Genomic DNA, 56,912 nt, shown 5'->3' on the forward strand with positions numbered 1-56,912 from the left:
CTCAAGACCCTGCGCGGGCTACCCCGCACGAATTTGTCTGTGCGCAGTGGCAAAACAACCCCGCTATCTTTATCCGTGACCCGACCCACCTCACGCTGGGACTATACATCTAGATCGTCTGGTTCTGAAACGAGACACACTTTGGTTATGATACAGGTGAAATTTATAATAATAACGAGTATATTTATTACTGTAATCGTTGCGCCGAATTTGTTCATGATGATATTCAATGCATGAAAGTTAGATCATTGACAGAAAGCCAACTCAAAATCACCTCTAATTATTTTTATGGATAAACAGACAGTACAAGTCTTATATAAAAAGCCCTGACAACAGTGTTGTCAGGGCTTTTTATATAAGACTTGTACTACCTATTACATAGTACCAGCCCACCGGTTGTCGTGGACGACACCGCTAAAATCAATTTTATTAGCTGATACAGTCAACGTCATAGTTAAAGAGGTGTTGGTATCGACACCACGAGCGTCAAAATTCAGTACACAACCAACAAAATACGCTTCGTAGAAGCTTATCGTTCTCAAAGTGGAATCTTGGTCGTTGCGAAGGAAAGTAATCACACCATCACACCGTTTGAAAGGGTCGACTGATAATCTATCAGGAGTAGTGTCCTCTGTGCAGACAATGGTAAACTTGATAACACCACCCTGTACTTTGGATGATGGACGACCTTTGTCATCGACATTTTGGTCGATGCTGGAAGTACACGAAATTACTTCGAATTTGGGGCTGCCGTCAAATGTGACGTGCGCGGTATGTGCAGACATACTAAAAAAAGGTTAAGAGTGAAAAATGGTTGGAAAAATTACTGTGTTTTAGTTCTCAGTTAATGTAATGTGCCTACCTCGCTACTTCTCAACTACTGCTGCTTGTATTCAGCATTCCAGTCTCGGCCTGGGTTATCTGGGTCGTCTCCTTTGGTACCATCCAGTGAAACCAAAAAGGTCTTAGCAGGAAAGTAAGGCACCATATGAATGTCAAGCAGAATACGGTCCTTCTGGTTAGGGTCTCGCTCAAACTTCTTGAGCGTAAATTTTTCAATAAGTTTGCCTGGCCCTGCAATGCCATCAAGGAAGCGGACAATTTGACTCTGGATATCCATACGCATGTTATGGTCCCAGTTTTCAAATGCTCGGCGGTTTAGGAAGTCAATGAGTACCTTAGTTACGTAGTCAAACACGCGAACTACGGAATAAGTTTGCAAACCTATATTGTCGCCGTTGAATAAAGTTTTGGCCGAGAAAGCCATTACCCGGCCGTATTCATTCACCATAGGTACAAGACCTATTTTCTCCATATTAGAGATTTCGGTTTTGCGAAGTGGAAAACGAACACCGTCAACTTCATTCAAAGTGCCATGTTTGCGACCAGCTGTTACCTGAGAAGCCAGTGTGCTATAGATTCGGCCAGCTAAGGCTGAAGAGGGAGGAACGAATAGATCCTCTTCCTCGCCTACTTCTTCTATCTTTCCCCTGCCCACAAGCCAGTTGCAAGCCATAATTACATTGGACTTGTGAGCGTCAGCTCCCGTTAGGTTAGCCTCTGCAAACAATTCCACAACATCATCTGGAGTGTCGTAATGCTCAAAGTCGGTGACCATCATCACCTTGTTTTTATGAGCAATCTTGGCCCACTTGTCGATTACTTTGTTTGAACCCAGATATCCGGGTACAATGAGCAAAGAGTAGTTATCCCGTAAGTCAAGGCGGTCATAATTCTGCTCTAGCTCGTTTGAAACAGTATCGATAAAAGTTGTATTGTCCAAATCTTGTAGCTGATCTTTATCAGCATTAAGAATGGAAATATTCTTTACCTCATCCTGATCTGTATTGCGATAAAACAACGCAACGGAACGATACGACTGTTCAAGCTCATGCGTCGCATCAATAGCTTTCTTCAGATTTTCCGTGAGCTGTTGCTTAGCAGATTCTACTTGCTGTTCAACCTGCTCAACAGCATTCGACACGGAGTCAGCATTGCTGAGCATTTCATGCCACATAGCAAGGCGCTTTTTGAGCTGCTGACGATCTGCTTTTTTAGTGTCTTCAGTAAGAAAAATTTTCTTACGAGCCTTCTTTTCTGGATTTAGGTTTGATGCGCCGTCAATGGTAGTTTCCAGTAGATCAAAACCGCCAAATCTAATAAGAGCTTGTGCGTTTTGTTCTAGTGAAGGAGCTTTTTCCCGTTCTCGAGTGACAGCTGCTGCGGCAGCGTTTTGTTGTTCAGTAGCCATAGAGAAGCTCTCTAGTAATTTAGGTGAGAGTAGGAGAGGATTGAGTAATGAAAGATAAAGCTAACTATTCTAGTTCACTAATCATAGCCTGAATGGCAGCTAAAAAAGCAGCTTTTGCCTCAGGATTATCAAGTGCCGATTTCAAGACTTTATTAGACTTAAGTTGGCGCAAAAGTTTCTGTAGATCGTCGGTCTGGGTATTTATTTCCTGCAAGAAACGGCTCTGGTTAATGATACCCTTTTTACCAAAGTCCCCTAGGGATTGAAAATGCAATGCTTCAGGAACAACGCTACCATCCGCCTTCTCAAATTCCACTTCCACTTCTGGCTTGAAGTGAGCAAACACTGCCTCGGGAGTACGCAGCCCCTCTATTATTTGAGGGCGTAAAGGTGCATCGGAAGTAAGTTTCTGAATCAGCAGCGTCCGATTGAGAGGAATATCTGAAATGGCCTCTTGAGCATTATCAAGCTTGCGCTCTTGCCCGCCAACTCCGTAGTTGAACATGATATGAGAAATTAGGTAAGATTAAGGCCTTATCCAATAGACTTGCCGCCCTTTGGAGGGCCTTTCGAGTGCCAAGGTACAGGAAATTCCAAAACCAAAGTATTTTTTTTCAACATTATTTATTTATTAATGGTGGAGATTGGATACAATAAAAGGCAAGTGCTGGTAGTCAATGTATTACAATATAGGTGTCTGTGATATTACAAGACTCTATATCATTACAATAAGGCCTATGGTTTGGTGAAGCTAGTTTTAATGTAAGAAAATAAGTTTGTATACGGCGTTTACGCTATTTTGCCACAGTTCTTCAGCTTCTTTCATCCACTTCATTTGCTATATGGCTCACACCGACGAGTTAAAGCGTGTCTTACATATTGCGCAAGCAGTAGCCCATGAGTATAGGCACGAGTATTATGCACCACCGCATCTGTTTATTGCGCTATTACATAATGAGATTGGGCTAGCATCATGGTTGGCAGTGACTTTGGAAAAAGATATTCATTACCTGCGAGAGTGGGCCGAAGTTCGGTTGGAAAGCTTGCCTAAGGCTGCTCGACCACCAGAAATGCCCGCAGCTGACAAAGAAATAGCCCCCATTCTGGAGGTCGCTGACTTAGTAGCATTACAGCTCTCCAAAGACCGGACTGATCCTTTATGCGCATTGGCTGCCCTATTGCGACCAGGTCTGGCGTACACCGTGGAGCAGTTGAAGTCGTTGCCGCTCACGCAGCGTGAGGTGATGGAAGCCATTGAACCGGATGTAATGCAGCCTGTAGCGGTAGGGGCTGATGGTCAAGAATCGACGCCACTAACAGACCGGGCTTCCGGTGGCAAGGCTGGTGCTTTGGCTACGTATTGCGTGAACAAGACCGCTCAGGCCGAAGCGGGGAAACTGGATCCTATTGTGGGGCGTGACCGGGAAACGCGTCAGATGGCTGAAATCTTAGGTCGCCGGACTAAGCCCAATGTGCTGCTGGTGGGGGAGCCTGGGGTAGGTAAGTCAGCGTTGGTAGAAGGCTTTGCTCAGCAGATTGTGTTGAAAAAGGTGCCTGGCCATTTGCAACAGGTTGTTCTGTTCGAGCTGGATTTGGGTACTCTGGTAGCTGGTGCCTCTTATAAAGGAGAGGTAGAAGACCGTATTAAGAGTGTACTGAGTGAAATCAAACAGTACAACCGGGCTATCCTCTTTATCGATGAAATTCATGTGTTGCTAGACCCTAAAGGCTCGGCTGGAGCTGGTATCGCGCAATTACTGAAGCCGGAGCTGGCGCGCGGTGAAATCACGGTTATTGGAGCGACTACTAACGATGAATACCGCCAGTACATTGAAGCTGATGAAGCCTTTAACCGGCGCTTTGATGTGCTACGGGTAGAAGAACCGAGCGTGGTGGTAGCTGAGCGGATGGTGGATAGTGTGTTGCCTTACTATGCAGCTCATCATGGTTTGCAAGTAGGAGAGGGAACCGTCGGTGAAGCCGTACGCTTAGCCAAACGCTACATTAAGGACCGACAACTACCTGATTCTGCCATTGATTTGGTGGACCGTACAATGGCGGCCATTCGAATGCTGGACGAGCACGCTGAGGCAGAGTTGGTACAGTTGCAGCAGGATTTTGAAGCTATAGCAGCCCGTAAGTCGGAGTTGGTGGAGACCGATTATATGAAAGAGCTGCGTTGGTTCCTGTATCAGGTGCAGAATCAAGTGAGCCACTTGTGGTTGAATCAGCTCGACCAAGAGCAGCAGCCAGAGACACTAGAAACCTCAGAGCCGCTGGAAACTTACATTCGGGAACTGCTGGCCGCCGTTGTCAATCTTTCCGCTACGAAAAAGGAAAGCGTAGAGCGGTCCGATATTGCTGCTGTCGTATCGGGCAAAACGGGAATTCCGTTGGGTAAGCTGCAAAGCAACGAGCGGGATAAACTGCTCAATATGGACCAGACGCTACAGCAGCGAGTGGTGGGGCAAAATCATGCCGTGAAGGCGCTTTGCGAAGCTATTTTGGAGTCGCGCTCGGGGCTTACGAAAGCAGGGCAGCCTATTGGTTCCTTTTTCCTGCTTGGTCCTACGGGTACTGGCAAGACAGAGCTAGCGAAGGCGCTGGCTGATTTCTTGTTCAACGACGAGTCCTTTTTGATTCGTTTCGACATGTCGGAGTTCAAGGAGGAGCACTCTGCGGCACTGCTTTATGGCGCACCTCCCGGCTATGTAGGCTACGAAGAAGGAGGTATGCTGGTGAACAAGATTCGCGAGAAGCCTTATTCCGTGGTGCTCTTTGATGAAATCGAAAAAGCACACAGCTCAGTGTTCGATATCTTCCTGCAGATTCTCGATGAAGGCCGGTTACATGATCGACTGGGCCGCGAGGGTGACTTCTCGAATGCCGTTATTTTGTTCACGTCCAATATTGGCAGTGAGCAGATCATCCAGTCCTTCGGTGCCGGGCAAATACCGGCTACCAATATGCTGATGGAATCGATGAGCCGCCATTTCCGACCAGAGTTTTTGGCGCGCCTTACGGAGATAGTACCGTTTGCGCCTATTTCAGAGGAGAACGTGGTGCAGATATTCGATATCCACTTGCGGCCTTTGCAGGAGCAGTTGCGCCGGCAGGGTATTACCCTGGAGTTGTCGGACGCGGCTCGGACGCATCTGGCGCTTTCTGGCTTCACCCCACGCTACGGGGCTCGCCCCATCAAAGGGGTGATTCGACAGCAATTGCGGCGGCCCATTTCGCGAATGATAATTGCGGCCGAAGTAGGCAAAGGTTCGGTCATTTCGCTCGATAAGTCGTCAGAAGCCGAAGAGATAAGCTGGCAGGTGCAAGCAGCTGAAGAGCTTGTTGAGCAACCGGTTGAACAAGCTGTTGCGACCTCAGAAGCCGCTACGACAGCATAAATAAATTGATTGCTTCTTAGGTGGACTCAAGTATAGCTTTCTAATTCACGCTACTCCTGTTGGTATGACGTATATCCACGCTGAACTACACTTGGCTGGGCGCATCTATGTGCTAGCGGCATGCTCCTTTAGTTTCCGACAAAATATCGACCAGCGTGGGCGCCCGAATTCGAAAGTAGTGGGAGAACCGGTGCAGCTTCTACTTGATGGTCACGAGGGCTCGGAACTGACAGAGTGGGCTACGATGCCGGATGGTCTGCGCAGTGGTGAGATTATTTTCTTTCCCGCTGATGGTACACAGCCCAATCGCACGCTGAAATTCACAGATGCTCGTTGCGTACAACAGCACGTTTCTTTGGTCCCTGGGACCAACCAAGCGTCGTATCAGTGCCTATTGGTGATATCGGCGCAGCAACTGGAAATTGGCGGTCAGGTGCTGGAGCAGCGCTGGAACAAGCCTCCCGTAACCCGAACCAAAACCGGCGCCAAAAAACCAGCAGCCACCGCAACTCCAACGGCGGCTTTAGCTGCTACAAACAAAGTTGCGGAGCCATGTGCTTTGCTCCCATCCAAACAGGAGCGGTACACAGCACGCCGAAACTTGATGAAGGCTGCCGAAAATAAATTGGGAATGGTATCGCCTGATGTAGCCGGCGAGCCGGAAGCTACTGCTCAACAGGCTCTTACACGTTTAGAGCGCAACAACGTAGCCGTAGAGCGCGCTCGACTTAGCGGCCACGTCTACAACAGCGACAAAATTTCGCCTGTGCCCGAGCCGGAAGGTTGGCACATGCTGGATGCGGACGAACTAGCCCAAGTGGGTACCAGCCGTGAGATGCTCGCCGACCCGAAGACTGGGTTTAAAGCAGCCATCTACCAGTCCAGTTTCGAGGAGCCCCCGAAGTTAGTTCTGGCCTATGCGGGCACAGAAGATAAACCGGATATTTTGGCTGACTTACGGCAAGGCATAGGCTTGGAAGAAAAACAGTACAACCAAGCCATGAACCTGGCGAAAGCCGTGGTAGCAAAAGTTGGTAAAGACGAAGTGGAAACCACTGGACACTCACTCGGTGGTGGGTTGGCCTCCGCAGGCAGTGTCGTGACGGGCAGCAAAAGCTACTCGTTTAATGCGGCCGGACTGCACGTCAATACTATCAAGCGCGCACCATATAATCTTTCGCGGACGGCTATGGAAGAGGGGAGTGCCCTGATTCAGGCCTACCGTTCGACGTCGGACCCACTGAATAACGTTCAGAACGGCGTAAATTTTCCCGGAGGATTTGTACTGCCAAAGGCGCTAGGAGTTTCCCGACCGGTGACACCGGCCCCGCAGTGGCAGCATCAGTGGCGGGATCTGGCCGCCTGGAACCCCATCAAGCCCGTTATTGATATGGCATTGCATGGCCACGGCATCGCCCCTCAGATGGTCGACCACATTGAGCACGAGAAGGACCAGGACGTGGGTACGCTCACCAACTACCTTGGACGATGAAGCGGTTTTGTGTTGCCGCTAAACTGCTATGCGCCGCTGGTGCTTGGCTCTGGGCTCTTTTCTTGTTATTCGCTTTCACGCAATGCACCTCCATGGAATCTTCCGCTTCCAATCCCATCTACAAACACAAACCTGAAGAGTACTTCCCGGCCGGGCCAGCCTTGGAAATGGCGCAAGCTATTCGGCAAGATGACGCCGCCAAGATTGATGCTCTATTCAAGCAGTACTCAGAGTTAGACCCTAATCTAGTGGGTAAAAGTGGTGTCACATTTTTGTTTTGGGCCTATTCGCACCACCATGTGCGCAGCTTGCAGGCACTAGTACGCCACGGAGCTGATGTAAACCGACCATTGGTGCTGCCTAATAGCGAGGGAGGACAGGACACTACGCACCTTATCAATATTGCCGCTGAGGGACCAAAGGATGAATTGCTAGTAGCACTGCTCGACTTAGGAGCCGACCCAAACAGCCGGGATGAGCGGAAGATGCCTGCGTTGCACAATGCCTTGTACATCAATAATTACAAGCGCATGAAGATTCTGCTCGACCACGGTGCCGATATTAATATCACGGATAGCTCCGGTGCCACGGCGGCTGCCACGTTGGCTCGCCTCAACAATTTCGAGCAGGTGGCTTACCTGCTTGAGCGCGGCGCCGATTGGCACAAAACCGATGGAGAAGTAGCGCTGCACACCCAGGAAAATAGCATAGGTAATGCCGAAGCAACCCAATGGCAAATCAAGGTAAAGCGGCTGCTGATGGAGCGCGGCGCAAAGTTTCCGGTTCCATCGGCGGGAGCAGCACGCTATCGGGAAATTCGGGCGCGCTGGGAGCAGACGCCTGAAGGCAGCGCGTGGCGTCAAAAACTGGATGCCTTGGGAGCCCAACCCGACGTGGTGGGAAAACCTTGGGTGCAACAGGAAGACGCCGCGGTAGCTGAAATGAAAGCGTGGATGAAAACGCATGGTATTCCTACGCCGCCGCTATTACCACCCAAAACGGCTCAGAAGTAGAGGATAGGCCTCAAAACGATGGTGCGCCGCAGCCAGAAATTGTCTCTGGACTGCGGTGCACTATCGTTTTGAGCAATACTACTCCCACTATGAAGTATCCTTGCTTAGGACGTTGCCACTAATACCTCATAGGGTAGATTCATGGCCGATTGATGAGCTAGCAATGTTTGCAGCTCCTGCGCTGTGCGCTGCCATTCGGGAGCTGAAAGGCGACTGGTAGAGGCCGGCGTGAGTTGCACTCGAATGCAACGAACAAAGCCGGCGGTAGGAGTGGTGCCTTTACGGAAGCTTTTTTCAATGTGCACTTGGCTCAACTGGCTGCCGAGCTCAGCCCAGCACGTGGCGCGGATATCTTCTAGCGTTACGATACGGTTGCGGCTGAGCAGGTTTTTGCGCATCTCGTGCACCCGCTCCTCAGGACGAGGCCGCTCTCGGCCACCCGTAGTTGTCGTGATTAGCTGCACCGAGTCAAGATAGTGGCCGTCGTAGACTTGCAGGCGGCTACCAGTAGGGACTCGGTTGCCCGCTTCCCCGTCACTCGACCAATATTCCAGATACACACTATCATTTGCGTCGCGGGGGCGCAGCATCACATAGGGAGCTGGGTCGCTGGTAGCTTCCGTATCGGTTTGGTTGATGCGTTCCTCTAGGCGAGCCAGGTTCTGGTTTAGCTCGCGTAGCGTATTGGAAACGAAATCGGTACCAGTAGCAGTGAAGGCCCGGCTTTCGTCGCGTAGTAATTCCAGTAGCTCCAATAGCGCTTCTTTGCCGGAGCGAGCATCAAAACGCCCCGCCCCGTACCGTAGAGTATAGGTGTCGGTTTCTTGGTCCTGTAGCGTACTGAGCGTGGTCGAACGGAATATAACGTTGCGCAGGCTATACACCTCCCGAATAGCCAAAAACGCCTCCTCCGAATGAAGCGGAAAGATGTTGAGAGCCGGCTGCAAACGAAATATCTGCTTGTTAAGCCGGCGGTTGAGCACGGGAAAGCAGTTGAGGCCGCACGTAATGGTGTTCAGGGCTTCGGGAGGCAGGGCGTGAGAAAAGCGTATCTCCAGCCAAATCAGTGGCTGCGTAAATGTCTGCAACACTTCGGCCGAAAAGCGTTGAGCTAGCGCTGCCGGAAACGTTTCTCGCAGATAGAATTGCAAATCGGCAACGGCCGCCGGCTGGATGCGCACGAAGCCCGGCGCATAGATATTGCGTACGTGCTGCTCTACCCGGTTTAAGAAATCGTATTGCTGGTGTAGTAAGGGCGTTGCATCATTTTGCTCGGCGCTCAACCCTTGCACAACTGGTAAGATTCGGTCGCCGAGACGCCACGCATCACCAGGAAGGTAGGCAGAATAAGCTTCGCGCCGCGGCTCGTTTAGCCAATCGAAGTAAAGCGTCAGGTCAGACAACGAAACAATATCGGCACTCAATTCCAACCCTATCCAAAGACGACGGTGCTCCGTTGGTTCCGGGCGGCTAGCGGTGGCTACTGGCCGCTTTTGTCCAGCGGCTTCTACCCGCCAGATTTGGTCATCGGTGGCGAGGTAGCGTACAGCGCCATCAGCTAAGCGAGTAGGCTGAAGCGGCGAAAAAAAGATGGCCGGCCCAACCGTAGCTCGGCCCACTGCCGCCCGCTGAAAAGCAAACTGCGCGTCGGAGGGCAAGTGCATGATGGGCTCGCGAGGGTGCGCCTGGGCAATGGCGTGCGCGGGGCGAGGGGCATCTACTACGTCGGGGTTAAGTAGACCAGCCAAGCGTTCTACTAATCGGTACTGGGTGTTGTTGATTTCTTGACCGATCTTCTCCAACTCCACCGCGCAGGCTTCCAGCAGCAACTGCACCAAAGGGTCGAACCCCTCTATTTCCCCCTCGCCATAACCCCACATTTCGGCCGCTTTCTGCGTCAGGCGACTTTTGATAGCGGCTTTATTGAAATCGTCAGAAATCTGCATAGGTAGAGATAATCAAATGGGAAGAGCCTACTTACACCACCGATAAGGGCGCGATAAATAAGCTGGCCCGAAAAGCAAAGGGCTCGTTAGTGCGGTGCAAAATGCCACGCACAGTTACTTCCAGCCGCTTTCTAATGCGCTGGTTCACGCCTTTCATTTCGAAATCATCAACGTTGACCTGTACTTTCACTTGTTCTAAACGAGGCTCACGGACAATGATAGTCTGCTCCACGGACCTCTGAACATCGTCTTTCCAGCGCATGTTGGTCATGGCTTCGAAGTCCTGCTGCCACACTACGCAACCAAAATTGGGGTCGAAGCGCGACTCGCCAAAATGGGTGGTAAGCATCAGATACAGATGCTGAGCAATGGATTCCTGTGCTGAGCAACGAGGCAAATGTCGGCGCTCCAGGAGGTCTTCAAAGTTGAGCGGGAGGCGGTAATATTCGTGACTCATAGGTGCGTTCTAGGCGTAGCCAGCGCAGTGAAACACTGGCTACGTTAGTTACCATAGCCAAAGAGTCCCCGTCGGCGGCCAAGCTCTTTATCAATGATGTCAACCATCTTCTCGGCGCTAGACTTCATTTCTGGGGAACTAGGCTGTTGGATGATACCAATAAAGCCCTTGCGTGCTTGTTCCAGCATCTCTTTGCGCTGTGAACTGTTCATGCCAGTAGCACGCTGCCGCAAACAATCCGCATTAGCGAAAGCAACCTTATCCGTAAGCACGGCCACCTCCGTATTGCTGACATCAAGCAGACGCTTTAAGTCGTCGCTACTAGCATTGCTGCGAGGAGTACTATTGTTGCTACGACGCGGACCGCCGCCGCCACCCCCGCCGCCTCCAGAAGCCTGGCGATTGGAGTTAACAGCCTGTAGAATAGCGAGATTACTTTCAGCGCGGTCGAGTCTAGCTTGAATTTTCTCGCAGTCCGATACATCTACGCCTTTGTCCTTAAGTGCTTGACGCAGAAAATCAATGGTATTGCGGTTGCTGCGGAACAGCTCAAAGTCGTTGAGAATATTCTTCGCCACCATCTTGCTCATGCGAATCTGCATACGCGTAGTATCGGCCCGAATGGAGCTAAGCACGCTGGCTATGGAATTCACGTTGTCTTGATTTTTGGTGTTCAGGCGGCCGATAATCATGTAGTTGTTCTCGTCTCGCAAGAGTTGGTCCGTCTGATCGATGCGGCGGAGATGGCTCGTAAGCGTATCGAGGTACACTACCAGCCTTTTCTGCTCATTACGGGTGCGGTCCAGCTCGAGCTTTAGCTTTCTGTTTTCATCGGCTATAGTGTTATCTGAGAACAGATAATAAGAGGCCACCAAGGGTAATGCTAGCGCCAAAATGTAAAAGAGCGTGAATTTCCACAGGCGGGTGGTACGTTCAGCGTGATTAAGAGGCTTCATGCAAGTGGGAGAAATAACGAAGGAAGAGGCGGATTAGAAGGGGCTCCACCGTGTAACAGGCTTATCCTTTTCTGGCGCGGAGTCCGGTGCCACCGGGTTCTCGTTGATGAAGGTCTTCCAGCCTTCCTTATTCTTACCAATGTATTCGAGGTGCGTGAGCTGACGGAATATGTTGGCAATCAATTGCCACATGGCGTATTGTTGCTCCAGCAAGTCGTGCACCCGGTGATGGTCGTAACGAACCGAGATGGAACCGCTCAGCGCATTCAAGAGCGTGACGGGCAATGTCTCCGACCACTGCTCAAAGTACTTCAGAATTTCTTCGCGCTCGGCTTCAGTGAAGCAGTCAATGGTGGTCTTGACTTGCTTGGCCATGCGCAGGAGCGTATCGAGCAGCTGAATAGGGGGCTGCTCGGCGGCGCTTAGGTGCAAGGTGGTCAGGTGCTGAGACAGGGCGAAGACGGTGCGTTCAGCCAGCAGTTGTACTTGGTCACTCAAATAGCTCTTTCGGTCGATGCGCAGCTTCACCTTATGGATGATCTTGAAGGCATCCGTCTCAATTTCCTGCAGAATATGCTCTATCTGATGCAGCCACTTCAACAGAGCTGGGTGGCTGGAGAGGGCGGTGCTTGGCGGAATAAAGTTTGGTACCGTGCGCAGAGTGCCTTCGGTATAAACTAGTTCGCCCACTACTAAGTGAAACGAGCTTACGGTGGTGGTATTCACCTGCTGCGTAGGCACCACGCTTAGGTGGTACTGTGGCATGGTGTACGGGTGGCGCGGGGGTATCTCCTCGGGGGTCGGCTGGCCCATGGGCACCCGCACGTAGGGGTTCACCGTTACTACCACGCTGAAGCGTAGCTGCTCGGTGGGAGCAGGCAGGTTGAACTCCGTAAGAAGTTGGGCTAGGCTGGTGCGCAGAGTAAGTGGCTCGGTGCCGCCCGTTATTTCGATACGAGCCCCTCCTGCCGTAATAGCTCGGCAGTGCGTGAGGCGGGCTTGTACACCTTGCTGCGGATCGACGCTGAGTAATAGTTCGAACGAGGACACTCCGTTCGGGTCTGCGGGTAACAGGCCGTAACGATGCGCGCTCAGGCCGATGGCCGTAGCATCGCGCAGGTGTTCGGTAGTAAACTGTTCAAGCTCGGTGAAGTGCCGACGAGATATTTTCATACCGTCGACCCAGTTCACGGGGTAATGCTTGATTTCGGGTAGCATAATAAAGGAAAGGAGAAAGGAAAGAATATTTTGCCTTGCAAATTAGGCAAGCGCCACCAGATTACGGCCACAATGGTAGCCGCCAGCTTTCAGTACCTACTGAATCACGCGCCGGGACACGATAATGTCGCCTTGCTTAATGAAGTTATCGCGGAAGCTATAGTCGGGATCGATGTAGCGGCGGCGCTTCCACCAACGCTGTTTGGCGTAGAAAATCCACCCGTAAGGCCTGCCCTGGTCGTCTAGGTACTGGATGGCTTGGTCAGGCTTCATCACGTTGTAGTCGGTTAGGAAGATACGGAATAGGTCACCAAAATGCATCTCGTGAGGCGCTTTGGAGGAGAAGTCGTGGTAGAGCGACTCGCCGTGGCGGCGCGACATCCAGAAGTGGATTACCATGAAGTTGCTCAGATCGATGCGGGCCAGATCGGGGCCGGCGGCATTGGCTTGATAGTACCACAGCTTGTACTGCTCGCGCGGAACCTGCTTCCAAGCACGGTAGGCTTCGTTGAAGAAGTAGGGTATCACGGCTGGCAGCGTCGCCATAATGTAAGCAATGGGAGTGGTGCGGCCCTCCAACCGCGGCAGCCACAGCAGTAGCGCTATGCCGCCAGCCCCGGCCATCCAGCTCAAAACCGTCATTACGGTGCCATGAACCCAATCATCAGGATTGAACCACGGCAACCAGGTCTCTTGGGCATACAAGTGAAACCATCCTAAGAGCAGCGAAACAGCCTGCACTAGTATGAAGGTGGTCTTGTAGGGAAACGGGCTGTATACGGCACCGGCGCCTAGCAGCGCAAACAAGAGCATGCTGCAAAGCAGGTAAAGAAAAATACTAATGAACGTTGGGTTCCGCTGTAGACCGGAGCGGGCATTGGAGAATAAATTGCCTACGGCGCTACGCGCTTGTGCCTGCGGGTTGGGAGTCAGCATACAAAGACTAACTTTGATCGAGTAAGTAAAAGAAAAGCAAAGTTGGGATGGCAATCAGAGTCAGCTAGTACCTTCCTAGCTACTCCATATGATGTAGGGTTTGACGAGGTAAACCTACTCAGAACGCGCTGCTTTACCCAATTCTGGAGAATTGAGTTACTGGCGGGGACTTGTGAGTATCCGACATTCGAGTGTAAGTTGACAGAAAAAAGATAGTATGCCAAACCTAACTATAGATAGAGGCCTCACCGAATCAGCGCCACGTACACCTACTACGTCAGCGGCGGTACCCACGATAGAGGGCGTACAGGCCATGCTAGAGGAGCTACGGAAACAGCCTTTCGACCTGCGACTGGAGGTGGTGCTTGCCGATTTGATGGCGCAAGGCTATCAGTTCGATGACTTCATTGTTCGGCCCGTGAGTCTGTTTGCGCGCCGCTACCGCCGCGATATTGGTGCCGTGACGGAGGAGCAAGCCGAGCGGTGGAGGTCGCCTAAAACAGTGGTGGAGGTGCACCGGGAAGGACTCTACGATGCGTTGCCCCAGCAGCTTTTTCACCATCCCAACAACCCCGCGCCGCAAGATGGCGTGCGGGCCATGATCGAAGAAATTCAGGCCCAGCGCCGACGGGAGAAGGCTACGCGCCGCTTCTTTTTGCCCTTCGAGCAGGAGTTTTACCGGATGCGGGTGCTGCTGGAGCAGGAGGAACGCCGCTATATGGCCAACCTGTCGGCGCAGTGGTACAACGAGGTGATGACCCGCTTCTGGGAGCTGGACGGCCAATTGCCGCCTCGCCAGATAACTACTTTGCTTTATCTGCTGCCATTGGCCCACCAGATTGTAGGCGATATGGCGTATACGCAGCACTGTTTTGAGAGCATGCTGGAAGTACCCGTGCGGTTGCGTACCGTGGCGCCGCTCCAGTTCCCGGCCGAATCTGTTCAAGTCAGTGGAAGTGCGGCGGGCTTCGCGCTAGGCCAGGGCGAGCTAGGCCGTGACTTCGTGCTGACAGGGGCTTACTACGAAACGTTGCCCGCTCTCGAAATCAGTCTGGAGTCCTTGACTACGGCGGAGCTGGAAGTGTTTCTGGCTCCTACTACTTGGCAGGCGCGGGTGCTAGCGCTGCTGTGCCGGTATTTCATTGCTTTTGAAACCGATGTGGTGCTGCGCTACGAAATGGCGCCCGAGAGTCAGTCTTTCGTGTTGTCGGATGAGGGAGAAACCGCCGTGCTGGGCTATACTACGTCCGGGCTGTAAGCGAGTCCAAGGTACTAAACGCAGGCTCCGGTCGAGCACGCAGTAACACAGAACAGGCCGCTCACTGTACAGTGAGCGGCCTGTTCTGTGATAGGCAACGTTACGTAAGACGGCTCTTACTGATGCAGTTCGGCCAAGGCCGGATGCGTGTACATGCGCTTGATATAGGCGTTGAGGCGAGTGAGCATTTCATCATCTTGCTCGTGGAGCAGCTGCCGCCAGAGCGCCTGCACAAGCAGCGTGAGGTGGTAGGTAGCCAGGTCGGGCTGCGAGTAGCCTAGGTCAATAAACGCCTTATTGAGCAGGGAGTAAACGGGCAGCATGAACTTCTGGAAGTGCTTTTGCACCACTTCTTTGTCGAAAGCCTTGTCTTGCAGGGTCCAGAAAGCACGCTCTTCGCGCACTAGCTTGTAGGGCAGGTCAATGACTTTCTGCACCAGCGCAGAGGCATTGGCTTCCGTGAGCATGCCCCGGTTGGCTTCCACAATGCGTTTGTAGCCATCCTTTATAATAGCTTCAAAGAGCTTGTCTTTGCTTTGATAGTACTTGAAGATAAGAGGCTCCGAAACGCCGGCCTCTTTTGCAATAAGGGCCGTGGAGGTATGGTCATACCCTCGTTCCGCAAACAGGTGCAAGGCAGTCTGCTCAATTCGCTGGAAGCTTTTCATGGGTGCAGGAGAAGGAGATGAGCGGCGGCCGTAGGAGGGAAGTACCAGCAGGTGCACTGGGTAACAGCACGTTGGTGAGGCAGCCCTCACCTCAAAAATAGGAGGCTTGGCCCAATACCCGACATACTTACCACAACTATCAGTCGGAGACTATCTTTTTAAGCAGTGCCAGGGGAAAAGTAAACGACCAGCAAACCGGTACCATGAGCAAAACGACTCATCCCGCTCAGAGCCGTTTGGCAGACGGGTGTAAGCCACGCACGACGACAAGCAAGCAGAGGAGGACTTGGGCGCCTTTTGCTAAATGAATGAGTTGGCAAAGGGCTTCTACTAGCAGCTCAATAGACGGTTTTTATTCTATAGTAAGTCGCAAAAGTTGCTTTCTGGTAATGTTGGCAATATTACTATTCTGTTGCTTTAGTATCATCCGATGCACAAGACAAGGGAAAAAGAGGATGAAAAAATTGGCTTAACAATTTAGTAACATCTACTAGTGATACCCCGGCTCAGCTATCTATACGATAGATTTTACGCTATTCTTAGTAGCAAGAAGCCGCTGCCGCGAATTGGATTATAGGGGCAGCGCTATGCTGTCATAAAATCAAATGCCTTAAGTTGCGGCCTCACCAAACTCCCTTACGTGTTATGATGAAGCGCACTCCCTCCGCTGTCTTGTTCTCTTTGCTAGTTAGCTCCGGTGTCGTATTGGCACAAGGTACTCCAGCACAAGGCACCACCCCGGCTCCTGCTGCTGCACCAGCTGACACGGCTAAGACTGCTAAAGCAGATAAGAAAGCCGACAAAAAAGCCAAGAAAGAAAAGGTAAAGAAAGACGCCGCTGCACCTGCTACCAACTAAGCAAAGCAACGTCTGTAAAAAAGGGCTTCCACCACTGTGGAAGCCTTTTTTGTTTGGGGTTTTTTAGAAAATTGTCTAGTCAAAGGCTCTGCTATGATGCTTGAAAAAATTAGCGTTAGTGAGCGAAGTTGACTTCCCATACCTGCCGCGCCGCTAGGTGCTTAGTTCTCCAGCATCTCCAACTGCACCGGTAAGCCATCCTGCGGGTGCTGGATGGGGATTTGCATGAACTTGGCTTGGTAGCCGGCCGGTAGGCGCCAGCGGTAGCGTTGCAGCAGTTTATGCATCACCAGCTTCACCTGCATATCGGCAAAGGCGAAGCCCAGGCAATAGTGCTGCCCGGCCCCGAACGGCGCGTAGCCAAACGGACACTTGCGGTGCTCGTTGCGGCCGGCCGCGAACCGCAATGGGTCGAAACGCTCCGGCTCGGTCCAGTGGGCGGGGTTCTGGTGGTGATGATACAGCAGGACGCTGAGGTAGGTATTGGCTGGGATGTTGAAACCCTCATACGTCAGCTCTTGGGTGGTGCGGCGTGGCACCAGAATCAGGGGCGGGTGCAGGCGCAGAGTTTCTTCGAGCGCGTAGCCGAGCAGCTCCAATTGGGCCAGATGAGCTTGCGTAAGAGAGCCGTCCGATACCTGTTGGGCTTCGGTGCGGACTTGCTCTTGCCAGTCGGGGTGGGCGGCTAGTTCGTAGAGCAGGCTAGTGAGGGTACTGGCCGTGGTGTCGTGGGCCGCCATCAGGAAGAAGATCAGGTGGTCCACGATGTCGGCGTCGCTGAGGCGCTGGCCTTCGGCGTCTTCGGCCTGGCAGAGGTGGCTGAGCATGTCGTTGGCCGGGGCGCGGCGGCGCTGCCGGAGTGCCCGCCCGAAGTAGTCTTGCAGCAAGCGGCGGCCCTTCATGCCGCGGCGGTACTGGGTAAAAGGCAAGTTGAAGGGCACTGGAGTGGTAGCAGCGGCCACTAAGTCGGCCATGGCTTGGTTGAGGCGGGCTAAGTCCTGGGAGAAGTCGAGGTCGAAGAACACCTTGCCGGCTAGCTCTAGTGTCAATTGTTTCATGGCCGGAAACACCCGGAGTGTGGGTTGGCGGCCCCACTCGGCCAGCCGCCGTGCTATGATGGGCGCCATCACGTCGAGGTACTGGCGCATGGGTTCTTTCTTGAAGGCGGCCTGCAACATGCCCCGGTGCTGCTTGTGCTCCTCGCCATCGCGCAGCATAAGCCCGCCGTGAAACAGCTCCCCGATAGGAAACCGCCAGCCCTCCTGGCTCGAACAGTACCGGGCCTGCTCCACGAGCACGAACTTGTTGGCTTCGGGGCCGAGCAGATACACGATGGTGCGCCCAAAGAGCCGCACCTTGAACACGTTGCCGTGCTGGCGCTGCTTGGCGTTGAACAGCTCTACGGGCCGAGTCAGAAACCGAACGGTGTCGCCGAGTACGGGCAGGCCCAGCGAGCCGGGAATGTGACGAAGAGCAGAGGAAGCCATAAGTAGTAAGAAAGAAACAGTCTCAAAAATAGGGTCTAACGCGCCGCAAACAAGCTCCCCGAGGCCGGGTCCTAACAAATCCGTAACAAGCCCGGCGGCGCGTTCAGCAACTGCAACTGGTAATTCGCGTTATCTTGCCCGACCTCAACTAACCGCTACTCCTTATATGAGCGACGCCACCCTAGCTGCCCCCGACGCGGCCGCCTATCATATTCCGAAAGACGACAAGCGCATCACCCGCGGCTGGACTTTCTACGACTGGGCCAACTCGGTGTACCCGCTCGTCATCACGTCCAGCATCTTCCCCATCTATTGGGGCGCGATGGTGAAGCAAGTGACGCACACTGACAGCGGCAAAAGCCCCGTCGATTTCCTGGGCTTCCAGGTGCCGGGTTCTTCGCTGCTCACCTACGCCATTTCGGCGGCTTTCCTGCTCATTGCCCTCATCAGCCCCTTCCTTACCTCGCTGGCTGATTTCTCGGGCCGCAAGAAGCTGTTCATGCAGATCTTCTGCTACCTCGGCGCCGCCTCCTGCGCCGCGTTGTTCTTTTTCACCCCCGATACGCTCACGGCCAGTACGTTCGTGTTCATCTCGGCCACTATCGGCTTCTCGGGCTCCATCGTGTTCTATAATTCCTACCTGCCGCTCATCTCCTCGGAAGAGCAGTTCGACTCGCTCTCGGCGCGGGGCTTTTCGATGGGGTACATCGGCTCGGTGCTGCTGCTCGTAACGTGCCTGGGGTTGATTATGGGTCACGACTCCATTGGGCTGGAAGAAGGCTTTGCTACGCGGCTGGCCTTTCTGCTTACCGGCCTCTGGTGGGCTGGCTTCGCCCAGATTCCCTTCTTCATGCTGCCCGCCGACCCTGGCCGTCCCGCCGGTGCCGTGGCCGATTCGGGCTGGCTGCTCAATGGTTTCCGGGAGCTAGGCAAGGTCTGGGCGCAGCTAAAGCATCTGCCCAACCTGAAACGGTTCCTGCTGGCCTACTTCACCTATAACATGGGCGTGCAGACCGTGATGTACGTGGCCACCATCTTCGGCGACGAAGAGCTGAAGCTTGAAAGCTCGGCCCTCATTCTGACCATTCTGCTGCTGCAACTGGTAGGTATTCTGGGCGCGTATCTGTTTGCCAAGCTTTCGGAGCGCATCGGCAACACGCGCGCCCTGAGCTGGTCGGTGGTGATTTGGATGCTGATTTGCGTGGCCGGCTACTTCGTGCAGGCTGGCTGGAGCTTCTACGCCTTGGCCTCCGTCATCGGCCTCACGATGGGCGCCGTACAGAGCCTTTCGCGCAGCACCTACTCCAAAATCATCCCGGAAAACACACCCAACACGGCCGCCTTCTTTAGCTTCTTCGACGTGACCGAAAAGCTGAGCATTGTGATTGGTACCGCCGTATTCGGCATCATCGCGCAGATTACGGGCTCCATGCGCAACAGCATTCTCTCGCTCATCGTGTTCTTCGTGCTGGGCCTGATTTTCCTGTTCCGGCTGCGCGGCCGCAAGCTCCGCGACGAGCCGGCCGAAGAAAGTGCCATCCTGGCCCCGCCGCTGGCTACTCCCAACATCGGCATTCCCTCCACCAAGCGCTAAAAGCTGCTCCCGTCTGCCCGCTTTTTTGGCGGGCTGACGGGTCGCCGCCGGCTGACATCCGCGCCGCCTGTTTATCCCGCTGCTACTGTATCCGTGGGGAGAAGCTTCAAGTTGCCCCGTTTCTGCGGGTAGGCTTTAGTCCGCTTTCGGGTGGGTGCCAGCAACGTCAGCTAGCGGCGACCCGTCAGCCCGCCAAAAAAGCGGGCAGACGGGGGGCGGCACTTCCCCACTACGACACCCCAACCCACCCTTTTTCTCCATGCATACTTCCTCTCTCCAACAAAACATCCTTGCTGAGCTAGACCATGAGCTGGCTACTACCCGCAAGGTGCTGGAGCGCGTGCCCCAGGACAAGTTCGACTACACGCCGCATCCGAAGTCCATGCCGCTCATCAAGCTGGCCACGCACATCGTGAACTTGCTAGGCCTCAAGTCGATGATGGTGCGGGCCGATTACCGCGACTTCACGGACCCCAATGCTCCCAAGCCGCCGCCGACGCCCGCCACGCCCGCCGAGTTGCTCCAGCGCTTCGATTCCTACGCGGCCGATTTGCGCCAAGCGTTGAGCGAGTCCAACGACGAAACCCTAACCAACTCCTTCCAACTGCGCCGCGGCGAGCAGGTGCTCATGGACCGGCCGAAAGGAGCTGCCCTGCGCATCATGGGCCTCAACCACAGCATTCACCACCGCGGCCAACTCACCGTCTACCTCCGCCTCCTCGACATCCCCGTCCCCGGCATCTACGGCCCCAGCGCCGACGAGCAAGGGAGTTTTTGAGGTAATTAAAGATTGAGAATCAGGAATGAAAAGTTGAGAACGTGCCGGTCTGCCCGCTTTTTTCGGCGGGCTGAACGGTCGAAGGGCGCACCATCTGGGAATTCTGAATTGGAGTGAATGAGCAGATGGAACAACGTCAGCGGGCGACGACCGTTCAGCCCGCCGAAAAAAGCGGGCAGACCGGCACGAACAGCAAGGAACAGTTGCCGGGCTAGGCATCCATTCATTCGCTCATCCAATCATTTACTCATTCTCATTGCAGAAAACACTTTCTCGCCGGCAATCCAGGTGCTGAGGACCCGGGCGGCGCGGAGGGTTTCTTTGGGGGCTTCGAGTAAGTCGGTGTTCAGGACTACGAAGTCGGCGGCGAGACCGGACTTGATCTGGCCTTTTTTCTTGTCCTCGAAGGCGGCGTGGGCGGCCCAGGTGGTCATGCCGCGCAGGGCATCGGGGCGGCTGATGGCGTTTTCCATCTGAAAGCCGCCAGCGGGGTAGTTCTTGGCATCCTGGCGGGCTACGGCGGAGTGAAAGCCGAACAGCGGGTTGATGTCTTCCACCGGAAAGTCGGAGCCGAGGGCGAGTTGGCCGTACTGCTGCTGCAAGTCTTTGTAGATGTAGGCCATTTTGAGCCGTTCCGGGCCTAGCCGCTCGCCGGCCCAGTACATATCGGAGGTGGCGTGCGTGGGCTGCACCGAAGGCACGATGCTGTACTGCCCAAACTTCGCCACATCGGCCTTACTCACCACCTGCGCGTGTTCAATGCGCCAACGCCGGTCATTCTTGCCGCGCAGTACTTCCCCGTAGATATCGAGCAGCAGCCGGTTCGAGGAGTCGCCGATGGCGTGGGTATTCATCTGGAACTTACTAACCGCTAGCTCCCGCGCCAGCTTGCGCAAGTCCGCCACCGACGAGAGCAGGAAGCCGGTTTCCTTGGGCCGGTCGGTGTAGGGGTGAAGTAGGCAGGCCCCACGCGAACCCAACGCCCCATCGGCATACACTTTAAACGAGCACACGGTAAGTCGGTCCGTGAAGACGGGGCCTTTGCTGAAGTAGTACGCTTTGTTGGTGGGCGTAGGATTGAGCATAGCGTACAGCCGGAGCTTGAGCTTACCCTGCGTCTGAAGCGCAGCCATTCGGTCAATGTTAGCTTTGTCGAGGCCTGCGTCGGCGAGGCTGGTGAGGCCCACGGCTAAGCAGCGGCGTTGCGCGTCGAGCAGCGCCGTTTCGGCTTCGGCGGGCGTTGGTTCCGGTATTTTCGCCGCTACCAGGTCCATGGCGTTGTCTACCAGCAGCCCGGTAAGCCGGCCCGCTGCGTCTTTGGTAATCACGCCTCCGCTAATGGGCGTCCGTGGCGTGATGCCGGCCAGGTCCAGCGCCTTCTGGTTCACCAGCGCCGCGTGCCCGTCCACCCGAATCAAGAACACGGGCGTGTTCGGGAAAAGCGCGTCGAGAGTGTCTTTGGTAGGGAACTGCTTGGTGGGCCAGTCGTTTTGGTCCCAGCCCCGGCCCGTGAGCCAAGCGGCTTGCGGGTACTGTTGGCGCTGCTGTTGCAGGCGCCGCACTACATCGGCCCAGGACGTTGTGCCTACCAAATCGGCGTCGCGCAAGCCCAGGGCGTAGCGATAGAAGTGGCAGTGCGCATCGTAGAAGCCCGGGTAGATGAATTGGCCGCCCGCATCCACGGTCTGAGTAGGAGTATACTTCGCCCGAATATCAGCCGCCTTGCCTACGGCCAGGAACTTGCCATCTTTCACCACGAAGGCATCGGCCTTGCTGAAAGCCGAATCGACGGTGTAGATGGTGGCGTTGTACACCAGTAAATCGGCGGGTTGGCGGGAAGGACTTTGGCAGCTACCGAACAAGAAGGGTAGAAGCAGGGCGAGCAGGTGGAGGCGGAATAGAGTCATGGGGACGAAAGTACGCACCACGGTTTCGCCTTCCACGCCATTTTAACTGACCAAACCCACCGCAGCGCGGAAATCCGTTCCGCGACGAGCCGCAGGCGAGTTCCTACGCGGCCGGGCCGTAGCGCGAAGCTCCCGCTTCGCGCATCGTTGAACGATAATCGGTAGGGCGGCGCGGCTGTCAGCAACGATGCGCGAAGCCAGAGCTTCGCGCTACTATACCATCTGGCGCGGTACTAGCTATTCGCTTCGCTTGTGCGCGGAACAGATTGCCGCGCTACGAACAATCTAACTCGTTACGGACTCTTGCTGATGGCAGTGCTGTAGCCAGTCCAGCGCCGCAGCTTCTTCCGTGAAACGCTGCAGTTGGTAAGGCCGCTCGTCGAAGTAGGTGAGAGCAGGAATTTTGGTGTCGGCCAGCACGCCCGCTAAGTGGTGCGGCGACATCAGATAAGCCAGGTGCGTGGTGCGGCCGAGCCGGGGCTGTAGCTTCGGGAAGTATTCCTCTAGCATCCAGAATACATCCGATGAGTCGACGCTAGCTCGGCGGCGGATGTCAACCAGCCAGAAGCGGCAGCCGTGTTCGGTGGCCGCTTCGAGTAGTTTTTCGTAGCCTTGGTGCAGTTCAAAGGGCATCACACCACGCAGCCAACGGCCGAGGAGCACGGGTTGGTCGGGGCGGTAAGAGATGTCGAGGTAAGGAGTAGAAAATGAACTCATCCAAACAGCTTATCGGGTACGGAAAACAGTAGCCACAAAAACTCCCCAGCATCCGGGCGGGCACTGGGGAGTTTAGCGTACCGGATTCTAGCGCAAGCTACTCGTTGAGAGCGAGTTTTGCTACTAGCCGCAAGGTTAAGTTACTCGAAGCGCATGTGCTTCACCGACTCGCCGGAGTTCTTCAGTTCGAGCAGCGAATCAATCCCAATTTGCAGGTGCGTGGTTACGAAATCAGCCGTTACCTTTTTGTCGCTCTCCGACGTTTTCACGCCTTCCGGCGTCATGGGGTTGTCGCTCACGAGCAGCAGCGCGCCGTGCGGAATCTCATTCACGAAGCCTACCGTGAAAATGGTCGCCGTTTCCATATCCACGGCCATCGCCCGGATCTGGCGTAGGTATTCCTTGAAGTTTTCGTCGTGCTCCCACACGCGCCGGTTGGTGGTGTACACCGTGCCCGTCCAGTAGTCTTTCTCGTGCTTCTTGATCATCGACGACACGGCCCGCTGCAAACGGAAGGAGGGCAGGGCCGGAATCTCGGCCGGCAGGTAGTCGTCGGAAGTACCCTCGCCCCGAATGGCGGCGATGGGCAGGATCAGGTCGCCGAGCTTGGTTTTGTTTTTCAGGCCGCCGCACTTGCCTAAAAACAGCGCCGCCTTGGGCTGGATGGCCGACAGCAGGTCCATGACGGTAGCGGCCATCGGGGAGCCCATGCCGAAGTTGATGATGGTGATGCCGTTGGCCGTAGCCGTTTGCATGGGCTTGTCGAGGCCCCGCACTTCGGCGCCGAACTGCTCGGCAAACATGTGCACGTAGTTGATGAAGTTGGTAAGCAGAATGTACTGCCCAAACTCTTTCAGCGGCACGCCCGTGTAGCGCGGCAGCCAGTTTTCGACGATGTCAGCTTTGGTTTTCATGGGTAGGAAATTGTCGAATTGTTTAATGGCTGCATGGTTAAATGGTTGGTTTGAACAGCTCGCCAGAACGACCAGCCATTTAATTATGCAGCCATGTAGCCATTAAAAAAAACCGTCGGCCCCAGTTGAAAAGGGTTCGACGGTACGGAGTGAAAAGCGGGAGTACACTGCCCTGGCCGTACCTTTGGAGGTGATGCAAGCCTTGAACCTGCCGCCTTTCGGCCACAAACTTACGCAAAGCGGCGAAACTATATTCATCTGGGACATACTGCGGCGCAAGCCCGTAGTACTGACGCCCGAGGAGTGGGTGCGCCAACACGTGGTGCATTACCTCATCGACCACCGCGGTTACCCCAAAGGCCTGTTGAGCCTGGAGCGTGGTCACCACTACAACCAGCGCCAGAAGCGCACCGACCTCGTCGCCCTCGACGCCCAGGGCCAGCCACTGCTGCTGGTGGAGTGCAAACGGCCTACCGTACCCATCACCGCCGCCACTGCCCAGCAGGCCGCTACGTACAACCTAACAATAGGAGCGCCGCTGCTGCTACTCACTAATGGCCTCACGCATTTCTGCTGGCGCGTAAACCTAGCCGAGCGGACCAATGAGCGGCTGAGCGAGGTACCGATGTATGGGAGCCTGTAGAGTGGCCTCACCCTTTAGGCCTCCCTCGTGGGCCTCACCCCCTAGCCCCCTCTCCCATGGAGAGGGGGAACTAGCTCTAGTTTGTAAAACAGAAACTCAGCGGGCTATTGCCCGCTGAGTTTCTGTCTAGACTAAGATTTAGATAAAGCTAGAAGCTAGTTCCTCCTCTCTACGGGAGAGGGGGCTAGGGGGTGAGGTCCTTTGTAAAAGGAGTTATCGGCCAGACCATTGGTGAAGAACTGCACGCTGGCTTTTAGTTCGTTGCCGTATTGTTGGAGCTTTTGCGGGTCGGGGTTAGGGAGGGGCTCGGCGGGCATGTCGTGAGTGCGGTAGGGGTAGAGGCGGATTTGGTTGTCGGTGGTGAGCTCCGTGACGAAATCGGGGTGGACGAGCCAGTAGGAGCCGCCGCTCAAGAACAGCGCGCGGCCGGTGCTGGCCGTGTCGAAAGCGGAGTAGCCGAAGGGCAGCAACTGTTTGGGGGTGGCGCCAAAGCCTAGGTAATCCAGGACGGTAGCGGGTACGTCGGCTTGCTGGGTGATGCGGTGCACGTTGGCGGGCGGCAACTGGCGGCCGGGGTGGAACAGCAGCAGCGGCGTTTTGTAGGAGCCTAGCGTGTTTTGGTAGTCGGGACGTAGGGTTTGGGAGGTATGGTCGGCAAGCAGGATGAACAGCGTATTCTTGTACCAAGGTTGCTGGGCGGCGGTGCGGAAAAACTGGCGCAGAGCATAGTCCGTGTAACCGATGGAGGCGTGGATGGGCAAGTCGCCGGGTGCGAAACGACCTTGGTACTGCGGCGGTACCGGGAACGGCTCGTGTGAGGTGAGGGTGAAGACCGTCGAGAAAAACGGCTGCGGTTGCTGCGTCAGCTGCTTGGCGAAGTACTGCAAGTAGGGCTCATCGAAAATGCCCCAGTGCCCATCGAAATCTAGGCTGCCGCTGCCGCCGGGGTACTGGCTCAGCCCAAAATACTGCTGAATGCCCACCATGCCGGCAAACGTATTGAAACCCATCGTACCGTTCTGCGCCCCATGAAATACCGACGTGCGGTAGCCGTGGCGCCCCAGGATTTCACTCAGGCCGTGCAGCTCGTTGGTTTGGAAGTTGGAGGTGATGAAAGAGCTTTCCATTAGCGCCGGCAAGCCTGCCAACACCGCCGGCAGTGCCTCAATAGAGCGACGCCCATTGGCATAATGCTCCCGAAAAAACAGCCCCTGAGTGGCTAAAGAGTCGAAAAACGGCGTGTAGCCTTTGCCGCCATTTTCAATGCCGTTGTACTCTGAAGCAAAGCTTTCCACCAGCAGTATCACCACATTATCGGGGCGGGGCGGGGTAGGATCTGGCGGAGGATAGCGCGCCGCCAGTGCTGGCCAAAGCGCGGCTTCGGACGGAAAGTAATTACGACGGTCGGCGGGTTGATAGCCCAGGCTTTTCAGAAAGGTGAACGTGCTGTTGAGGGCCACGTGCCCAAGTATTGGGGGCGTCTGGACGAAGGCCGCGCCAGTACGCAAAGGCTTCAACTGAAACCCGCCCCGAATACCCAATACCGTAAGGCCCGCCACCAGCACCAACTCAGTTCCAAATACCACCCAACGCCGACGCGCTGGCACCTGCTGTACCGCTGCCACGTTTTTCGGTGGCATAGGGTAGAAGTACCAAGTCAGGGCAAAGAGCAGCAGGAAAGGTGGCAGCAGAAACCAGTAGTGCCATGCCAACTGCCCGGCCTGCCGCTCAATGTCGCCGGTGATGGTGAACAGCTCGTCGGAAGTCCTCCGCCCGATAAACTTGAAATACTGCGTGTCGATGATGTTGAGCGCGTAGCCCGTAGCGTTGAGCGTGAGGTATACGCCCCGCACCAGCCCCTGCCAGCGTCGACCATAACGTGGCACCAACGACAGCAGCAAGAAAGGAATGTTGAGCAGCAGCAGCCCCGCCACATCGAACCGGAAGCCGTGCCAGAAGGCTAGCAGCACCTGACCAGTAGATGCTTCTTGAAACACGGCTTGATTGGCCCAGTAAAAGCCCAGGCGCAGCAACACGTACACCCCGAGCAGCAAGGCAAACCGGCGCAGCAAAAGCTGCAAAGCAAGAGAAGGTATTGTGGGCAAGCGAGAACGTTATTCGGTGGTGAAGCGGATGCTTTGCCCGTCGGGCAGGTCCTTGATTTGACGGTAAAAATCAGCTAGCCACGCCAGGCGCTCCGCCGCGCCAATGGCCTTCAGACTAGGAGCTGGGCTCTTGTCGGCAGTTACGCAGAACGGTGGGTACACGCTCAGCAACTCTCCCGGCCGCAGCACACCGCCCAGCTGCTGAAAATTGCGCAGCGGCTCCATGTCCAGCGCATCCACCGGAAATTTCTCGGCTCCAAACAAGAAGTGCTTGAAATCCACTTCCAAATCAGCCAACTCGCCAGTTTCGGTATCGAGCCAGAATACGGCGTCGCCGCGCAGCAGGAATTGGTTGCCCACGCAGTCCTGCCCAAATGGAATGTCTGTTTCGAGCACCTCATCATACGTGCGCCAGAATGCGCCTTCGCCCTGCCAGGCGGCAGCCAAAGAATGCCAGCTTGGCTCGTTCACGCAGCCCCGCAGGTGCAGCCCACCAAAGTAAGCCACTACGCCATTTTGCTCACGCAGGAAAGCCTGCAAATAGGAGGGAAGGCGCGCGAAGCTCACAAGGTCCGTTAGCTCGCCGCCGGTATAGATAATGCCTTTCACTGGGGTTGATTAAAAATTGAGAATTAAAAATTACTGGATGGTTGAGCAGGATGTTTGATCGGACGGAACAAGAGACGTTGAGGTTGCTCTGCGTGCGCTAGTACTTGGCACGGGTCAGCCCTTTGGCGGTCCGCAAACGGCAGCAACGATACGCGAAGCGGGAGCTTCGCGCTACAGTCCTCAACGAAAATCAAAAATTGAGCGTCCTAGCAAGCCTTAAGCCGCCAGAACGCTCAATTCTTACTTTTTACTTCTCAGTTCTTAATTGACTCCCACGCTTTCCAGCACGTTTTGTACGTCTACCAGCGGCAGGTTCCAGGCGTCGGCCACGCCTTTGTACACCACTTCGCCATTCACCACGTTCAGGCCGAGGCGCAGGGCTTCGTCGCGGCGGCAGGCTTCCTGCCAGCCAAAGTTGGCCAACTTCACGGCGTAGGGCAGCGTGGCGTTGGTCAGGGCCAGGGTGGAAGTGTAGGGCACGGCACCGGGCATGTTGGCTACGCAGTAGTGCACGATGTCGTCGATGATGAAGGTCGGGTTTTCGTGGGTGGTGGGCTTGCAGGTTTCGATGCAGCCGCCTTGGTCCACGGCCACGTCCACGAGCACGGTGCCGGGGCGCATGGTCTTGAGCATCTCGCGGGTGATGAGGTGCGGCGCTTTAGCACCCGGAATCAAGACGGCGCCCACTACAAGGTCGGCGGTTTTGATGGCTTCGCGGATGTTATACTCGTTGGAATACTGCGTTACTACGTTCTTGGGCATGAAGTCGTCCAGCTCGCGCAAACGGTTCAAGCTGATATCCATGATGGTCACTTGCGCGCCCAGGCCGGCGGCAATTTTAGCGGCCTGCGTACCCACGATACCACCACCGAGCACCAACACGTGCGCGGGCTTCACGCCGGGCACGCCGCCCAGCAGAATGCCGCGGCCTTTGAGCGGCTTCTCCAAGTATTTCGCGCCTTCCTGCGGGGCCATCCGGCCAGCCACTTCACTCATCGGAATGAGCAGCGGCAGCGCGTGGCTCGGCAGCTCCACGGTTTCGTAAGCCAAGCAAACTGCCTTCCGCTCTATCATGGCGTGGGTCAGCTCCTCGCTGCTGGCGAAGTGGAAGTAGGTGAACAGCAGCTGGTTTTCCTTGATGAGCGGATACTCTTCGGCAATCGGCTCCTTTACTTTTACTATCATTTCGGCCTTGGCGTACACCTCGGCAATGCTAGCCAGCAAAGTGGCGCCCGCCTGCTGATATTCGGCGTCCTCGAAGCCGCTGCCCAGGCCTGCCGTGCTTTGCACGTACACTTCGTGGCCGTGCTTGCGGAATTCAGCTACTCCGGCGGGAGTGAGGCCGACGCGGTTTTCGTTGTTCTTAATTTCTTTCGGTACGCCGATAATCATGGCAGGACGGGGAAGTGAAAGTGGGGAGGAATTGAAGGCTGCAAAGATAGGCACCCGAGCTGTCATTGCGAGGAGGCACGACGACGCAATCCTTCCTCTCGCCGATACAAATTCTCTTACACAAACAAGCCCTTGACGTTAGCGTACGTCAAGGGCTTGTCGGTTTGTCAGGTTTCGCGCTTCGAGAGGAAGGATTGCGTCGTCGTACCTCCTCGCAATGAGAGCTATTTAAACGGCACGACGGCGCTGTTTTCCTTTACTATGCTGCTGCCGTTCAGGTCACGGACCACGTTGGCTTTGATGGTCAATTTTACGTCGCCGTTCAGGTCGTTGGAAGTCAGCGTGGCTACGTCCGTCATTTGGCCGATTTGGCGCTGAGCATACAGGAGTTCTACTACTGCGCTCTGGCCGGGCTGAACAGTGGGCGGCACCGTTTTGTAACCGATGCAGTTGCAGCTGGAAGTCAGCATGCCTAGTTCCAGCGGCTGTTTGCCGGGGTTTTTCACCGTGAACTTGGCCGTTAGTTGTTGCCCGGATTCCATCTTGCCGAAATCGTGCGTGGTGCGGTCCAGCACCAGGCGCGGCGACTGCGCCAACTGAGCGGGTGTGAGCGTGGCTTTGATTTCTGATTTAGTTACCACGTCGCCTTTGATGGTGAGCACCGTGCTAGGCGTACTGGCGTTGCTGGTCACGGTGACGGTTTTGGTGAAGATGCCCGGCCGGCCGGCGCTGCTGTACATGGCCCGAATAATGCCCGACTTGCCGGGCAATACTGGCGTCTTCGTCCAATCAGGCGTGGTGCAGCCGCAGGAAGCTTGCACGTTGGCTATCACAATGGGTTGATTGCCGGTGTTTTTGAACTTGAACTCGTGCGTGGCCATCGTGCCTTCGGGCACTCGGCCGAAGTCGAAGGCTTCCTTTTCGAAAGTCATAACACCTTGGGCGCGGGCGCCGAATGCCAGCAGTACGCAGACTAGGAGGGAGGTAACGTGTTTCATAAAGCGTAGGTCAGCAACTACAAATGAATGACAAATGAAGCCGGCGGGCCGAGTCGGCCGTCGACATCGTCAAAGATATACAAAAACGCTCCGGCTTCGTAAGTCTGAGCGCAACGAAAGCTCCCGGTCAAATCCGTACTTTTGGGGGCCTGTTTCCTGGAAGCAGGCGCTCCGACCCGTTTTTCTTGGCATCACTCCTCCCACCCATCCACTTTATGCCCACTACCGAATCTGCCGACCTGATGGCTACTGCCACTACCCTGAGTAAAGACGAACTGCTGCACGACTACCGCCTAGGCTGGGAAAGCCGGCACGCTTCGCTGGCTGGTCGGAAGGAAGTGTTTATGGGCAAAGCCAAGTTCGGCATCTTCGGCGATGGCAAGGAACTGCCGCAACTGGCCATGGCCCGCGCCTTCCAGCCCGGCGACTGGCGCTCCGGCTACTACCGCGACCAAACTTTCATGCTGGCTGCCGGCGAACTGACGCTCCAGCAGTACTTCGCCCAGCTCTACGCCCACCCCGACGCCGAAGCCGAGCCCGCCACCGCCGGCCGCGCCATGAACGGCCACTTCGCCACTCGCATTCTGGACGAAGACGGCAACTTCAAGAACCTCGCACAGAGCAAGAATTCATCGGCCGATATTTCGCCCACGGCTGGCCAGATGCCGCGCCTCGTGGGTCTGGCGTACGCCTCCAAGCTCTACCGCCACAACCCCGAGCTGCGCCAGTTCGACCAATTTTCGGTGAATGGCAACGAGGTGGCGTTTGGCACCATCGGCAACGCCAGCACTTCCGAGGGCATGTTTTTCGAGGCGCTGAACGCGGCGGGCGTACTCCAGATTCCGCTGCTGATGAGCGTCTGGGACGACCATTACGGCATCTCCGTGCCGGCCGAGTACCAGACCACCAAGCAAAGCATTTCGGCCGCGCTAGCTGGTTTGCAGCGCGAGGGCGAAGGAGAATCGGGGTTCGAGATTTTCGTGGTGAAAGGCTGGGATTATCCGGCCCTGCTTGATACCTACCAGCGGGCGGCCGAGCTGTGCCGTACGCAACACGTGCCGGTGCTTATTCACGTCACGGAAGTAACGCAGCCGCAGGGCCACAGCACCAGCGGCTCGCACGAGCGGTACAAGTCCAAGGACCGGCTTTCGTGGGAAGAAACGCACGATTGTCTGCGCAAAATGCGCGAATGGCTGCTGGCCGAAGGACACGCCTCCGAAGACGAGTTGAACCAGATTGAAAACGAGGCCAGGGAAACCGTGAAAGTGGCCCGCACCGCCGCCTGGAACGAGTTCTTCAACCCCATCAAGCAGGAGCGCGACGAAGTGGTGGCGCTGCTCAACAAGCTGGTGGCTGAAACCGGCACCGAAAATAGCCTGCACGAGCTGGTAGAGCACCTGGAGCATAACCCCACACCCATCCGCGCCGACCTGGTACGCACCACCCGCCGCGCCCTGCGGCAAGTGCGTGACCAACGCAGCACGGCCCGCCTTAACCTGCAAAACTGGCTGGAGCAAGCCCTGGCCGAAAACGCCGACCGCTACAATTCCTACCTCTTCAGCCAGAGCGAAGAAGCGGCCCTCAACATCGAAGAAGTGAAGGCTGAATTTGCGCCCGACGCGCCGCAGGTAGACGGCCGCGAGGTGCTGCACGCCTGCTTCGATGCCAATTTCCAGCGCGACCCGCGCATTTTCGCCATCGGGGAAGATGTGGGCCGTATCGGTGATGTGAACCAGGCTTTTGCGGGTTTGCAAGACAAGTTTGGCGAGCTGCGCGTGACCGATACCGGCATTCGGGAATGCACCATCGTGGGGCAGGGCATTGGCGCAGCGTTGCGCGGGTTGCGGCCCATCACCGAAATTCAATACCTCGATTACCTGCTCTACGCCATCCAGATTTTGAGCGATGACGTGGCCAGCCTGCAATACCGCACGAAGGGCGGGCAAAAGGCGCCGCTCATCGTGCGCACCCGCGGCCACCGCCTCGAAGGCATCTGGCACAGCGGCTCACCCATCCAAATGATTCTGGGCTCCATCCGCGGCATGCACCTCTGCGTACCCCGCGACATGACCCAGGCTGCCGGCTTCTACAACACGCTGCTCCGCGCCGACGAGCCCGCCATTGTCATTGAGTCTCTCAATGGCTACCGTCTCAAGGAGCGGATTCCGACGAACGTGGGCGAGTTTACGGTGCCGCTCGGCGTGCCGGAAGTTCTGCGCGAAGGCACCGACATCACGGTCGTGACGTACGGTTCTATGTGCCGGATCGTGCTCGACGCGGCCAAGCAGCTGGCGGAAGTGGGCATTTCGGTGGAAGTGCTGGACGTGCAAACCCTGCTGCCTTTCGATCTGGAACACGTTATCACGGACAGTATCCGCAAAACCAGCCGCGTACTCTTTACTGATGAAGACGTGCCCGGCGGCGGCACGGCCTACATGCTCCAACAGGTGCTCGACGACCAGGATGCCTACCGCTACCTCGACTCGGCCCCGCGCTGCCTCGCCGCCCAGGCGCACCGCCCGCCCTACGGCTCCGACGGCGACTATTTCAGCAAGCCCAACGCCGAAGACGTATTCGACGCCGTGTACGAACTGCTCCAGGAAGCCGACCCCAAACGCTACCCAGCCATTTACTAGCCTTCTAAACCAAACGCCCCACCGGCTGCGATAGGCGCGGCCGGTGGGGCGTTTGGTTCGTTTTCTGTTCTTTACGGCTGCACTATGAAGGTGCTCGTCGTGATGGTGTTGCTCCGATTTAGCGCTCGGTCTTTGATGCTGACTACGAACCGTACTTCGTCGCCGGGCTGGAAGGGGGCTCCTAACGAGAAGCGTATCTTGAAACGCAAATCACCTTTCAGCGGGGCTTCCCGGTCGGGGTTGGGCTCTAGGCGCGGGAAACGGCTATCGTATTCGCCCACGAAGCCAAACGGTGGCGGATTCACCACATCCACGAACGTGTTGCCCTCTTTCCGCTGGGGCTGAATGAAGTAGTTGTAATGGTCGGGATTTCTAGCACCTCCGGGAAGTAATTCCTGGTAAGGCGGCAGTGTATCGGTATCAGAAAGGCCCAAATCACCATCGCCATCCTCGAAAGAAACAACGAGCGTAACCCGGTCGAAGACGCCCGTAATGGTATCAACCCGCTGCACTATCAGATCCTTGAACTTGATTTCGGGGCTGTCGGGGTAGCTTGGTGGATCGATGCAAGACGATAGGGCTAGGCTACCGGCCAACAGGGATAACAAGCCCGCGCAAAAAGTACGAAACATGGTCATAGAAAGCTGGAAACTGAAGAATGGGCTGCCGGGGCAGCAGGCAAAAGGTACGACTTCTCAACGAAGCCAGGACGTAATTGTTATTCTCTCTGCAAACCCCGCTGTGTTGTAATGAGTTTCCGCGAAGAATACCTGAAGAATCTGCCGAACATAACAGGCGCCACGGCGCCTGACGTTGCGTTGCGCCTGTTTTATCATCAGGCGGCCAACTGTCCGCCGTATAGAGCCTATTTGGCGGCGCTTGGTTGCAACCCTACCACCGTGCGTCAGCTAACGGACATTCCGTTTCTGCCCATCGAATTCTTCAAAACTCACGATGTGCGCACCGAGCCGGCCAGCTGGGAGCCGCAGGAAACGTTTCTGAGCAGCGGCACCACGCAACAGCAGCGCAGCCGCCACCACCTCCGCGACCCGCAACTCTACCGCCACAACGCGGCCCGCATCTTCGAGCACTACTACGGCCCGCTTACCGACTGGACTTTCCTGGCGCTGCTGCCCTCGTACCTGGAGCAAGGTGGTTCCTCGCTGGTGGCCATGGTCGATTATTTCGCTCGGGAGTCGGGGCAGAAGCAGGCGGCTTTTTTCCTGCGCGACCATGCCGCGCTGCTGCAAACTCTGGGACAAGCCAAGCGGGAAGGCAATAAAGTACTGCTGTTCGGGGTGAGCTACGCTTTGCTCGATCTGGCTGCGGAGTATGGCCCCGTGCCGGAACTGCAACAGCTCACAGTGCTCGAAACGGGTGGCATGAAGGGCCGCCGCCGCGAAATGATTCGGGAGGAACTGCACGAGGAGCTGCAACGCGCTTTCGGCCCCGTCGGTATTCATTCCGAATACGGCATGACCGAGCTGCTGAGTCAGGCCTACAGCTTCGGCGATGGTCGTTTCCACGCGCCACCCCAACTGCGTGTCCTCCTGCGTGACCCCGCCGACCCATTCTCCGTCAGCGAAACCCGCCCCGATGGCGCTATCAACGTCATCGACCTCGCCAACGTGGACTCTTGCGCCTTCATCGAAACCAAAGACCTGGCCCGCCTGCACCCCGACGGCTCCTTCGAAGTGCTAGGCCGTTTGGATAATTCGGACGTGCGCGGCTGTAATCAAATGGCCACTTAGTGCCTTGTGCTTGGTGCGTAGTGCTTAGGTTGTTCTACTACTTTACTACTGATTGATAGAATGAGCCAAGCACTATGCACCAAGTACTACGCACTAAAAACTACTTTCCCGCAAACGCCTTAGCGTCGCTTTCGGAGATGGTGTCGTCGCTCATGATGACGAGGCGCTCTACCACGTTGCGCAGCTCGCGGATGTTGCCGCGCCAGTCCAGGGCCTGGAGGTATTTGAGGGCGGCGGCATCTATTTTTTTGGGCTTGTTGCCGTAGTCGTTGGCAATGTCCTGGAGGAACTTCTGGATGAGGTCCGGGATGTCCTCGCGCCGGTCGTTGAGGGCGGGCACCTGGATGAGGATGACCGAGAGGCGGTGGTAGAGGTCTTCGCGGAAATTACGGTCGGCTATTTCCTGGAGCAGGTTCTTGTTGGTAGCGGCCAGCACGCGCACGTTCACCGAAATCTCCTTCTCGCCGCCTACGCGCGTGATTTTGCTTTCCTGGAGCGCCCGCAGCACCTTGGCTTGCGCCGAGAGGCTCATGTCGCCGATTTCGTCGAGGAAGAGCGTGCCGCCATCGGCCTGCTCGAACTTGCCGATGCGCTGCTTCACGGCCGACGTAAAGGAGCCTTTCTCGTGCCCAAACAGCTCCGACTCAATCAGCTCCGAGGGAATGGCGGCGCAGTTCACTTCTATCATGGGGCCACCGGAGCGGTTGCTTTGCTCGTGCAGCTGGCGGGCTACCATTTCTTTGCCCGCGCCATTGGGGCCGGTGATGAGCACGCGGGCATCGGTGGGGGCTACTTTCTCAATGGCCTTGCGCACGGCGTTGAGCGCGTCGGAGTTGCCCACCATCTCGGAGCTTTTGGCAACTTTCTTCTTCAGCGTCTTGGTTTCGGCTACCAGCTTGGTGCGGTCCAGGGCGTTGCGCACCGTCACGAGGAGGCGGTTGAGATCTGGCGGCTTTTGCAGGAAATCGTAGGCGCCTTTCTTGGTGGCATCGACGGCCATTTCCACGTTGCCGTGGGCGGAAACCATGATAAAGGCCGAATCCGGCGCCACGATACGGGCCCGCTCCAGGACTTCGATGCCGTCCATCTTGGGCATTTTGATGTCGCAGAGCACCACGTCGTACTTGTCGCGGATGAGCATGTCGAGGCCGGTGGGGCCATCCTCGGCTTGGTCTACTTGGTAGCTTTCGTATTCAAGAATCTCCTTCAGCGTGTTGCGGATGGCCTTTTCGTCGTCGATGATGAGAATGCGGGGCATGAGGAAGCAAAAATGGTAGCGGCAGCGAATGTAGGGCGGAAATCCGTGTCAAGCTACTGCTTGGCCGCCTAGCCTTGCGCCAGAATTCTGCCTTCAACCAATCAGCCCAACGTAATGCGCCAGGGTCCTCAGTCAACCTTCACCCTGCTCGGAAGCATTTACTTCTGCGCTGGTACAACCTTGACCGAGGGCAGAAGTAAATGCTTCGGGGCAGGGTCAACCTTGACCGAGGGCAAAAGCAAATGCTTCGGGGCTCGTGCAAGCTTAACCCAGGGCAGAAGTAAATGCTTCCGGGCAGGGTAAAGGTTGACCCTGCTCAGAAGCATTTACTTCTGAGCAGGGTCAACCTTTACCCTACAGATGCTTTCAGGCCTGTGTATCTGTCCGCTCCTGCCCCGACTACCAGACGGCTGCAATGCCAAACGGCCGCCGCAGCCGAAGCAGCGGCGGCCGTTGGAGCCGGGGTGATGAGTCTGTAAGCCGGGTTTTGTACGCCGCCCCGAAGGGCCGCGCCTCCACCATTTATCTAGGCCAGTCCTCGCGGAAAGGCTCCATCAACCTACCCGCCAACGCCGGACGAGCCGCCCGGTACGCCCTCGCAGGGCGCGTGTTGGCTTATTTGGTCTTTCAACTCCTGAGGTTTACCCAGCCGGACGGGTCACCCCGCCGCTGGTGCGCTCTTACCGCACCTTTTCACCCTTACTTCTAAGCTCCAAGCGGTAGGCTTTCAGCGGCAAGCGCGGGGCTTGCCGCTTACGGCTTGACGCTCCAGAAGCGGTACTTTTCTGTGGCACTGGCTGTCCTAGCTTGCTTTACGCTCACCAGTCCTTCCCGTTAGGAAGCAGGGTGCTCTGCGTTGCCCGGACTTTCCTCGTCGCCGGCTGTAACCCCGGCGCCGCGGTGGAGCGACTCATCACGCGGGCAAAGATAGGCGCTTGGGTGTAAACAGGGAGGAAAAGCTTATTCGTCCTCAGCGAGCGAGCTAGCCTTAACTTGACTCTTCAGCAGTACGACAAAGCCCCGGAGGGGCGACATATCGGTAGAAAACGTGCTACTAGAACAACCGAGCCCTGTAGGGGCGGCACCACTTCTCACGCCTCATCCGGTGAGGTAAACAGATAGGCCGGATTGTATTCCACGTCAAAGCTGTCCAGCAGGAGCCGATATTCTTCCCCGAATGTGCGTTTTGCGTGGTGCTCCTGTTGCTGCTCGATGTACCGAATGACAGCGGGCAGCTGAGACGCGCCGTAGGAGAAGGCGCCGTAGCCTTCCTGCCAGGAAAACTTGGTGGGAAGCCAATGCTGTTCATTGATGAACCTGGCGGAGTTGGCTTTAATATCGCGCATCAGGTCAGACAAGGCTTGGTCTGGCCGCAGGCCGATGAGTAGATGCAGGTGGTCGGGCATGCCATTGATGGCGAGTAGCTTTTGGCCTTGGTTCGTCAGGATGCCGGTGATGTAGCGGTATAAGGTGGCGGCATGTTTCACCGAAATAAGGGAGGCCCGACCCCGCACCGCAAACACAATGTGGAGGTGGATTTGCGTGTACGTGTTAGCCATAAGTTCTGAAAGATGTGCCGCCCCTACGGGGCTTTGGAAACATAAAGACAGCTGTTACTACCGATATGTCGCCCCTCCGGGGCTGGTGGTTATCAATATAGGCAAGCAATGAAAATAATAGCCAGCAGGTATAAATCTGTCTACCGGCACCTGTCTACCGGCTGTTGGGGGATGCCAGGTAAACCTGCTTTCTACCCTCGCTTCGCCTCAATCAGCTCGTAGCCTTCGTCGATGAGCAGGCCGGTGCCGGTGGCGCTGCGTACGGCTAGCTGGTCGCACCGCTCGTTTTCGGGGTGGCCGTTGTGGCCGCGCACCCACCGGAACTGCACGGTGCGCTGGCGGTACACTTTCAGAAAGCGCCGCCACAGGTCTTCATTCGCCTTCTTGCCGAAATCGGTCTTCTTTTCCCAGCCAAACAACCAGCGTTTCTCCACCGCATCTACCACGTACTTCGAATCCGTAACGACGGTAATGGGCAGCTCGGGGCGCGTAATGGCCTCTAGGCCCTTGATGACAGCCAGCAACTCCATGCGGTTGTTGGTGGTGAGGCGGAAGCCCTCGGTCAGCTCCTTCTCGTGTTGCCCGAAACGTAGAATAGCCCCGTAACCCCCCGGCCCCGGGTTGCCCCGCGAAGAGCCATCAGTGTATAGGTAAATCATGGTTAAATGGCTGAATGGTTAAATGGCTGGCCGTTCAAACCGCATCTTGAACGATTAACCATTTAACCATTCAGCCATTTAACCATGCTTTCAAAAATTACTCTTGAAGAGTTTGATGGCAATGGCCAGCAGAATCACGCCGAATACGCGGCGCAGGATGTCTTCGCCGGCCTTGCCGAGTTTGCGCTCTATCCAGGCGCTGCTTTTGAGCACGATGAAGACGAACACCAGGTTCAGGCCGATGCCGACCAGCACGTTGGGCAGGGAATAGGCAGCGCGCAGGGAGAGCAGCGTAGTCATGGTGCCGGCACCCACGATGAGCGGAAACGCCAGCGGCACAATAGAACCCGTATTGGCCAGCGGATCGGACTTGAATAGCTCGATGCCGAGTATCATCTCCATGCCAATGAGGAAAATGATAATGGCGCCTGCCAGCGCAAACGACTGGTAATCGACTCCAAACAACGACAGAATGCTCTGCCCCAGAAACAGAAACACCACCATCAGCACGCCCGCTACCAGCGTGGCCTTCTCAGAATGGATTTTGCCCTCGCGCTGCCGAATCTGGATGATAATCGGGATGGACCCCAGAATATCAATCACGGCAAAGAGCGTGAGCGTGACGGAGAAGATTTCCTTGAGCGAGAAAAGCGTCTGCATAACAGCAAAACAGTAGCGCGAACCGGAGGAAGGCGGAGCCAAGCTCCAGCTTCGCGCCTCGTTGAACGATGTCGTTGAGAAAGTTAGCCAGCAGCGCGGACGATGCGCGAAGCTGTAGCTTCGCGCTACACTCAGGCGAATTCCTTGGCGAAAAACTGCACCAGCTGCTCGAAAGCGGCATCGGGGATGGCGGGAAAGTTGGCGATGCGCAGGCTGCCCGCTTTCCAGTTGCCGTAGCCGTTGCCGAGGTGCAGCCCTTGGGCCAGGGCACGACGCTTCACCTCATCAATGAGTGTAGGCGCACCTTGCAGGCCCACAACGGTGGTGGAGCGGGTTTCGGGGTTGCTGATGAGTGGGGTGAGCTGGGTAGCCTGCTCGAAGTAGTCGTAGAGCTTGGTGGCGCGGTCCTGCAAGTGCTGGTGCACGACCTTGATGGCGGGCCGGTCTTGCAAAGTGCGGAACAGCAAGTAAATGCCAAGCACGTTGGGCGTGTGCGTGGTTTGCCAGTTGAGCATCTTCTCGTACTGGCTTACCAGCGAATTGTAGTGGCCCCGCTCGTTTATTTCGCGCAGCCGCGCCACCGCCCGCGGCGAGAGTATCATGATGGACAGGCCCGCTGGCAGCCCGAAGCACTTCTGCACCGAGCCGTACCACACGTCGGCCTTGATGTACTTCATCTGAATGCCGCCCAGCGAGGAAGTGGCATCCACGGCCAGCAGTGCCGAACCGAGGCGGTTGTAGAGGTTGAGGATGAACCCATCGCGCAGCTGCGTAGCGTTGCTGGTTTCGTTCTGGGTGATGCAGACCAGGTCGGTTTCGTCGTCGGGCAGGGGCAGCGCGGCCACGTCGGGCACCTCATCAACCCCAAACGGATAGCCGACGGAAGCGGGACGAATGGCTTTGGCGTACTCATACCATTTCTCGCCGAAAGCGCCGCTGTAGAGGTGAAAGCTCTTGCGCGGCGTGAGGCTCTGGGCCAGCACCTCCCAGCACTCGGTGGCTGAGTTCATGAAGAACACAGTGTAGTCCTGGGGCACGTGCAGCTTGTTTTTCAGCTCCTGCACGGTTTGACGCATGAGGTTGGTGAACCGCTCCCCACGGTGCGGCGCCGAGAGCCAGCCCTCGTCAAAAGCATCCTGCAAGTACTGGCGCACCTGCGGATACACCTGCGAAGGACCCGGATTGAAAGTATACATAGGAAGGAAAGTCTAAGGAAGCCGCAAAGGTAGGAGCCAACCTCTGTCATTGCGAGCAACGCGAAGCAATCCTTCCTCTACGTGCTGAGAATGTTACTTATCAGCCAAGCCTTTGGCGTTAGTGTGCTACACCCTGGCGTTAAGAGGCTCTCGCTTCAGTGGGCTTGTCGCACGTAGAGGAAGGATTGCTTCGCGTTGCTCGCAATGACAGTTAGGCTACACTTTAAATCCCACTCGTTTCGGGCGGAGGCTTTCGAAGTATTGGATGGCGAGGCGGTAGCTTTCTAGCTTGAAGCCGCTGATGCTGCCCAGGCAGTGTTTGCCGAGCAGGCTTTTCTGCCGGAATTCTTCGCGGGCGTGCAGATTGGTTAGGTGCACTTCGATGACGGGGGTGTTGATAGCGGCTACGGCATCGGCGAGGGCCACGCTGGTATGGGTGTAGCCGCCCGCGTTGAGCACGATGCCGTGGTAGGTGTAGCCCACTTCGTGCATTTTGTCGAGCAGCTCGCCTTCGTGGTTGCTTTGAAAGTATTCGATGGTGACGTCGGGGAAAGCAGTGCGCAACTCCGGCAGGTAGTCGTCGAAGGAGCGGGTGCCGTAGATGCCGGGCTCGCGGCGGCCGAGCAGGTTGAGGTTGGGGCCGTTGAGAATGAGGAGCTGCATGGGTTAAATGGTTGAATGGTTAAATGGTTGATTTCAAAAAGCCAACCATTCCCTAGCGGTGCTGATGAAGGCTTCACTAAACTTGCGCGAATATCCGCAGGACTCAGCGCCAGACAACAATTCAACCATTAAACAATTCAGCCATCTAACCCATGTCCACCTGGTCCATCACGCTCCGGCAGTTCGAAGGCTATTTGCAACTCGAAAAGTCGCTTTCCGCCAATTCTGTGGAGGCTTACGTGCGGGACGTAGGCAAGCTGCGACACTTTCTAGAAATCCGCCACTTGCCCAACAGCCCCAAGGAAGTAACTACGGCGCTGCTGCGTGAGTTTCTGGCGTGGCTCGGCGAACTGGGGCTGAGCGCCACTTCGCAGGCCCGCATTCTATCGGGTATCAAGGCGTTTTTCAGCTTCATGATTATGGAGGACCTGCTCACGCTCGACCCCACTGATACGCTGGAAGCGCCCAAAACCGGCCGCAAGCTGCCCGATACACTCAGCTACGAGGAAATAGTACAGCTACTCGACGGCATCGACCTAAGTACGCCCGAAGGCACCCGCAACCGCGCCATCCTCGAAGTGCTGTACTCGTCGGGCCTGCGGGTGAGCGAGCTGACTGACCTGCGCCTTTCCAACGTGTACGCCGACCAAGGCTTCGTGCGCGTGACCGGCAAAGGCAACAAAGAGCGCCTCGTGCCCATCGGCCGCGACGCGCTCAAGCACGTGGGCCTCTATCTGCAAGGCATCCGCTGCCACCTCGACATCCAACCTGGCAACGAAGATTTCGTGTTCCTCAACAAGCGCGGTTCGAAACTCTCCCGAGTGATGATATTCAACATCATCAAAGCCGCTGCCGACAAAGCCGGCGTGCGCAAAAGCATTAGCCCGCACACGTTTCGGCACTCCTTCGCCACGCACCTCATCGAAGGCGGCGCCGACCTGCGCGCGGTACAGGAAATGCTGGGCCACGAGAGTATTACCACCACCGAAATCTACACCCACCTCGACCGCGACTATCTCCAGCAGGTTATCACGGCGTTCCACCCCCGCAGCTAAGCCTAGCCTGCCGAGGTATTATTGTTCGAGGCTGTCCTGGCAGCTGTGCAGCCATTCCTCCGCTTCGCCCACTGACTCGAACAGTTGCAACTCGGTGCCGACTTTGCGCGTCCAACTGATGTCTAGGTCGCCGGCGTTGGCGTTGCCGCCGGGCTGCATTACGTGGGCCACGCAGGCAGGCGGCGGCGTGTCGGTACTTTCCCACACGTAGCGCAGCCACGTGAGCGAATCGAACCACGGATTGAGGACCTGGCTATTATCGTTCAGAAACAAAGGAGTAAGCGAGGTGCTCAGCACGTTTAGAGACGATACCACACTTTGCAGTGCCTGCTGTGGATTGACAAAACCCTGCCAAGTGGCCCGTAACCAGTGGTTGTTATTATCGAATTCCACCCGACAGAAAGGTTCTTGTCCGGCAGATGAGGAGGAAGGATCAGACATGAGACAATGCGTGGAAAGGAGAAAAGGAAAACCTAATCTGGCATTGCAAGAGGTGCGGACGACAAGTTATAGGGGAGCGGGGTACTTTTGCAGCAAATATCGTTTCTGTGCCACCAATTCGTTCTACTTCTTCCCGGTTTTCACCGTTGCTGCTGGCACTGCTGGGCTTGCTACTGTTCACTTTGCCATACGGCATACTACAGGCGCATAGTTACATAACAATCGACGATAATCTAGATGCAGAACTCAACATTTCCTATCTGCTGCTTCGTTACGGGATAGTATTTGATTACAATGCGGGCACGGTGCTGCCACCCATCATGAATGGGCTGCCGCGCACTGCTCTCCGGCCTGGTCTGAGTGCGACGGTTGGCCTGTTTGCATTACTGCCGCCTTGGGCTGCGTATTTGGTGCAGCAGGTGTTGGTGCGGCTCATTGGGCTGCTTGGCATGCATGCGCTGGTGCGGCGGGAGGTTCTGGCCGGCAGTCGGGCCCCGGTGCTAGCTGCGGCTCTAGCTTTGTGCTGGGCTGTGCTGCCATTATATTCCATGTACGGCTTGACGATAATGGGCCAGCCGGCGCTGCTAGTGGCTTTTCTGGCGTTGTGGCGGGGTGCGTTGCGGTGGTGGCACTGGGTTATCATTGCGGTTTTTCCGCTCTGGAGCACGTTCGTGTTGGTAGGGCCGTTTGCGCTGGCCGTGTTGGGTGGGCTGTGGGCCTGGGACTGGTGGCGCACGCGCCGCCTGAACTGGCCGTTTCTGCTGGGGCTAATGCTGTTGTTGGGCGTGTCGGTGTTGGTAGACTGGCCGCTGTTGTATTCGCAGCTCGTTGCCAAACAGTTCGTACCACACCGGTTGGAGTTCGATATGGCGCAACTCACGGACATGGGCTTGCGAGCGGGGCTGCGAAGCTCAGCGCAGTTTTTTCTGTTCGGGCAATACCACGCCGGCCAGTTTTTGCGCGCCGTGATGCTGCTGGCGGTGGCAGTAGCGGTGGTGTCGGCTCCGACTGGGGAGCGGAGGGCCAGGCTGCGGGAATTTACGCCCTGGCTGCTGGTGCTGGCCGGAGTGGCTTTGTTCAGCGGCTTTTACCCCCAACTAGTGGCCGTGACGCAGGCCCGTTTGCCGTTGCTGGCCACCTTCAATTTTGGCCGTTTTCACTTCCTGACGCCGCTGCTGTGGTTCCTGCTGCTGGCCTTAGCCCTGCGCTACTTGTCGGGGCGCTGGCAGGCGGTGGTGCTGAGCTTGCAGCTGTTGGTAGGCTTGGGCATGAACCCTGAATGGCTCAACAACCTGCGGGAACTGGCCGGCCGACCGAACCCGCATGAACCCAACTACACCGCCTACGTGGCTCCGACTTTATTTCAGCAGGTGCAGCAAACTATTGAGCGGCGAAGTGGCCTGGTCCCGGCGCAGTACCGCGTGGCAAGTCTGGGGCTCCCGCCAGCTGTGGCTCAGCTCAACAACTTTTACACCCTCGACTCTTATCAGAACAATTACCCACTGTCTTACAAACACCATTTCCGGCCCATCATTGCTGGTGAGCTAGCGAAGAGTCCGGAGCTACGCCGCTATTTCGATGCCTGGGGCAGTCGGTGCTACGTGTTTGCGGCGGAATTAGGCAAGGATTTTCGAGTAGGCGCCGCGTCGCCGCGCACGGTGCAGGACTTCGACTTCAACGCTACTGCTTTCCAGCGGTTAGGTGGGCGCTACGTCCTTTCAGCGGCGCGGTTAGCTACCCCCGCTCGTAGCGGCTTGCGGCTCGTGGGTTCGTTCGAGCAGCCAGGCGCTTATTGGCACATCTGGCTGTATGAAACGCTTGAAAAGTAGCGGAAGCCTATAGCCCTCTTGCAGCTAAGTGAAGAATTCACTAGTGGGGAGGCGTGATGATGTGTGTTATATTGATAAGGGGACAAGAACTAAGCGCACAGAGAATAAAGCTCTGCGTGGTCTTGATGAGGCTGCCTTTCGTCAGCAGAAAAATGAGCAAGCCGATGCTGGCCGCTGCAAAGTATGGCGCAGCTTGTCCGTTAGACCACTATAATGCTCTATTTCTACTGCCTAATCTACCAAATGCCCAGTCACTTAATCACCCAATAATTGCCTAGATTTGGCCCTTTGGTGCGTGAGAATGGCAAAAAATACTTACAAGCAAGACCCAACCCCTACCAACCGGCCCAACGAGCCGCGGCCAACGCGGGCCAACCAGCCCCGGACGGTTGCGCCCGAGCCCGCCGCGCCGCGCGAAAACCGCCGGGCGGCCGAGCCGAAAGCCGCGCCCAAAGCTCCGCGCAAGCCTCTGAAGCTGCCTTCGTTGAAGCTAGGCGGCCTGTTCAACTTTCTGCGCGACCGGCGTTTCCAACTCTTCTTAGGCTTCTTCTTCCTGCTGGCTTCCCTCTACCTGACGTTTGCCTTCTTCTCCTTCCTGTTCACGGGCCACGCCGACCAAAGCGTAATCGAAGGCTTGGAACGGACGCCGGTGAAAGAAGCCGGGCAACAGTCGGGCAACTGGTTGGGGCTGATTGGGGCATTTGCCGCGCAGGCGCTGATCTACAAGGGGTTCGGCGTGGGCGCGTTTGCGCTCATTCCCATCGTCTTTTTCCTGGGCTACAAAATGGTGTTCCGGCGCGCGGGCCTGTCCGTTAGCTACGTGTTGGCGCTGTGCTTATTTATCATGGGCTGGGTGAGCGTGCTGCTGGGCTACGTGGTCCTCACGATGCAGGCGCCCGATGCTGACCCCAACCTAGGTTACCGCCTCGATTTCCTGAGCGGTGGCATCGGCTACGAAGCGGCCCTCTGGCTCGACAGTCTCGTTGGCTGGGGCACAGTGTTGCTGCTGGCCTTCCTGCTGATTTCCTTCGTGGTGTTCTTCTTCAACGTCACCTCTATCACTCTGCCTAGCTTCCGAACAGAAGGAGAGGAGGACGCCGAAATCACCCCCGACGGCCTCGACCTATACGGCCGCACTGGCCTGGGCGTAAATCACGCCGCCAACCCCACTGCCTCACTCGACCACGAAGAGCAGGAGCCCGACCTGGGTTTCGTCGTGCGAGATATTCGTCCGGCAGCAGCTAGTAAACGGCCGGTGGCAGTCAGCGAAGAAGACGAGGACACTCCACCGGACGCCCCGATTCTGACTACGGGTTCCGTAGCGTCGCCGGCTTTCAGCATCGCGCCAGCCGTAGTTCCGGCGGTGGCCGCTGCGGCGAGCGTAACGGCCACCGGGGCCGCTGTACCATTGAGCGTGACAACTGGTGCCGGCTTAAGTATGGCTAGTGCCGCTGCCCCGGTGGCGTCGGCTGGTGCCGAAGCGTCCTCGAAAGGCCCAAGCTTCTCCATCGAAACGCCCGTAGACCCTGAGCCAATAACTGTTTCATCTGCCCGGGTGCCCACGCCGCTGTCGTTAGCTGATTTGGCCGATGCAGATGCGCCGCTGCCCGCGGCTACGCAACCAGTTCAGACGGTTCCGGCGCACGCGCAGCCCACTTTCCAGATCGAAACCAAGCCCGGTGAACTAGACCCCGCGGCTGGGGCGGCAATGGCGGCAATTTCAGAGGATGCCGAGGATGACGCCGACACCATGCCGGCCGTCAACTACGACCCCACGCTGGACCTCTCGCGCTACCAGTATCCCACGCTGGAACTGCTCAACGACTACGGACAGGCCAAAGCGCAGGTAACCAAGGAAGAGCTGGAAGCCAACAAGGACCGGATTGTAGAAACGCTAGGTCACTACGGCATCAACATCGCCAGCATCAAAGCCACCATCGGCCCCACGGTCACGCTCTACGAGATAGTGCCTGATGCTGGGGTGCGCATCTCCAAAATCAAGAGCCTAGAAGATGATATTGCCCTGAGCCTTGCCGCCTTGGGCATCCGCATCATCGCGCCTATTCCGGGTAAGGGCACCATCGGTATTGAGGTGCCGAACACCAAGAAGGAAATGGTGAGCATCCGTTCGGTGTTCAGTACCGACAAGTTCATCAACACCGAAATGGACCTGCCGGTGGCTTTCGGGCGCACTATCACCAACGAAGTATTCGTGGCCGACTTGGCTAAAATGCCGCACTTGCTCATGGCTGGTGCTACGGGCCAGGGTAAGTCAGTAGGGCTGAACGTGATTCTGGCTTCGTTGATTTATAAGCGCCATCCCGCCCAGCTCAAGTTCGTGCTCGTGGACCCCAAGAAGGTGGAGCTGAGCATCTTCAACAAGATTGAGCGCCACTTCCTGGCCAAGCTCCCGGACACCGAAGAGGCCATCATCACTGACACCAAAAAGGTGGTGAACACGCTCAATTCGCTGTGCATGGAAATGGACCGCCGCTACGACCTGCTCAAGGACGCCGGCTGCCGCAACCTGAAGGAGTACAACCGCAAGTTCATGGAGCGGCGCCTCAACCCGAAAAAAGGCCACCGCTTCATGCCCTTCATCGTGTTGGTAATTGACGAGCTGGCCGACCTCATGATGACGGCGGGCAAAGAGGTGGAAACGCCCATTGCCCGCCTCGCCCAGCTGGCCCGCGCCATCGGCATTCACCTCATTGTAGCCACGCAGCGGCCTTCCGTGAACGTGATTACGGGCATCATCAAGGCCAACTTCCCGTGCCGGATTTCCTTCAAGGTGACCAGTAAGATTGACTCGCGCACCATTCTCGACACTGGTGGCGCCGACCAACTCGTAGGCCAAGGCGACATGCTATTCTCAGCCGGCTCGGACCTTATCCGGGTGCAGTGTGCCTTTATCGACACGCCGGAAGTGGACCGTCTCTGCGACTACATCGGTGAGCAACAAGGCTACCCCGATGCCTACCTGCTGCCCGAAGTGGTAGGCGAAAGTGGCGGCGGCAGCGGCGACGTCGAGGACTTCGACCCCGCGCAACGCGACTCTATGTTTGAGGAAGCGGCCCGCGTCATCGTTACGCACCAGCAGGGCAGTACCTCGCTGCTCCAGCGCCGCCTCAAGCTCGGCTACAACCGCGCCGGCCGGCTCATCGACCAACTGGAGCATGCGGGTATTGTGGGGCCGTTTGAGGGCAGCAAAGCCCGTGAGGTACTGATTCCGGACGAGTACAGTTTGGAACAGTTGTTGAATGCTTTGCCTAAGTAACCGTACAGAAATGCTCTAGGAGCCAGCAAAGAAGCTTTTTTCAACTTCTTTTTGTTGACATCTAAACAAAGTAACTCCTCGTACGTCTCTGTACTCACTTTACCGAATCACCTTTTGAAATGAAAAAATACTTCGCCCTGCTTGCCCTTTCCGCGTCGCTCGTGTCGGCCGCTTCGGCGCAGCAGGACCCCAAAGCTGGCAAGATTCTCGACCAGATGAGCGCCAAGTATCAGGCCATGAAAGCCTTCCGGGCCAACTTCACCCAGACTTTGGAAAACGACGCCTCTAAAGTGAAGGAAAATCTGAGCGGCGACATCACGGTGAGCGGCCAGAAGTTCCGGTTGAAGATCAGCGGCCAGGAAGTCATCAACAACGGCCAGACAGTATGGACTTACATGAAGTCGGAAAACGAGGTGAACATCTCCGACTATGAGCCTGAGGAGCAGGAAGTATCTCCCTCACAGATCTATACGCTCTACAAGAAAGGCTATAAGTACGCCTACGTGCAGGAAGCCAAGGAAGGCGGAGAGGCTGTAGACGTGATTGAACTGTCGCCGGAAGACCGTAACAATCCCGTATTCAAAGTGCGCCTGAAGGTGAGCAAGGCGGATAAGTCGGTGAAAAGCTGGCAGATGTTCAAGAAGAACGGCAACCGCTACACTTTCAAGATCAACAAGTTCACGCCGAACGTGCCCGTGGATGCCACCACGTTCAACTTCGATAAGACCAAGTACAAAGGCATCAAGGTCATCGACCTGCGCTAATAAGGCGCTGCCGCTTTGCCCGGCCCGCTTCCGCCTCGTGCGGGGGCGGGCCGATTTGCGTTCATAGTTCCTTCTTCATCACCCACATGCCAACGTCCGTTTTGTCGGTTTGAAACGGGATTTCACGGTATTTCTCGAAGCCCAGCCGCTCGTAGAAGCGTTGGCCACCAGTGTTGGTTTTGAGCACGTCGAGCCACATCAGCTCCTTCCCGGCTTGGCGAGCGTAGTCGAACAAATACTGCATGAACTGCTGGCCCATGCCCTGACCCGCGGATTCGCGCAGGAAGTAGATTTTTTGCAACAGCACCGCGTTGCGGCTTTTTAGGCCCGGCAGCCAGCGGTGCAGTTTCAGCTTGGCAAATCCGACGGGCTGTTGGGCATCCGAAAGCACGAAGAAGTATTGAATATTGGGCTGGTGCCGCAGTTCCCGGCGCAGCTTGCTCACCGTAAAAGACCGGCGCAGAAAGTCGTTCAAACCGGCTTGGTGCCACAGCTCGGCATAATGATCGAGGTAGCTTTGGCGGCCGAGCTGCGCCAGAAGTTCAGCTTCTTCTGGCTGCACGGAACGGATTGTGGGCATGTGAAGAATACAAAGTTTATCGGCTTGAGGCTGCGGCTACAGATGCGCGTGCGTTGATAACGCGAACAAGCAATACGCGCTGTGGTTTGGCCGCTATATTTACCAGCAATATTCTCAAAACCTGGTAAAGTATCCGTTATGCAAGAAGATTTCCTCCACTACGTTTGGCAGCATCAATACTTCAATAAAACCGACTTGCTTACCACTGAAGGCCAACCCATAACGGTGCTTAAGCCCGGCCTGCGCAATTCCGACGCCGGCCCCGACTTTTTGAGTGCGCGCCTACAATTAGGCGAGGTGGAATGGAACGGCGCCGTGGAAATTCACATCAAGTCTTCCGATTGGCACCGTCACCAGCACCAACACGACCCCAAATACGACCAGGTAGTGCTGCACGTGGTGTACGAAGCCGACCAACCAGTGCACCGCCTCGATGGCAGTGAAGTACCAGCTCTGGCGTTGGCGCCGCGCCTCGCGCCAGAACTGCTCAGAACCTACGAGAACCTGCTCGAAACGCCTACTCCGGCCGATAGCCTGCCTTGCGCTCCTCTGCTCGCAGCCGTGCCCAACATCACGCGGGTGAGCATGGTAGAGCGCGCTTTGCTGGAACGAGTGGAGCAAAAAGCTGCCGTGGTAACAGAACTGCACCAGCACCTGGGCCACGACTGGGAAGCAACCTCCTACCACGCGTTGGCTGCTGCTTTCGGCTTCCAAAAAAACAGCGAACCGCTAGCCCGCCTGGCTAAAGCCCTGCCACTGGCTGTGTTGCGCCGCCACCGCCACGATGCCCGGCAGCTGGAGGCGCTGCTGTTCGGGCAGGCTGGGTTGTTGGTTGAAACCGAAGAAAGCAGAACCGACGACTACATAACTGAGCTGCGGCAGGAGTTCGAGTTTCTGCGCCATAAGTATAGTCTGCACGGCACGGCGCTGGCCGCCCACGAATGGAACTTCCTGCGGCTGCGGCCCGCTAACTTTCCGCCGGTTCGGCTGGCGCAGCTGGCGGCCGTGTTGCACGCCCGTCCCGCACTGTTCGACGCCCTGCTCACAGCCGCCGACGTCCCCACCCTGACTCACTTCTTCCAGGTACCTACCGCCGACTACTGGCGCACGCACTATCGGCCGGGCGTGCCGGGCAAGGTGCCAGCTCTTGGCAAGAGCAGCATTCAGGTATTGATTACCAACGTGGTAGTTCCGCTGCGTGTGGCCTACGCTCGGCACGTTGGCCAACCGGAGCTGGTGGAAAGTGCCGTGGCGCTGCTCAGTGGCTTGCCTGCTGAGCACAACCACGTCACGGATGCCTACGCGGCCCAGGGCTTCGGACACCGTACCGCCGCCGATTCGCAGGGGCTGCTGGCGTTGCACCGCGGCTATTGCGCGCCGCGCCGCTGCCTGCACTGCGCCATCGGAAGCCGCATCTTACAACGAAACCCCAGCACTCGGTGAAACTGGCGTTGGCGGTGGCTTTGAATCTTGGGCTGGCGGTGCTGCTGTGGCAGTGGCTGCGGCGGCGCCTGTCCGCGCCAAGCCTAGGCCGTTGGCTGCTGCCCTTGCTAGCCCTGAAGTTGGTGGCCTGCATTATAGCTACCCTCCTTATTGGTGGTGACCCGGCGTACTACCTAAGTTGGTCCCAATCTTTCACTGAGCAATTCTGGGCCAGCCCCGCCGACTGGCTGCACACCCTAACCAGCGACGAATTTCACTTCGCAGGCCAAAACTTGGTATTTCACGGCTTTTCTAATACGCTGTTCTTTATCAAGCTATTGTCGGTGCTGAACCTGGGAGCCCTGGGCAATGCTTTCCTGCTGGGATTTTACTGTTCGCTCTTTTGCTTCGTGAGCTGCTGGGAACTGGTCCGCGTAGTGGCCCGTATTTGGCCCGAAACCCCGATAGGCGCGGTGTTGGTTAGCTTCCTAGCCTGGCCAACGGTGATATACTGGACTGGCGGCATCACCAAGGAAAGCGTGCTGGTAGGTAGCGGTGCTGGCCTCACGGCGCTGGTGCTAAACTGGCTCTATGGCGCCCGGCCGATACGCCTTGGGGCAGTGCTGGCGGCGCTGTTGCTGGCGGTGCTACACTTTCAGATGCGCTTTTTCTTCGCGGGTTTGCTGCTGGCCTCGCTAAGTGGCCTGGGACTGATCTGGGTGATACAGGGGTTGGGTGGCGCCCGGCGACGGTGGATGCAAGTGCTGCTGTTGGCGGGTTGGCTAGCCGGTGGGGCTTGGTTGCTAGGCCAGATTAGCCCAGTCTTCAGCCTCAACAAGTTCACCAGTCGCCTGATCATCAACTACCACACCATGCAGGCCAATTCTGCTGGCCGCCCGCACATCGAGTATCCCAACCTGCGCCCAACGGTCGAAAGTCTGCTTACTCACGCCCCACGAGCAGTGCTGGACACACTGAGCCGGCCTTGGCCTTGGGAAGGAAAGCAACTGCTCTACATAGCGGCAGGAATCGAAAATTTGCTGCTGTTGACTTTGGTGCTGTGGTCGTTGGGGGCTGTTGGGCGGGGGCGAGCTGGGCGGCTACCTTTCGCGGTGGTGCTGGTACTGCTGGCGTACGATGTGCTGCTAGCCGCGCTGCTCGGCCTGAGCACGCCCAACCTCGGCACGCTGAACCGCTACCGAGTGGCGCTGCTGCCTTATGTGTTGCTACTAGTGCTCCAGCACGAGGGAGCCACGCGTTGGCTGCGCCGAATCGGGATGTAGGCTGACTCTGCGGTGAAAAGGCTAGGTTGGCTGCTTCGTGCGAGCAAACGAATGCCTAAATTTGCGGTTTGGAACTCCGCTGGCCTTTGAGCCGCTTCTCACTTCGTATGGAAAACCCCGTAATCATTCTTGGCGCCCAAACGGTGGGCACCGCCGCCCTCGACTCCTTTCTTTCCAACGACGTGGTGGTGTACTGCATGCTCGATGACAACGCCAGCCTTCAGAACACCGAGCTGCTGGATGTGCCCATCATGGGCAACACCGACGACAAAGAGCTGCTCAAGTTGCTGGGCAAAAAGTGCGAAGTATTCGTAGCCACTGAAGATACCGCCAGCCGCTGTAGCCTCACCAACATGCTGCAGGAGGAATACCAAGCCGTGCCCGTCAACGCCATTCACCAGCGGGCCAGCGTATCGGCGCATGCCTGGCTGGGGCACGGCAATTTGGTGGGAGCTAATGCCGTAGTAGTGGGCACCGCCAAAGTGGGTAATGGCTGCCTTATCGGCCCCAACGCCGTAGTAGACGCCCGCGCCGAGCTAGGCGATTACGCGCAGCTAGGAGCCGGCGCCATCCTCAACGCCGACGTGACGGTGGGCGAGCAAGCCTTTGTCGGGGCGGGAGCTATTGTGGTGGCCGGCGTCAAAATCGGTAACAAAGCCCGCGTGGGGGCCGGCTCCGTAGTGGTAGCCGACGTGCCCGCCAACCAAACCGTATTCGGCAACCCCGCCGCTAAAGTTTAATTATCAATGGACAATGAGCAATGAATAGTTCAGGCGGACCTAGCCAGCGAATTGCTCATTGCTCATTGATGATTGCTCATTGCCTTATGAACTACCACGTTCTGCTGTATTACTGCTACACCCCAATTGCGGATGCTGAGCAGTTTCGGGAAGAGCACCACCGGCTGTGTTTGCGCCTTAATCTGCGCGGGCGCATTATAGTGGCCCCAGAAGGATTGAATGGCACTGTGTCGGGTACTGTGGCCGACTGCGCTGAATACATGCGCCTTGTGAAGGCCGATCCGCGTTTCGCGGCGCTGGAATTCAAGATAGAAGAAGCCGAAGCTCACACGTTTCAGAAGCTACACGTGCGCGTGAAGCCCGAAATCGTGCACGTGGGACTGCCGCACCTCAAGCCCTACGAGCGCACCGGCGTGCATCTCTCGCCCACCGAGTTTCGTGATATGAAGGACCAGGACGACGTGGTGGTGCTCGACGTGCGCTCCGACTATGAGCACGAGCTGGGTCGTTTTAAGAACGCTGTAACGCTCGATATTGAGAATTTCCGCGAGTTTCCCGACAAGGTGCAGGAATTGGAGCAGTATAAGGGTAAGAAAATTCTGACCTACTGCACCGGCGGCATCAAGTGCGAAAAGGCCAGTGCTTTTCTGCTCGAACAGGGCTTCGAGAACGTGTACCAGCTCCACGGCGGCATCATTAAGTACGGCCTGGAAGCAGGCGGCGAAGACTTCGACGGCAAATGCTACGTCTTTGATGGCCGCGTGGCCGTGGATGTAAACCGCGTCAACCCGACCGTCATCAGCCACTGCCACCACTGCGGCACGCTCTCCGACCGGATGGTGAACTGCGCCAACCCGCACTGCAACGCCCACGTGCCGCTCTGCGAAGCCTGCGGTCAGCAGCTCGATGGCGCTTGCTCCACCACCTGCCAAGAGCACCCCGATAAACGTCCCTACGACGGTACCGGCAACTACCCTAAAATCAGCAACCACTACAGTCCCGAGCAAGGGTTGCTGTCGTACAGGAAGTAAATGGTTGAATGGTTGAATTGTTAAATGGCTGGTCGTTCTGACAGGCGTTGAACAGTCAACCATTCAGCCATTTAACAATTCAACCATTAAGCCATGCAGCAAATGCCCATACCCAATTCCGAGCTGATTTTCAACAAAGACGGCAGCATCTACCACCTCAATCTGCAACCCGACCATATCTCCGACACCATCATTACGGTGGGAGATCCGGACCGGGTGCCGCTGGTGAGCCAGCACTTCGACTCGATTGAGACGGTGATGCAGAAGCGCGAGTTTGTGACGCACGTGGGCTACTACCGCGGCAAGCGCCTCACTGTCATCAGCACCGGCATGGGTACCGACAACATCGACATTCTGCTCAATGAGCTCGATGCGCTGGTCAATATTGACTTCGTGACGCGGGAGCCCCGGCCGCAGGAGGAGCACATCACGTTGCGCATCGTGCGCGTGGGCACCAGCGGTGCGTTGCAGCCCGATATCCCGGTGGGTTCACACCTCGTCACGGAGCACGCCGTGGGTCTCGACTCGCTGATGCAATTCTATCCGTTGGTAGAAACCGGCTTGGAGATAGAAGTAGGAGCGGGCATCCAGCAGGCCCTCGGCCTTGATTACCGCCCGTACTGCGTACGCGGTACCGACTTGTTGCGCGAGCAGCTTGGCGCGGGCATGCTAGCCGGCAACACGCTCACCTGCCCCGGCTTCTATGGCCCCCAAGGCCGCGTCCTGCGCCTCGATCTGCGCCGCCCCGACCTCATTCAACAGTTCCAGAATTTCCGCTACCAGAGCGCCGAGGGCGAATTCCGTCTCACCAACTTCGAGATGGAAACTGCCGGCTATTATGGCTTGGGCCGCCTGCTAGGCCACGAAGTAGTGTCACTGAACGCCATTGTGGCCAACCGCGCCACCGGCGAATTTGCCACCAACTCAGAGGAGGTAATCAACGATTTGATTGCCAAAACTCTGGAGCGGATATAATTATCTTAGTTAGGGCGAGGAAATATAGCATTCCGTGCAGCCTGCGGCTGTTCTCTCTTTCGTGGCGTTGCCTACAAAAGCAGCAAGCCCTCAACGATATAAAGTGTTGAGGGCTTGCTGCTTTCTCTTCTTTCCAAAATATCTGTTCCGATTAGCAACAGGCAAGGCAAAGATATTTTCTTCAAAGCCTAATAAAAATCGAAGCCCAGGACGGCGTGTAGTGGCAACGTGATACCAGACTTGAGGGTGAGGTAGTCGGAGTGTGTGGCCCAGATAGTGGTGTAGACGCGCTTAACGGCGCCGTCGGTAGTTTGGAAGTAGATGTCGAGTTTGCCGTGGTAGTTGTTGCCGAGGCTGGTGGCCCGTTCGGCATCGTGGCGGCGCTGCTGGATGGCGGCCGGGTCTGTCAGCACATCGTGGTGCGGGAAGTGCAGAGTTGAAATCAAGCCTTTATCAATAAGCTCGGCGGTGGCGGTTGGTAGTTCGAGGTACATGGCTGCGGGGCAAAAAGGTTAGCGACAAAACAATATACATTGGAAAATAGCCGATTGTAAATGAAGACTCGATGAGCAGCTCCAATTGCTCGCTCAACCTCTTCCGAATGCTTCTTTCATAGTAGCTGCGCCAAGAAAGCCATAGTGTCCACGCCATCAGCGTAGTCCGTAACGCTGGGGCGCTGAGCCTGCCCGAAGGCAAAGCTGCCTGGCCATTGCCCGCGCCCCGCCACAATGCACTGGGTTTGGGCCACCACATCCGTGAGCTGGTCCACGAGGTCTACTTCGCTGGTATAAAAACTGTAGTGCAGCACCGAAATAGGCGAAACGAGCTGGGCGCTTTCCGTGAGCAGCAGAAAACCGGTATCAAGGTGCGGCACGCCATTGACGAGCAGAATGCTCTTGTTGTAGTCGTAGTTGTTCTGGTATTTGTGGTGGTCGGGGATGTGGTGCCAGGGCTGTAGCGAGTCGAGCAGGGGCGTGAAATTGTAGCCTTGGGGCACGTAGAGCTTGCTCACGTTGCGGCAGCCGAGACCATAGTAACGGAAGATATCTTCGCCCAGCAAACCCAGCTCGTGCGGTTCCTCGTGGCCCGTTAGCACGGCCAGGCTGGTACGGTTGCGCCGGATAATATTGGGCTTCTTGCCGAAGTAATACTCGAAATAGCGCGCCGTATTGTCGGAGCCGGTGGCAATGAAGGCATCGGCGGCGTTGAGGCGCTCCGCTACCTGAATCTGCCCAGCAAAGCGGGGCTCCAGGCGTTTCAGCTCGCTTAGAAGCCAAAGCATGAGTACCGTATCGTCTTTGCTGAGCTTAGCCAGTAGGATATGGCCACTCATGAGCACACACAGCGCATCGTGGAAGCCAACCATAGGAATATTGCCGGCCATTACCACGCCCACTTGCCGGGGTGTCGTAGGCTCGGTGGGGTAGCGGGCGGCCCAATGGTGCAGGTTTTCTTCGTCGAGCAAATCGGCCACGCCCTCAATGGCGGCTGTCACGTTGGGCCGGTCGAACCAGTTGTTTTGATTGCGGGCCCGGGCGCTGAGCGCGCTGAGTTCATCTTCGGAAAGCTGGCGCAAATACTGGCCTAAGGCGACAAAGGCAGCAAGGCGTTCGGAATGGAGCATGAGTTGAAAAGGAGAGTAGCGAGGCAGGATACAGAATAGAGGGCAGCAAACGAAACGCTAGGAATGAGGAAGCTCATCTGAGTCTTGGTTTCCTGTTTCGCTGTCCCAATCCGCAAAAAACTCGCAACGCTACGAGTTAGTTTCTACTTTTGTCGGATAGAGAAGACGCCACGCGGCCCTTTTTTGCGTAATAACGCCCACATTACTCACTTAACTGATTCCACGGCTATGGCCATCATGATAACCGACGAGTGCATCAACTGTGGTGCCTGCGAACCGGAATGCCCCAATACGGCCATCTACGAAGGCGGCGCCGCGTGGCGCTGGTCTGATGGCACTACGCTCAAAGAAGTAACCATTGACGGTGGTCAGACGGTATCGGGCGTGGCCCCGCAAACTCCGGTTTCCGACGAGTACTACTACATCGTATCGGACAAATGCACCGAGTGCGTGGGTTTCCACGAAGAGCCGCAGTGCGCCGCCGTCTGCCCCGTCGACTGCTGCGTAGACGACCCCGACTATCGCGAATCGCGCGAGCGACTAACCGAGAAAAAGGACTGGCTGCACCAGTAAACACAGAAGCTGCTTTGGTATAGAAAAAGCCCATCCGACTAATGAGGATGGGCTTTTTTTAAGTTGTCAGTACCTAGTTGTTAGTGCTTAGTGTGTGTTGGTTGCGCATTAAGCACTAGCAACCATATACTGACAACTAACAACTTAGTACATGGCGTCAATGCCTGCTTTGTCGTCACTAGAGAGGCCATTACGCTGAATGTTGAACGTAGAGCCGTCTTTCTTCACGATGGTAGGCTGGTTGTTCGAGGAAAACGAGTAGGAGCCATACATCATGATCGAGCCAAAGTCCAGGTTGCCGTAGTCGGTGCCGCTGATGCCTTGCGCGGAGTACTTCTGGAAGTTGCCTTCGTAGCCCGACTGAATATTCTGGAAATTGATGGTCACGAACGTGTCCCGGTCGTTGCGAGTTTGTTCGTGAAATAAGCCCAGCGCGTGCCCTATTTCGTGGATGGTATTGCCCGTAGAGCAAGCTGAAGCTAGGTTGATGGCCTGCTGCCCGCCCACCTGGCCAATGTAGGATGAGCATCCGCCGCCCACTTGGAACGTGACGTAGTTTGCCTGGTTGGTACGCTTCACAAACCGAATGGACGTATTAGCTTCCCAATGGACAATAGCATCTGCCACGCGGTACTGGCTAGGCAAATTGCTGGCAATAGTATAATAGATTATACCGCCCGGCCAACGTGCGGTATTACGACCCGCGCTTTCTGGTTGAGGAGCATTTGGGTTTACCTGCGCGGCCGTGAGCAAAATGTCTCCTTCGTATACCTTATCGCCATTGATATGACGGTATTCGATAGGCTGCCCGGAGAAACGGCCAACTTCTATCGAGCCGGTTTGGCCAGGATAGGCCTCCTCGGTTTTTTGTTCTTGGGCTGCAACTGTTGCTGGGCCTTGCACAGCATCTTTATCGTGGCTGCAGCTGCTGGCCAAAGCTAGTAAGGTAGTGCCAGCCGTTAGGCTGAACAGCATGCGAGAACGGTTAATCATACAGTGGTTTGGTTGTGGTGGACGATTATCAAACGACGTGATTTTTAACGTTATCGCAAAAATTAACTCGTTTAATTAAGACAATTGCGTAGAAATGCCTGTTTAATTAATGAATATTTAAATCTTAAAATTGAATTACGAGCCACAATTGAAGTACTTATCGTAGGCGGATTCTGGAATCAGATTCATCCTGCTCAGTACCTGTACGGGCCAGCGCAGCCGCCGAATCAAAGCGTAGTTATTGGGGTAGGCGCGGAAGGTTTTCGGCGGCGCGGCCACAATCTGTTCAAACTCTTCCCGCGTCAGGCCTAGCCGTTTGATGCACAGGTTGATGACCTTTTCATC

General features: G+C 56.3%; 50 protein-coding genes and 1 other RNA gene (1 of these 51 running past the window's edge). 20 read left to right on the forward strand and 31 right to left on the reverse strand.

Features of this window, described 5'->3' with window-relative positions:
- Window positions 1-374 precede the first annotated feature (374 nt).
- The 3 genes from tssD (ACYSMN_RS05175) to ACYSMN_RS05185 form a co-directional block, all read right to left on the reverse strand.
- A complete protein-coding gene (gene tssD / locus ACYSMN_RS05175) occupies window positions 375-785 on the reverse strand; it encodes a type VI secretion system tube protein TssD (RefSeq protein ID WP_488922785.1) in 411 nt (136 codons plus the stop codon).
- Window positions 786-877: 92 nt separating this feature from the next.
- Entirely contained in the window at window positions 878-2,251 is a 1,374-nt protein-coding gene (locus tag ACYSMN_RS05180) for a DUF5458 family protein (protein WP_488922786.1), read from the reverse strand.
- Window positions 2,252-2,315: 64 nt separating this feature from the next.
- Complete coding sequence (locus ACYSMN_RS05185; protein WP_488922787.1) at window positions 2,316-2,756, reverse strand: hypothetical protein; 441 nt, start codon at window positions 2,754-2,756, stop codon at window positions 2,316-2,318.
- Between the two features lie 337 nt (window positions 2,757-3,093).
- Here ACYSMN_RS05185 and ACYSMN_RS05190 point away from each other — a divergent pair, with 337 nt between their 5' ends.
- From ACYSMN_RS05190 to ACYSMN_RS05200, 3 genes are all read left to right on the forward strand, one after another.
- The gene (locus tag ACYSMN_RS05190) at window positions 3,094-5,652 is read left to right on the forward strand and encodes an ATP-dependent Clp protease ATP-binding subunit (protein WP_488922788.1); all 2,559 of its coding nucleotides are present in this window, start codon (window positions 3,094-3,096) and stop codon (window positions 5,650-5,652) included.
- A gap of 64 nt (window positions 5,653-5,716) precedes the next feature.
- Window positions 5,717-7,144: a type VI secretion system tube protein TssD gene (gene tssD, locus ACYSMN_RS05195; protein WP_488922789.1), complete on the forward strand. Its 1,428-nt coding sequence runs from the start codon at window positions 5,717-5,719 to the stop codon at window positions 7,142-7,144.
- A 92-nt stretch (window positions 7,145-7,236) separates the two neighbouring features.
- Window positions 7,237-8,157, forward strand: coding sequence for an ankyrin repeat domain-containing protein (locus ACYSMN_RS05200; protein ID WP_488922790.1), 921 nt, complete (start codon window positions 7,237-7,239; stop codon window positions 8,155-8,157).
- A 104-nt stretch (window positions 8,158-8,261) separates the two neighbouring features.
- Here the strand turns inward: ACYSMN_RS05200 and ACYSMN_RS05205 are convergent, their stop codons facing one another.
- From ACYSMN_RS05205 to ACYSMN_RS05225, 5 genes are all read right to left on the reverse strand, one after another.
- Window positions 8,262-10,103, reverse strand: a complete 1,842-nt coding sequence (locus tag ACYSMN_RS05205; protein WP_488922791.1) for a type VI secretion system baseplate subunit TssF — start codon at window positions 10,101-10,103, stop codon at window positions 8,262-8,264.
- Between the two features lie 31 nt (window positions 10,104-10,134).
- Window positions 10,135-10,560: a GPW/gp25 family protein gene (locus ACYSMN_RS05210; RefSeq protein WP_488922792.1), complete on the reverse strand. Its 426-nt coding sequence runs from the start codon at window positions 10,558-10,560 to the stop codon at window positions 10,135-10,137.
- A gap of 44 nt (window positions 10,561-10,604) precedes the next feature.
- Complete coding sequence (locus ACYSMN_RS05215; protein ID WP_488922793.1) at window positions 10,605-11,516, reverse strand: hypothetical protein; 912 nt, start codon at window positions 11,514-11,516, stop codon at window positions 10,605-10,607.
- Window positions 11,517-11,549: 33 nt separating this feature from the next.
- Entirely contained in the window at window positions 11,550-12,689 is a 1,140-nt protein-coding gene (locus tag ACYSMN_RS05220; protein WP_488922794.1) for a hypothetical protein, read from the reverse strand.
- 141 nt (window positions 12,690-12,830) lie between these two features.
- Entirely contained in the window at window positions 12,831-13,670 is an 840-nt protein-coding gene (locus tag ACYSMN_RS05225) for a TssN family type VI secretion system protein (RefSeq protein WP_488922795.1), read from the reverse strand.
- 217 nt (window positions 13,671-13,887) lie between these two features.
- Here ACYSMN_RS05225 and ACYSMN_RS05230 point away from each other — a divergent pair, with 217 nt between their 5' ends.
- Window positions 13,888-14,928 (forward strand): type VI secretion system baseplate subunit TssG, encoded by a 1,041-nt coding sequence (locus ACYSMN_RS05230; protein WP_488922796.1) that lies wholly within the window; start codon window positions 13,888-13,890, stop codon window positions 14,926-14,928.
- Between the two features lie 116 nt (window positions 14,929-15,044).
- Here the strand turns inward: ACYSMN_RS05230 and ACYSMN_RS05235 are convergent, their stop codons facing one another.
- Window positions 15,045-15,596 carry a TetR/AcrR family transcriptional regulator gene (locus tag ACYSMN_RS05235; RefSeq protein ID WP_488922797.1) on the reverse strand — a complete coding sequence of 184 codons (552 nt, stop codon included), beginning with the start codon at window positions 15,594-15,596 and terminating at the stop codon, window positions 15,045-15,047.
- Between the two features lie 645 nt (window positions 15,597-16,241).
- Here ACYSMN_RS05235 and ACYSMN_RS05240 point away from each other — a divergent pair.
- A complete protein-coding gene (locus tag ACYSMN_RS05240; protein ID WP_488922798.1) occupies window positions 16,242-16,454 on the forward strand; it encodes a hypothetical protein in 213 nt (70 codons plus the stop codon).
- 161 nt (window positions 16,455-16,615) lie between these two features.
- On the opposite strand, the gene ACYSMN_RS05245 is transcribed toward ACYSMN_RS05240, so the two are convergent.
- Window positions 16,616-17,941, reverse strand: a complete 1,326-nt coding sequence (locus ACYSMN_RS05245) for a cytochrome P450 (protein WP_488922799.1) — start codon at window positions 17,939-17,941, stop codon at window positions 16,616-16,618.
- A gap of 166 nt (window positions 17,942-18,107) precedes the next feature.
- Between ACYSMN_RS05245 and ACYSMN_RS05250 the strand changes: the two genes are divergently transcribed.
- The gene (locus ACYSMN_RS05250; RefSeq protein WP_488922800.1) at window positions 18,108-19,535 is read left to right on the forward strand and encodes an MFS transporter; all 1,428 of its coding nucleotides are present in this window, start codon (window positions 18,108-18,110) and stop codon (window positions 19,533-19,535) included.
- Window positions 19,536-19,794: 259 nt separating this feature from the next.
- The gene (locus tag ACYSMN_RS05255) at window positions 19,795-20,313 is read left to right on the forward strand and encodes a DinB family protein (RefSeq protein ID WP_488922801.1); all 519 of its coding nucleotides are present in this window, start codon (window positions 19,795-19,797) and stop codon (window positions 20,311-20,313) included.
- 239 nt (window positions 20,314-20,552) lie between these two features.
- On the opposite strand, the gene ACYSMN_RS05260 is transcribed toward ACYSMN_RS05255, so the two are convergent.
- From ACYSMN_RS05260 to ACYSMN_RS05270, 3 genes are all read right to left on the reverse strand, one after another.
- Complete coding sequence (locus tag ACYSMN_RS05260) at window positions 20,553-22,220, reverse strand: amidohydrolase (RefSeq protein ID WP_488922802.1); 1,668 nt, start codon at window positions 22,218-22,220, stop codon at window positions 20,553-20,555.
- A 285-nt stretch (window positions 22,221-22,505) separates the two neighbouring features.
- The gene (locus ACYSMN_RS05265) at window positions 22,506-22,937 is read right to left on the reverse strand and encodes a hypothetical protein (RefSeq protein WP_488922803.1); all 432 of its coding nucleotides are present in this window, start codon (window positions 22,935-22,937) and stop codon (window positions 22,506-22,508) included.
- A gap of 140 nt (window positions 22,938-23,077) precedes the next feature.
- The gene (locus ACYSMN_RS05270; protein ID WP_488922804.1) at window positions 23,078-23,851 is read right to left on the reverse strand and encodes an AMP nucleosidase; all 774 of its coding nucleotides are present in this window, start codon (window positions 23,849-23,851) and stop codon (window positions 23,078-23,080) included.
- Between the two features lie 193 nt (window positions 23,852-24,044).
- On the opposite strand from ACYSMN_RS05270, the gene ACYSMN_RS05275 reads away from it, so the two are divergent.
- The gene (locus tag ACYSMN_RS05275; RefSeq protein ID WP_488922805.1) at window positions 24,045-24,494 is read left to right on the forward strand and encodes a type I restriction enzyme HsdR N-terminal domain-containing protein; all 450 of its coding nucleotides are present in this window, start codon (window positions 24,045-24,047) and stop codon (window positions 24,492-24,494) included.
- Between the two features lie 155 nt (window positions 24,495-24,649).
- On the opposite strand, the gene ACYSMN_RS05280 is transcribed toward ACYSMN_RS05275, so the two are convergent.
- The 4 genes from ACYSMN_RS05280 to ACYSMN_RS05295 form a co-directional block, all read right to left on the reverse strand.
- On the reverse strand, window positions 24,650-26,575 hold the full coding sequence (locus ACYSMN_RS05280) for an LTA synthase family protein (RefSeq protein ID WP_488922806.1): 1,926 nt from the start codon (window positions 26,573-26,575) through the stop codon (window positions 24,650-24,652).
- A gap of 33 nt (window positions 26,576-26,608) precedes the next feature.
- Entirely contained in the window at window positions 26,609-27,208 is a 600-nt protein-coding gene (locus tag ACYSMN_RS05285) for an SMI1/KNR4 family protein (protein ID WP_488922807.1), read from the reverse strand.
- Between the two features lie 261 nt (window positions 27,209-27,469).
- Entirely contained in the window at window positions 27,470-28,600 is a 1,131-nt protein-coding gene (gene ald, locus ACYSMN_RS05290; RefSeq protein WP_488922808.1) for an alanine dehydrogenase, read from the reverse strand.
- Between the two features lie 224 nt (window positions 28,601-28,824).
- Complete coding sequence (locus ACYSMN_RS05295; protein ID WP_488922809.1) at window positions 28,825-29,598, reverse strand: DUF1573 domain-containing protein; 774 nt, start codon at window positions 29,596-29,598, stop codon at window positions 28,825-28,827.
- A gap of 215 nt (window positions 29,599-29,813) precedes the next feature.
- Here ACYSMN_RS05295 and ACYSMN_RS05300 point away from each other — a divergent pair, with 215 nt between their 5' ends.
- Window positions 29,814-32,234: an alpha-ketoacid dehydrogenase subunit alpha/beta gene (locus ACYSMN_RS05300; protein ID WP_488922810.1), complete on the forward strand. Its 2,421-nt coding sequence runs from the start codon at window positions 29,814-29,816 to the stop codon at window positions 32,232-32,234.
- A gap of 71 nt (window positions 32,235-32,305) precedes the next feature.
- Here ACYSMN_RS05300 and ACYSMN_RS05305 read toward each other — a convergent pair whose 3' ends face one another.
- Window positions 32,306-32,866: a hypothetical protein gene (locus tag ACYSMN_RS05305; RefSeq protein WP_488922811.1), complete on the reverse strand. Its 561-nt coding sequence runs from the start codon at window positions 32,864-32,866 to the stop codon at window positions 32,306-32,308.
- Window positions 32,867-32,983: 117 nt separating this feature from the next.
- Here ACYSMN_RS05305 and ACYSMN_RS05310 point away from each other — a divergent pair, with 117 nt between their 5' ends.
- Window positions 32,984-33,985 carry an acyl transferase gene (locus ACYSMN_RS05310; protein ID WP_488922812.1) on the forward strand — a complete coding sequence of 334 codons (1,002 nt, stop codon included), beginning with the start codon at window positions 32,984-32,986 and terminating at the stop codon, window positions 33,983-33,985.
- A gap of 100 nt (window positions 33,986-34,085) precedes the next feature.
- Here ACYSMN_RS05310 and ACYSMN_RS05315 read toward each other — a convergent pair whose 3' ends face one another.
- The 7 genes from ACYSMN_RS05315 to aroQ all read right to left on the reverse strand — a co-directional run bounded on the left by ACYSMN_RS05315 (window position 34,086) and on the right by aroQ (window position 39,980).
- Window positions 34,086-35,243: a sigma-54-dependent transcriptional regulator gene (locus ACYSMN_RS05315; protein ID WP_488922813.1), complete on the reverse strand. Its 1,158-nt coding sequence runs from the start codon at window positions 35,241-35,243 to the stop codon at window positions 34,086-34,088.
- Window positions 35,244-35,703: 460 nt separating this feature from the next.
- Window positions 35,704-36,160, reverse strand: an RNA gene (gene rnpB, locus ACYSMN_RS05320) — RNase P RNA component class A.
- A 174-nt stretch (window positions 36,161-36,334) separates the two neighbouring features.
- Complete coding sequence (gene tnpA / locus ACYSMN_RS05325) at window positions 36,335-36,802, reverse strand: IS200/IS605 family transposase (protein ID WP_488922814.1); 468 nt, start codon at window positions 36,800-36,802, stop codon at window positions 36,335-36,337.
- 191 nt (window positions 36,803-36,993) lie between these two features.
- Window positions 36,994-37,461: a ribonuclease HI gene (gene rnhA, locus ACYSMN_RS05330; protein WP_488922815.1), complete on the reverse strand. Its 468-nt coding sequence runs from the start codon at window positions 37,459-37,461 to the stop codon at window positions 36,994-36,996.
- A 90-nt stretch (window positions 37,462-37,551) separates the two neighbouring features.
- Window positions 37,552-38,121 carry a MarC family protein gene (locus ACYSMN_RS05335; protein WP_488922816.1) on the reverse strand — a complete coding sequence of 190 codons (570 nt, stop codon included), beginning with the start codon at window positions 38,119-38,121 and terminating at the stop codon, window positions 37,552-37,554.
- Between the two features lie 131 nt (window positions 38,122-38,252).
- Complete coding sequence (locus tag ACYSMN_RS05340; RefSeq protein WP_488922817.1) at window positions 38,253-39,317, reverse strand: aminotransferase class V-fold PLP-dependent enzyme; 1,065 nt, start codon at window positions 39,315-39,317, stop codon at window positions 38,253-38,255.
- A 216-nt stretch (window positions 39,318-39,533) separates the two neighbouring features.
- Window positions 39,534-39,980 (reverse strand): type II 3-dehydroquinate dehydratase, encoded by a 447-nt coding sequence (aroQ, locus tag ACYSMN_RS05345; RefSeq protein ID WP_488922818.1) that lies wholly within the window; start codon window positions 39,978-39,980, stop codon window positions 39,534-39,536.
- Window positions 39,981-40,132: 152 nt separating this feature from the next.
- Here aroQ and xerD point away from each other — a divergent pair, with 152 nt between their 5' ends.
- On the forward strand, window positions 40,133-41,035 hold the full coding sequence (gene xerD / locus ACYSMN_RS05350; RefSeq protein WP_488922819.1) for a site-specific tyrosine recombinase XerD: 903 nt from the start codon (window positions 40,133-40,135) through the stop codon (window positions 41,033-41,035).
- A gap of 18 nt (window positions 41,036-41,053) precedes the next feature.
- On the opposite strand, the gene ACYSMN_RS05355 is transcribed toward xerD, so the two are convergent.
- Window positions 41,054-41,476: a hypothetical protein gene (locus ACYSMN_RS05355; RefSeq protein ID WP_488922820.1), complete on the reverse strand. Its 423-nt coding sequence runs from the start codon at window positions 41,474-41,476 to the stop codon at window positions 41,054-41,056.
- Between the two features lie 107 nt (window positions 41,477-41,583).
- Here ACYSMN_RS05355 and ACYSMN_RS05360 point away from each other — a divergent pair, with 107 nt between their 5' ends.
- From ACYSMN_RS05360 to lolA1, 3 genes are all read left to right on the forward strand, one after another.
- Window positions 41,584-43,305, forward strand: coding sequence for a DUF6044 family protein (locus ACYSMN_RS05360; protein WP_488922821.1), 1,722 nt, complete (start codon window positions 41,584-41,586; stop codon window positions 43,303-43,305).
- A gap of 301 nt (window positions 43,306-43,606) precedes the next feature.
- Complete coding sequence (locus ACYSMN_RS05365) at window positions 43,607-46,582, forward strand: FtsK/SpoIIIE family DNA translocase (protein WP_488922822.1); 2,976 nt, start codon at window positions 43,607-43,609, stop codon at window positions 46,580-46,582.
- A gap of 119 nt (window positions 46,583-46,701) precedes the next feature.
- On the forward strand, window positions 46,702-47,346 hold the full coding sequence (gene lolA1 / locus ACYSMN_RS05370; protein WP_488922823.1) for an outer membrane lipoprotein periplasmic chaperone LolA1: 645 nt from the start codon (window positions 46,702-46,704) through the stop codon (window positions 47,344-47,346).
- 61 nt (window positions 47,347-47,407) lie between these two features.
- Here the strand turns inward: lolA1 and ACYSMN_RS05375 are convergent, their stop codons facing one another.
- Entirely contained in the window at window positions 47,408-47,926 is a 519-nt protein-coding gene (locus ACYSMN_RS05375; protein WP_488922824.1) for a GNAT family N-acetyltransferase, read from the reverse strand.
- A 138-nt stretch (window positions 47,927-48,064) separates the two neighbouring features.
- Here ACYSMN_RS05375 and ACYSMN_RS05380 point away from each other — a divergent pair, with 138 nt between their 5' ends.
- The 5 genes from ACYSMN_RS05380 (at window position 48,065) to ACYSMN_RS05400 (ending at window position 53,377) form a co-directional block, all read left to right on the forward strand.
- Entirely contained in the window at window positions 48,065-49,369 is a 1,305-nt protein-coding gene (locus ACYSMN_RS05380; protein WP_488922825.1) for a DUF2851 family protein, read from the forward strand.
- Window positions 49,366-50,631 carry a hypothetical protein gene (locus ACYSMN_RS05385; RefSeq protein WP_488922826.1) on the forward strand — a complete coding sequence of 422 codons (1,266 nt, stop codon included), beginning with the start codon at window positions 49,366-49,368 and terminating at the stop codon, window positions 50,629-50,631. The genes ACYSMN_RS05380 and ACYSMN_RS05385 overlap by 4 nt, the downstream gene beginning before the upstream one ends.
- A gap of 107 nt (window positions 50,632-50,738) precedes the next feature.
- Entirely contained in the window at window positions 50,739-51,371 is a 633-nt protein-coding gene (locus ACYSMN_RS05390) for a NeuD/PglB/VioB family sugar acetyltransferase (RefSeq protein WP_488922827.1), read from the forward strand.
- Window positions 51,372-51,457: 86 nt separating this feature from the next.
- A complete protein-coding gene (trhO, locus tag ACYSMN_RS05395) occupies window positions 51,458-52,402 on the forward strand; it encodes an oxygen-dependent tRNA uridine(34) hydroxylase TrhO (RefSeq protein WP_488922828.1) in 945 nt (314 codons plus the stop codon).
- 102 nt (window positions 52,403-52,504) lie between these two features.
- The gene (locus ACYSMN_RS05400; protein ID WP_488922829.1) at window positions 52,505-53,377 is read left to right on the forward strand and encodes a nucleoside phosphorylase; all 873 of its coding nucleotides are present in this window, start codon (window positions 52,505-52,507) and stop codon (window positions 53,375-53,377) included.
- 188 nt (window positions 53,378-53,565) lie between these two features.
- Here the strand turns inward: ACYSMN_RS05400 and ACYSMN_RS05405 are convergent, their stop codons facing one another.
- Together ACYSMN_RS05405 and ACYSMN_RS05410 are read right to left on the reverse strand one after the other, a co-directional pair.
- Entirely contained in the window at window positions 53,566-53,871 is a 306-nt protein-coding gene (locus ACYSMN_RS05405) for a hypothetical protein (protein ID WP_488922830.1), read from the reverse strand.
- 116 nt (window positions 53,872-53,987) lie between these two features.
- A complete protein-coding gene (locus ACYSMN_RS05410; protein ID WP_488922831.1) occupies window positions 53,988-55,001 on the reverse strand; it encodes an acyl-CoA reductase in 1,014 nt (337 codons plus the stop codon).
- Window positions 55,002-55,229: 228 nt separating this feature from the next.
- On the opposite strand from ACYSMN_RS05410, the gene ACYSMN_RS05415 reads away from it, so the two are divergent.
- Window positions 55,230-55,574 carry a 4Fe-4S binding protein gene (locus tag ACYSMN_RS05415; protein ID WP_488922832.1) on the forward strand — a complete coding sequence of 115 codons (345 nt, stop codon included), beginning with the start codon at window positions 55,230-55,232 and terminating at the stop codon, window positions 55,572-55,574.
- A 144-nt stretch (window positions 55,575-55,718) separates the two neighbouring features.
- Here the strand turns inward: ACYSMN_RS05415 and ACYSMN_RS05420 are convergent, their stop codons facing one another.
- Complete coding sequence (locus ACYSMN_RS05420) at window positions 55,719-56,567, reverse strand: M12 family metallopeptidase (protein ID WP_488922833.1); 849 nt, start codon at window positions 56,565-56,567, stop codon at window positions 55,719-55,721.
- Between the two features lie 135 nt (window positions 56,568-56,702).
- A protein-coding gene (locus tag ACYSMN_RS05425) for an N-acetyl sugar amidotransferase (protein ID WP_488922834.1) crosses the window boundary here: on the reverse strand, window positions 56,703-56,912 show its end. The gene runs 954 nt beyond the window's last position; 210 of the gene's 1,164 nt are visible here — the last part of the coding sequence; the start codon falls outside the window, past its right edge — the gene reads right to left on this strand; it ends in the stop codon at window positions 56,703-56,705.

It is taken from the genome of Hymenobacter sp. M1-2, assembly GCF_057808495.1.

Excerpts from the sequence above, each read along its gene's own strand:
- ACYSMN_RS05405 (WP_488922830.1), bottom strand. The coding sequence starts at position 53,871 with ATGTACCTCGAACTACCAACCGCCACCGCCGAGCTTATTGATAAAGGC.
- ACYSMN_RS05200 (WP_488922790.1), top strand. The coding sequence starts at position 7,237 with ATGGAATCTTCCGCTTCCAATCCCATCTACAAACACAAACCTGAAGAG.
- ACYSMN_RS05185 (WP_488922787.1), bottom strand. The coding sequence starts at position 2,756 with ATGTTCAACTACGGAGTTGGCGGGCAAGAGCGCAAGCTTGATAATGCT.
- ACYSMN_RS05335 (WP_488922816.1), bottom strand. The coding sequence starts at position 38,121 with ATGCAGACGCTTTTCTCGCTCAAGGAAATCTTCTCCGTCACGCTCACG.
- ACYSMN_RS05315 (WP_488922813.1), bottom strand. The coding sequence starts at position 35,243 with ATGCCCCGCATTCTCATCATCGACGACGAAAAGGCCATCCGCAACACG.
- ACYSMN_RS05230 (WP_488922796.1), top strand. The coding sequence starts at position 13,888 with ATGCCAAACCTAACTATAGATAGAGGCCTCACCGAATCAGCGCCACGT.
- ACYSMN_RS05300 (WP_488922810.1), top strand. The coding sequence starts at position 29,814 with ATGCCCACTACCGAATCTGCCGACCTGATGGCTACTGCCACTACCCTG.
- ACYSMN_RS05190 (WP_488922788.1), top strand. The coding sequence starts at position 3,094 with ATGGCTCACACCGACGAGTTAAAGCGTGTCTTACATATTGCGCAAGCA.
- ACYSMN_RS05225 (WP_488922795.1), bottom strand. The coding sequence starts at position 13,670 with ATGCTGACTCCCAACCCGCAGGCACAAGCGCGTAGCGCCGTAGGCAAT.
- ACYSMN_RS05410 (WP_488922831.1), bottom strand. The coding sequence starts at position 55,001 with ATGCTCCATTCCGAACGCCTTGCTGCCTTTGTCGCCTTAGGCCAGTAT.
- aroQ (WP_488922818.1), bottom strand. The coding sequence starts at position 39,980 with ATGCAGCTCCTCATTCTCAACGGCCCCAACCTCAACCTGCTCGGCCGC.
- xerD (WP_488922819.1), top strand. The coding sequence starts at position 40,133 with ATGTCCACCTGGTCCATCACGCTCCGGCAGTTCGAAGGCTATTTGCAA.
- ACYSMN_RS05415 (WP_488922832.1), top strand. The coding sequence starts at position 55,230 with ATGGCCATCATGATAACCGACGAGTGCATCAACTGTGGTGCCTGCGAA.
- ACYSMN_RS05250 (WP_488922800.1), top strand. The coding sequence starts at position 18,108 with ATGAGCGACGCCACCCTAGCTGCCCCCGACGCGGCCGCCTATCATATT.
- ACYSMN_RS05380 (WP_488922825.1), top strand. The coding sequence starts at position 48,065 with ATGCAAGAAGATTTCCTCCACTACGTTTGGCAGCATCAATACTTCAAT.
- rnhA (WP_488922815.1), bottom strand. The coding sequence starts at position 37,461 with ATGATTTACCTATACACTGATGGCTCTTCGCGGGGCAACCCGGGGCCG.
- ACYSMN_RS05240 (WP_488922798.1), top strand. The coding sequence starts at position 16,242 with ATGATGAAGCGCACTCCCTCCGCTGTCTTGTTCTCTTTGCTAGTTAGC.
- ACYSMN_RS05245 (WP_488922799.1), bottom strand. The coding sequence starts at position 17,941 with ATGGCTTCCTCTGCTCTTCGTCACATTCCCGGCTCGCTGGGCCTGCCC.
- ACYSMN_RS05180 (WP_488922786.1), bottom strand. The coding sequence starts at position 2,251 with ATGGCTACTGAACAACAAAACGCTGCCGCAGCAGCTGTCACTCGAGAA.
- ACYSMN_RS05295 (WP_488922809.1), bottom strand. The coding sequence starts at position 29,598 with ATGAAACACGTTACCTCCCTCCTAGTCTGCGTACTGCTGGCATTCGGC.
- ACYSMN_RS05255 (WP_488922801.1), top strand. The coding sequence starts at position 19,795 with ATGCATACTTCCTCTCTCCAACAAAACATCCTTGCTGAGCTAGACCAT.
- ACYSMN_RS05355 (WP_488922820.1), bottom strand. The coding sequence starts at position 41,476 with ATGTCTGATCCTTCCTCCTCATCTGCCGGACAAGAACCTTTCTGTCGG.
- ACYSMN_RS05340 (WP_488922817.1), bottom strand. The coding sequence starts at position 39,317 with ATGTATACTTTCAATCCGGGTCCTTCGCAGGTGTATCCGCAGGTGCGC.
- ACYSMN_RS05265 (WP_488922803.1), bottom strand. The coding sequence starts at position 22,937 with ATGAGTTCATTTTCTACTCCTTACCTCGACATCTCTTACCGCCCCGAC.
- ACYSMN_RS05220 (WP_488922794.1), bottom strand. The coding sequence starts at position 12,689 with ATGAAAATATCTCGTCGGCACTTCACCGAGCTTGAACAGTTTACTACC.
- ACYSMN_RS05270 (WP_488922804.1), bottom strand. The coding sequence starts at position 23,851 with ATGAAAACCAAAGCTGACATCGTCGAAAACTGGCTGCCGCGCTACACG.
- ACYSMN_RS05310 (WP_488922812.1), top strand. The coding sequence starts at position 32,984 with ATGAGTTTCCGCGAAGAATACCTGAAGAATCTGCCGAACATAACAGGC.
- ald (WP_488922808.1), bottom strand. The coding sequence starts at position 28,600 with ATGATTATCGGCGTACCGAAAGAAATTAAGAACAACGAAAACCGCGTC.
- ACYSMN_RS05375 (WP_488922824.1), bottom strand. The coding sequence starts at position 47,926 with ATGCCCACAATCCGTTCCGTGCAGCCAGAAGAAGCTGAACTTCTGGCG.
- tssD (WP_488922789.1), top strand. The coding sequence starts at position 5,717 with ATGACGTATATCCACGCTGAACTACACTTGGCTGGGCGCATCTATGTG.
- trhO (WP_488922828.1), top strand. The coding sequence starts at position 51,458 with ATGAACTACCACGTTCTGCTGTATTACTGCTACACCCCAATTGCGGAT.
- ACYSMN_RS05420 (WP_488922833.1), bottom strand. The coding sequence starts at position 56,567 with ATGATTAACCGTTCTCGCATGCTGTTCAGCCTAACGGCTGGCACTACC.
- ACYSMN_RS05365 (WP_488922822.1), top strand. The coding sequence starts at position 43,607 with ATGGCAAAAAATACTTACAAGCAAGACCCAACCCCTACCAACCGGCCC.
- tssD (WP_488922785.1), bottom strand. The coding sequence starts at position 785 with ATGTCTGCACATACCGCGCACGTCACATTTGACGGCAGCCCCAAATTC.
- ACYSMN_RS05210 (WP_488922792.1), bottom strand. The coding sequence starts at position 10,560 with ATGAGTCACGAATATTACCGCCTCCCGCTCAACTTTGAAGACCTCCTG.
- ACYSMN_RS05235 (WP_488922797.1), bottom strand. The coding sequence starts at position 15,596 with ATGAAAAGCTTCCAGCGAATTGAGCAGACTGCCTTGCACCTGTTTGCG.
- ACYSMN_RS05275 (WP_488922805.1), top strand. The coding sequence starts at position 24,045 with ATGCAAGCCTTGAACCTGCCGCCTTTCGGCCACAAACTTACGCAAAGC.
- ACYSMN_RS05215 (WP_488922793.1), bottom strand. The coding sequence starts at position 11,516 with ATGAAGCCTCTTAATCACGCTGAACGTACCACCCGCCTGTGGAAATTC.
- ACYSMN_RS05390 (WP_488922827.1), top strand. The coding sequence starts at position 50,739 with ATGGAAAACCCCGTAATCATTCTTGGCGCCCAAACGGTGGGCACCGCC.
- ACYSMN_RS05400 (WP_488922829.1), top strand. The coding sequence starts at position 52,505 with ATGCCCATACCCAATTCCGAGCTGATTTTCAACAAAGACGGCAGCATC.
- ACYSMN_RS05205 (WP_488922791.1), bottom strand. The coding sequence starts at position 10,103 with ATGCAGATTTCTGACGATTTCAATAAAGCCGCTATCAAAAGTCGCCTG.
- tnpA (WP_488922814.1), bottom strand. The coding sequence starts at position 36,802 with ATGGCTAACACGTACACGCAAATCCACCTCCACATTGTGTTTGCGGTG.
- lolA1 (WP_488922823.1), top strand. The coding sequence starts at position 46,702 with ATGAAAAAATACTTCGCCCTGCTTGCCCTTTCCGCGTCGCTCGTGTCG.
- ACYSMN_RS05260 (WP_488922802.1), bottom strand. The coding sequence starts at position 22,220 with ATGACTCTATTCCGCCTCCACCTGCTCGCCCTGCTTCTACCCTTCTTG.
- ACYSMN_RS05305 (WP_488922811.1), bottom strand. The coding sequence starts at position 32,866 with ATGTTTCGTACTTTTTGCGCGGGCTTGTTATCCCTGTTGGCCGGTAGC.